We start from the raw sequence: 52,707 nt of genomic DNA, 5'->3' as shown, positions 1-52,707 counted from the left end.
ACAATAATTACAGGCCGCACTTATCTTTGAAAATGAAAACACCGCAAAGTGTTTATAAACAAAAATCCCAGCTACTCTTGTAACTGGGACTATCGTAAAATCTGTCAACTTATATCAGGACGATTCACAGGTTAGGTAAAACTGATCTTATTTGATCATATATGATCTGCCCAATTGCCTGTTGTTCTGCGCCGGGTTAAATATTGCAGCCACCATGGTTTTATTTGTGCCAATTATGGGCTGTTTTGGCGATACCGAACCGGTCATGTTGCTGGCCTCTACGGTGTAGGTGTAAACCTGGCGACCAAGCTCACCATCAGCATTAATGCCCTCAACGATCACGCGGTATTTGCCCGGTCCGTCGGCGTTAAAAAAGCTGAATATCGCTTTACCATCGGCGGTGGTTTTTACATACGGGTTCCAGTAAACTGTAGTACGCAGATCCGGGAATTTCAGGTTGGCGCCCGGGCCGTATTTAGGCGAGTAAAAATCGCGTACTTTGTTAAATCCTTTCGGCTTGATATTCACCACACTTGGGTCGTAAACAGTGCGTGAGTAAGGCGTTTTAGTGTATATCAATATCGCAGCACCATCCCTACCTAAACTAAGCATGTTGAGCATGGCCTGGTTGGTGCGCACAATGTCTAAACGGGCCACATCGGTAGGTTCCACAGCGCCGTCCAATATCTCGGCAGCTTCTTCAGGATTATCTATTTTACGGCCGTTCATGAATAGGGTGATCAGGTTACCCCTCAGGTCCACAATGCTCGACATGCCATTCACTTTATCCATACGTGTACCCGGTGGCATGCGGCGCATCAAGCACATGGCCAAGGTAGGGCAGCTTTCAGGGTTCTCCAACGTCATGGTCTGATCGGCCGAACCTGCCGGAATGCGGTACATGCCTTGTGTAGCTATTTTAGGGTCTTTGGCGGCATTTGTACGCTTGGTCTGTATCCTCACCTCGCGCAGGCGTTGCACCTTATCAAACTGACCTGCTTTTTCGTATATCTCGTCCTGGCGTTTACCGTTGGCAATGTACACTTTCATGGTGCCGGCAATGTTGGTATTCAGGTCGGCAAAGTTCTTATTCTTAGCTAGTTTCATTTTAGGTACAGTGTCCAGCACCAAAATGGTTTTGTCGGTATTTTTATCTGTACGGGCCTGTACCGCAAATTTTAAACTGTCGGTCATAAATATGCCGTCAAACTTAAAGCGGCCTTTCTCATCGGCGGTGGTAGTGTTAGCCACGTTGGCGCCAATGGATAATAAGCTCATTTTAGCATGCGGTAATATCCGTTTCCTAAGATCATAAACGGTACCACTAATTTTGGTGCCAATGGCCTCCGGCTCGAACAATAATTCAGGCGGGGTAGCGGCTGTTACTTCTTTCCAAAGGAAACGACGGTAACCTTGGGTCAGCATCAGGTTATCCAGCGCGGTGTTAACCTCGTCGTTCACATTAACAAAGTAATAATTAGGGCGTTCTATATAACCTTTAAGGTCTGATGTTAGCAATACATTACTGTAAATAGTACTTTCGGCGGTCTCATCTATTGGTACTTTGCTTTCATCTATCACCGCTATCGAGAAGTTGCCTATCACCGGCTTGGCCTTGCTATCTTTAGCATCCATGGCGATATCTACCCGCTCTTTACCCTTGTAGCTGGTACGGGCTGTTTTAAGGGCTAATTGCATTTGATCGGCAGCGCGGATGAACGCGATACGCTCGGCCAGAGGTTCGCCTGCATCGCTGAACAATGTAAATTGAGCAATGCCCGATGGAAAAGCCTTACGGTCGAGCCAAATAGCGGTATGGCCCGGCTCTAACTTAACAGGACCTGCAAAAACGGTCTCGCCGCCGCTTTGCGCTATAAAGCCAATGCTTGGGGTACGCTGCAACTGCCCGGCCGACGCGCTTACCCGCAGCAGCAGGCTATCCTTACCAGATTGGAAAACACTCAAAACCAGACCGTCGTTATTAGCTTTTGGTAAAGCAACGCTCTGTTCGCTACCGTCGGGAAGGGTCATTTTAGCAGTGTAGGTCTTACCGTCCTCGGGTTTAAGCGAAAAGCTGCCCATACCGGCATGCTGCGTGGTTGTCGCCGCAACTTCGGCATTATTTTGGTCGTAAACTTTGCCGGTCACTTTAAGACCAAGCCCGTCTATACCAACAGCCTTGATGCCCACGCGCGACTGTATGCCGTTGACAAGAGAACCACTTTCCGGAAAGAATTGGATATCTGTTTGTGCCTGGTTAGCTTTGATCGGAAAATTACGTACAACGACCTTCTTTTCGGCACCCTCCAGATATGTACGTATGTAGGATCCTGTCTGGTTGGCTTTACCATCGTTATCAATCGCTATCTGAATGTTGCCGTCGGCATCGGTCTTGGCCGTTTTGGTGTTCACTACACCTTTATTAATAACGATCTGATATTTAACGTCTTTATTGGCCAGTGGTTTACCCTGGTCGTCGGTATAATTAAGCGTAGCCAGCAACGACTGCTTGTTACCACTTCCCTGATATTTAAAATTAGATGTACCTATAATATTGCCAGTATAAGTAGCGCCGACAGTAAATGTACGGTCGAAAAAATAATCGTCGCCCACGTTGCGCATCCATTGTGTGTAAGCGCGTATACGGTAATTGCCTTCGGTCAGGTCATCCTCTAAAATGAAGTTGCCCATTACCATGCCCGTGGTCACCGGTAGTTTAAGTGAGTTGATGATCGAGTCGCGATCGTTGATCAGGTCTACATGCACGGCGCCGCTATAGGCCGACAACTGGTGGTGCGCGCCTATCATGACATAGCCTTTGAACCAAATGGTATCACCGAGTGCATAATATGGTTTATCCATATGCAGGTAAACTTTCTCTTGCGGGCGGGCATCCATCCATTTTTGGAGGGCATTAACTATCTTATCTATAGGGTCTTCTTTGATCGGGGCAAATGCCAATAGGGCAACAACAGCAACCAAAGAGGCGATCTTGGTCGTAAGGGATCTTCTTTTTTTCATAGGTTATAACAGGATAGGTTTAAATAAGTGATAGGTTTTAGATCACAGCTATAAAGGAAATTAAAATTATCGATAGTTGAAATAGGGGACGGCAAAAACTTACTCGTACTAACAAATGCCCGGGCAAATATTAACCATCCACCACGTTATGCACACTATAGACCGATCGTGGAAAAAAAAGGTTTAATTAACTTTTTTATTTTTTTTTTGACGCTAATTTGGAAATAGGGAATGCGAAAAGTTGGATTTATTAACTAATGAGTAAATGCAACCAACGGTTTCGTTTTGCTAAAACGATCAACCTTTTAAAAAATGCGTTTTAAACGCTTTAAAAGCCTATTAACCAAGACGCATTGTAACAAATTTAAAATAAATATTGTTTTGTATTTCGAAAGTAATTTTGTAACATTGTAAACATGAACAGAGGATTTACAAGGTCTGCCTGTTTAAAATGAACCAATATAATACCGAACCGATCTTTGCAACAAACCAATTTAAAAGAATATATAAACTAATTTTCTATTAAACTTTATAAACTATATTATGAATCGAACCTTTACGAAAGATCCATGTGAGATACCCTCACCACACTATTTGCTACTATTTTCAGGCGATTGATCTGCTAACAGAGGTTAGTGGTCATTTTTTTGCAGATGATCTACGCGGTTAACTACCGGAAGTATTTTATCTGTGTTTTTTGAGTTATTGTGCGATGTCGTGCTCAATTTTTTTTGAGTAGCGCTGTTAACTATCTACTCAAATATTCCAGTACAGCAACATTTAATAACCAGTTTTTTAATCAGTTAATATTTAATTATCTGTTATGCGCATTATTGCAACTATAACTTTCCTGGGTGTGCTATGTTCAGCAACGTACTCCTTCGGTAACACTACTGTGTTTGCCGGTGCATTCCAACAACAAGGGGCTTTAGCAAATACCTCTTCTGCAAAGGACACCGCCAAGGTCACAATAGATACATCGATCGTGCGTATGTCGCCCGTTAAAAAAGCTATTGCTAAAAGGCTCGAGTCTAAAAACAGTAGCGTAGATCCGGTAAAACTATCAACTTTCCCGGCGATCTCTTTGCAGCAGTATTTAAAAGGACAGGCTGCAGGTTTGTTTTCGCAAGAGTCAACAGGCGAACCGGGCACAGTTCAAAACATGTTCATCCATGGTACTTCACAACCATTGCTTTCAAGCCGCGAGGTATTCGCCACGCAGCCTTTAGTGGTTTTGGACGGTGTGCCATTGGTGTCAGAGCATCCTTTTGCTGAGGACATCCAGCAATACAAATTTAACCGTATCGGTCCTGCAACCAACGTTTATGCAGCCTTTGATATGGCTAACATCCAATCGGTACAAGTATTGAGCGGATTGAACGCTACCGCTATCTACGGCCCTAAAGCGGCCAACGGCGCTATCGTGTTGATCACTAACGATCCGGGTAACAAACGCCGTGTTACTTTTGATGGTTACACCAGCCTTGCAGCACCGCAATCAGTAACCACTATCAACGGTAGGTTCGAAAACGATTTCAGGAAACAATTTTATAACAAATACACTTCCAACGGTTCGTTCTCTAACGACGACGTTTATCCGGTGTTTTTGAGCGACTCGTTGAATAACGCGTTCTACGGCCCGGCCAACTGGAGCGACAGATACTACGGCAGCAAATTGCAGTACAGTGTAAATGCAAGTATCGATGGTGGTAACGAGCGTGCCAACTTCCGTTTCTCGTTAGGTAACACCCGTAGCGCCGGCGTAGGCGACGATACTAAATTAGATCGTTACAGCGCACGTTTCGTGATCAACATGAAACCGCTTACCTGGTTCACTTTCAGCGCAATGGTTAATGCTAACCAGTTACTGCGCGATCGTAACAGGAATGTTCGCGATAGGTTAGCACAAGTTAACTACATCCCAGATCTGAGCAACCCGTTAACGCCAAACATCACCAAGTATTCAGAGTATCTTGACCAATTCGACAGAGGTTTTGATAACAACAAGAGCAACCTATACAATGGTTACGCTAAGTTTGCTGCCGAATTTGGTAAATTCAAATTCGTGAGCACTTTTGCCGTTGATTACAATGAAGGTTACCGCGATATTTTCTATCCGCGTACTTTATTGCAAACTAACAACTACGCGTCGAACTATTTTGGTTTCAATCAAAGAGCTACTATCGATAACGTTGCTACTTACGATTATGACCTGAATAGCGACAACAGTTTCAACTTTGCATTGGGCCAAACAATGCAATACGATTTCTACCAGTACACTTATGCTTACGCATATAAAGGTAGTAACGACTTTATTAAACTGAACTTGCTGAACAACGACCTTACGCCGACCGTTTTCAGACAGCAATTGGTTTATAAATTTTTGGATAAGACCCGTAACAATCAGTTCTCTGTTTATGGTAAGGCCGATTACTCTTACAAAACTAAGATCAACTTATCATTATTGTTAAGGGCTGATGCATCATCTACCCAACAACCTACAAGCCGTTGGTTCTACTCTCCGGTAGTATCGGCAAGCTGGGACCTTAAAAAAGAGTTTTTACAAGACGAGAAAGGTATCACCGAGTTTAACTTGCGTGGTAGCGCCGGCCGTATGGGCAGGTTCGAGAATTTTGATAACTACTCTCAAGGTCCTCAATATACTGCTTACATCGGCTTCACCGGTAACCTTATCACTCCTGGTTATAACGGTTTAGCTGTATTGACCCGTCCGTACACCGCTGGTTCTACAGGTTACGATCTTAAATGGGCTTACACAGATCAGGCTAACCTTGGTTTCGACTTAGGTTTCCTTAACGGTCGTTTAAATGCCAGCGTCGATGCATATTACAGACATGATAAGAACATGTTGCTGAGTGTTCCTTCGGCTGCTGAGTATGGTTATACCGGTGTGATCAAAAATGGTATGGCTATCCGCAACACAGGTATAGACCTGGGTGTTAGCGCGAACATTTTAGCTGCTGACAAAAACCTGTTCGGTTGGACATCTTCATTGAATGCTAACTTTAACAAAAATCAACTTACCGCTTTACCTGGTGGATTGAACCAGATCGTTATTGGCGATAAGCTGTTAAAAGTTGGTCAATCTGTAGACAGTTACTGGTTATTAACTAACGATGGTATCTACACTACAGATGCTCAAGTACCAGCTGATGGTACAGGCAGAAAAATGACCTATAATGGTATCACCTTAAAATCAGGTGATCCGCGCTGGAGAGACCTTAACGGCGACAATCAGATCACTGATGCTGACAAGACGCTTAAAGGCAATGCTTTACCAAAAGTATCAGGCGGTTGGAACAACAACTTTACTTACAAGAACTGGAATCTTGGTGTAGACTTCTATTACAACCTTGGCCGCCAGGTGATGAACCAGCAAATGGCTAACAGGTTCGATTTCATTAACCGCGAAGGTTTAAATGATATCACTTCTGTAAGAGAGGTATTCTATTGGGAAAAACGTGGCGATTATTCTAAATACCCACTGTACAACCCAGCAAGTTCTGTAGTTCCTTATCAGGTTAATCAAGACCTTTTTATGGAGAACGCTTCATTTGTTAAGCTGCGTACTTTACAATTGGGTTATGATCTTACCGCTATCATGAAAAAGAAATCTCCGAACCTGCAAAAATTCTACGTATACGGAAGTGTGAACAACGTTTTCACATTGACCAAGTATAGCGGCCCGGATCCGGAGTTGGTAAACTACACCGGTTATGACAATGGCTATGGCATGCAGATACCAAGGGTATTTATGTTAGGTATTAAAGCTGATTTCTAATTCACGATAGTAGACAACACATCGGATACCGTTTAAAATAGAAGAAATGAAAAAAATAATTTTACTGAGTCTTTGCTTTGTTGTTGTGCTGGCCGGTAGCTGTAAAAAAGCGCTGGAGATCAGCTCGACAAGGGTAGTGAACGAGACTAACTATTGGAATACGTTAGAGGACGCGAGGGCCGGCATCATGGGCGTATATGGCTTAACAAGGGCCGCGCTTGCCGATAACAACGGTCACTGGATCTATGGTGACGTTAGGATGGGAAGTTTTGAAAGCCCTATCCGCCAGGATCTTAAGGCGATCGTTAGGAATGATCTTAATGCCGCGTACCCTGTTATCAACCAACTTTCTAACTGGAGAAGATTTTATGCTGTAGTTAACGCGGCTAACATCTTTTTAGAGCGTGTTAAAGAAGTTAAAGCCAAGGACGCGCGTTATACAGAGAATAACATGAACGTGGATATTGCGCAGGTTCGCTTTTTAAGGGCCTTTGCTTATTTCTACATGGTTAGGATCTGGGGCGACGTTCCTTTTATCACATCATCTCGCGATGGTTCTTTCGAGAACAGGCCGCGTTCTAACCAAAATGCGATCCTTGAATTTGCTCAGGTAGAGATGGAAACCGCGGCTTTGGTATTACCTTATTTATATAGTGCAGGTGATATCCAGCAGCCTGGTGATTACTACGCTCAAAGCCGCCAAAGATGGAGTGGTGCGTTAGTACGTAAATTATCTGCTTACGCTATGCTTGCTGAGGTTGCTGCGTGGCAGGGCAAATACGCTGATGTTATCAGATATTCAAGGATCGTTATCACTGACATGAACAGAGGTGGCTTAAGCTATGTATCTACCCCGGTTTTAACTAACCGTGATGGGTTGTTCTTTACCAACTCTAACGGTGCTAACGATAACCAATTATTCGGCTTCGGTTTTGTTTACAACAATCAGGATGCATCTTTTGCAGGTAACCTGGAGTCGTTAACACTTGCGTCACCAACAGTGAACAAAAATATACCGGATATCTATGTTCCTAAAGATTCGATCTTATCGATCTTTAAAGAAACTAATGATGGCCGTTTTAACATCGATACTACCGGTGCAGTACACGCCGATAACGTTTATTTTGCCGGTTTCCTTAACAGGTACCCTATCTTCAGTAAAGTAAAGGCTATCCTGAATGCGGAGAATGACCCAAGCTTCCGTTTGTTTTCGAGCGCTATATTACTTACCCGTTTAGAGGAGGTTACATTATTGCGTGCCGAAGCTTATGCGGTATTAGGCGAGACCAACTCGGCTATCAGCGATCTGAACACCATCAGACAAAGAAGATACAATGTTGACCAGATGGGCTTGACCAACCAAAGCTCTACTGACTTCGTAGCTTACAACGTTGCAAGGCACGGACCGGTTATCGAAGCCATTTTTAAAGAACGCCAAAAGGAGTTCATGGGCGAAGGCCACCGTTTTTATGATCGCGTTAGGTACGAAAAGATCAAGCAAAACAATCCTCAGTTTATGCAGCTGATCAATACCGGTGGTATATATTGGCCAATTTCTCGTGATCTTATCACACAGAACCCATTATTAACTCAGAATTCATATTGGAAGTAATTAAAGCATAAAGAAAATGAAAAGAACAATTTTATTCAGCAAATACATAGTAGCTATACTGTTTGCTGCAATATTAGCGGTGGGATGTAAAAAGGAGAGCGGGTTTCATAACATTCCTTTAGTTGTTACAAACACCAATGCAGATACTTACAACTATCTGAAAAGTAAACCTGGTGTTTATGACTCTTTGTTATTTCTGATCGATAGATTCGGTTTGCAAAAAACATTGACCGATAGTACCGTTACGTTATTTGCACCGTCAAACGCAAGTTTTCAGTTAGCTATCGCAAACTTAAACTCTGCGCGACGTGCTCAAGGTAAAGGAGCGGTGTATTTAAAAGATATCGCTAACGGCCGTGCCGGCTACCCCGCAGGTGTTGCCCGTAACAAAGCTATCCGCGATAGTGCGCATCTGGATACTATGATATCTCGCTATATCATCAAAAACAAATATGTTTCTACTGACTTTGCGATAGGCGATGGTCAAACTATCCGCAGTGTGCGTGGTAATTACCCAATGCATGGCCTACGTATCTTTGCTGATGCTGAAGGTTTTCAAGGTGGTGGTGTAGAGATCATCCAGTTCTCTAATACTAAACGCAGTTTATTCGTACAACGTTGGGAGAAAGCTACTACCACTTCGGTTAACATCGGTACAAAAAATGGTATCGTGCATCTACTTCGTCCGGATCACGTGTTCGGTTTCCAGGAGTTCATTTCAAGGTTAACTTTGATCCCCCCTCCGCCGAGTATCTTCAATGTTGTTACCGATAACTTCTTCCCGTTGTGGAATGATACTAACGAGTTTGACGGTCGTGTATCATCAGGTGAGACCTTTGCTAAGGCCCGCGACAATTCTGTGTTGACCAAGTTCATCTGTAACTTTAATGTTAACAGTAACCAAACACAGATGTACTGGTATCCACGTAAAGTTGACGAGGTAACAAAATTACTTGTATCAGATCCCCGTATAGTTAACTCATACACCATGACCACCGCTAACGACTCTAAACTGTATCGTGAGCGTGACCCTAAAGCATTCCGTTTAGAAGGCACCTTAGATGCTAACCCGGCTAATGCAAAAACTGCTGCTTGGGTAGTTTTAGATACTCGTCAGGATCAGGAATGGACCACTAACTATCAGCAAAAGATCTTTGATTTTACCAATACCAGAGCTTATGCCGGTTATAGGATCATTATCTTACAATTAGGTGGCGCTGGTAACGGTACGCTGTTCCAGATATCTGAGTGGACCATGAACTACAGGACAGAATAATAACTGATCAGGAATTTTAAACATTATAAATGTTATGCAAAACAAGATAAAATATGGTGCTCTGGTACTGATGGCGACGGTCTTTGTTGCCTCAGGTTGCAGGAAATTATACAACCTGACCGACGAGAAAGAGTACCTGAGTACACAAGCTGATTACACTCGTAAGACGTTTGATCCAATATTGGGTCGTACCAACTTATATACCAATATCTTTCAACCTAACGGCTCTTCTATGCCGATGAAGTTTGAGATACGTAACCCTCGTTTTGGCGATGGTAGAAATGCAAGTGATATGCTGGCGGTTAAACCAACTTTGGTTTGGCAGTCAGAATATACCGGCTTAGAGACAAGTTTGGCTGAGATAGAAGCTAAACGTAAGTTAGAGAACCACCCGATGTTGGAATTAAGACCATCCGGCGATCTTATTTTCTGGTACACAGCTACCAGGGATATCATAAGGCCTAAAGACTCTATCTCTTATCCTCAGAACGTTAGGTATATCGATGTTAAGATATCTAACAGCGGTGGTACCAGGGTTATCCAGAACTTGACCATTGAGCCAAGGATCGATGTTCCGTATGAGCCGGCTGATGATTACAACCAGATCACCGGTAAACCTAATACCACAACTCCGGGCGGCCGTACCAGGATATTTAACTATCCAAGTGGTTTGACTGGCTTTAAAGGCGAGAGCACCAACCAGCCAATGGATGATCCGCGTAATGCTGCTAAAGGCTTAGTTTATGTATATATCAGAAAGTTTGATCCAGATCCGAACGGTCATACGCTAAGGTTCAAGTTCCTGAACAGGGACTCGTTGCCGATCAACCCAGGCAAATTCAATCAAACTAAATGGATCCAGCAAGTGCATGGATTTAACGCTGCCGGTACTGCGTTAGGTTACACTCAAACTGCAGAATACGTAGAGTATAACGTAGCTTATCCGATCCCATTGGCAAGGATACCTACTAAATACACTACAGGTGGCCCAACAAACTACTCTGGTGGCGATAGGGCACACGTTGAGTTCTCTTATTCACGTATCGGTTTCGGTAACGTAAGAGAGACTGCCACCCTGTCTCAGGATTTTAAAATCTTTGAGAAGGGCAACTGGGAGATAGTATTCCATTTCAAAACAGTCAACCCTAAGTTTGATAACGATTAATAAACCTTAAGCTAAAAGTTAAAATAATGAGAAAACAAATTATTTGGCCATTAATATTTTTTAGCTGCATACTCGTATGCACGAATTTGATGGCGCAAGTTAAAAGGGTGACTGTAAAAGGTACTGTTACAGACGCCGTTGCGAAATTTCCGTTGCCGGGTGCTACCGTTTCGGTAGCCGGTAAGCCAATTACAGCTACCGGTCCAGATGGCAGGTATACCGTTACTATGGGCGAAGGGGAAAAAATATCGTTCAAATCGCTTGGTTATGCCGAGCAGGAGTTCACGCTTAAACCTGGTCAGCTAACGATAGACGTTCAGTTAAAAGAGGGGGCCGGTACGCAGATGAAAGAAACGGTGGTGCGTGGTTATGTTAGGCGTACACGTGAGCAAACAGCCGGTGCATCTACCATCATCACCGCTAAAGAGGTTCAGGATAACCCGGTATCTAACGTTGAGCAATTGCTTCAAGGTAAGGTTGCAGGTTTGAACATCCAGAACAACACGGGTGCTCCCGGTCAGCGTGGTTCGGTAAACATTCGTGGTCTTTCTACGATCGCTACCACCGGTACCGGTGATGCGACATTCTTACAGCCAACCTCTCCTTTATATGTAATTGACGGTGTACCATTGGACGCTGATAAAGCAGCTGACCAGGGTTTTGACCAACAAGGCCCGGGTGTGAGCCCGCTGTCGTTGATCCCGCAAGAGGATATCGCCAGTATGGAGATCTTGAAGGACGCTTCGGCTACTTCACTTTACGGTTCGCGTGGTGCTTATGGTGTTATTTTGATTACAACAGTAAGGGGTAGGTCAAAGATCCCTCGTATCTTGTATACGTCCAACTACGTATTGCGCGACGTTCCGAAATTGCGCGAGACCTTAGGTGGTGTTAGTGAGCGTTCTTTCAAGATCGGTCAGATCCAACAATATGGTTTGGGCGACGATAGGTATAGGATCACCAATACGCCCTTCCTTACAGACAGTTTGAACGCGTTCTATAACAACTCAACTAACTGGCAGGACATTTTCTACAGCACCAGGTTTAACATGACCCACAACTTAAATCTTGACGGTGGTGATGATCGTTTTAACTATAAAGTTAACTTGAAGTACCTGGGTGAGAATGGTATCGTTGAAAATACCGGTTTCGATAACTACAGTATGAACATGAACATGCAGTACAAACCTACTACAAGATTAGGTTTCTTTGGTCAGGTACGTACAGCGTTAGGTAGGAACAGGTCAGGTTCGGGTACTGGTGTGTTACAACGTATAGTAGGTGACAGCGGTAACAGGTCTACTTTATTGCCTGGTCCGTCATTCTTACTTGCAACCAGCGACGTGTTATCATCACTGAATATTCGCGAAACATCGGGTCCGAAAATGATCGCTACCAACGTAAACGCTAACTACGAGTTGATCCCTAACTTAAACTTGTCGACGCAAAGTAGTTACGATTATACAACAGAAACACAAGATAGATTTTTACCATCGGCAGCTAACGCGCAGTTTGCCCAGATATACAATTTTTATGGATATACATCTGTACTTTACAATAGGAATAACATCTCGTACATCAAATCTTTAAGTAAACACAACTTCTTCCTTAACGTTTTTGACGAGATCTACGTACGTAAACAACAACAAAGCTCTACCCGTATCGAGCGTACCCCTAACGACCAGTTCGAAGGTCCGCTTGGATATGACGGTAACCTTTCGCGTGGTGGTGGTGTATTGCAAAGCTTCTTCGACTTAAAGTCGGCTTCAGTAGCGGCAGCTTTCACTTACGACTATGACAAGAAGTACATCGCCGAGTTCACTTACCGTATAGACGGTAACTCGTCAAGCGGTCAGGAGAATCCTTTCACACGTAACCCTTCATTAGGTTTAAAGTGGAACATTAACAAGGAGGCTTTTGCCGAGAACTGGAAATGGTTAGATTACGCCGACTTACGTTTAACTGGTGGTCAAACCATTCAGCCTGTAGGTTTATTGGTCGATATTTATGGTCGTTATGTCCCAACCGGTTTCTACAACAACCAGCCTCGTGTTGGTATAGATTTCGGCAGGATCCCGAACCCTTTATTGAAACCAAAGAACCAGGTACAGTATAACTTTGATGTCGACTTTGGTATCAAGAATGGTTTGATCGAGGTGGTGTATGACACTTATTACAAGAACATCACCAGCGAGTTGTTCCTGACCGGTTTGGATAACACACTGGCATTTGGAAGCTATCAAAGTAACGATGCAGCGTTTGTTAACTACGGTCACGAGTTATCGATCACCAGCCGTGTGATCAAGAGTGGCAAGTTGACATGGACGGTACAAGTGAACGGTGCATTGAACTATGACGTATTGACCAAGTTGCCGGCCCAATTCAATGGCCAGTTCATTGAGCTGGATGACCCGGGTAACCCTAACCTGGCAGGTCAGTTCATCGCTAAACGTGTTGGACGTAACGCTTTATCTAACTACTTATACCAAAACAATGGTGTTTACTCTACCACCGCCGATGTGCCTGTAGATCCGGTTACCGGTTTAAGGTTACGTAACGCAAGTGCTAACAACATTTTATCATCTTACCAGGGTGGTGACGCTAAGTTACTTGATGCCAACGGCGACTACGTGATCGATGCAAGGGACAGACAAGTAGGTGGTAACACCCAACCATTGGTTACCGGTGGTTTCTCTAACACCTGGATATATGGTCCGTTCAACCTTAATATTTATTCGTCTTACACAGCGGTGCGTTCTATCTTGAACAACGCTTTAGCAGATAGAATGTTATTGTTAAGCAACCCTTATGGCACAAATGCCGTACCTCCTGCAGGAAACCTGAGAGTTTGGAACGGCCCGGGCGACGCGACGGCACAATATGCCAACGTTTACAACTATGCGCACGAGTCTTACATGGCTAACTTCAGGAAGGATCAGACCTTATGGCAAGAGAGTGGTAGCTATTTTAAGATAAATCAAATAACGCTTTCTTATAATTTTGATAAGAACCTTGTAAAACGTTTAGGATTGAGCAACATTAGAACATACATATCTGGTAACAACGTAGCGATATTTTCACCGTATTCAGGCCCGAACCCTGAGAACGTGACCCAAGTGGGTAAAGATATCTCGAGCGGTTATCCGATCCCTCGTAGTTATACTTTGGGTTTCAACGTTACATTCTAATTCAGATCATATATATATAAGACATGAAAAAGATAATTATTTGCCTGGTGATAGTGATAAGTGTGTCGCAGACCAGCTGTAAGAAATTTCTGAATATCATCCCGATCAACCAGTTGACCGGGAACAACTTCTACGCTTCGAGAGAAGACGTTGAGAACAATATCACCGATATGTACGGTTCTTTGTTTGACAAGTATGTTACTACTAATACCGCAGGCGCTATGGGCGAGTTCCGTAGCGGCGAGGCTATCCCTGCCCAAAATGGTAGTGGTGCCCGTGTGGTACGTGTGGACGTTGCAGCCTTAGGTGGTCACACCAGGCGGATCGCTAACTCTGGTGTTACTCAAGGCCTTCAATCTATCCCGTTAACCACTGTTAACGATCGTAGGTTATTGGACGCGATGGGCGGTACCGACCCAGTAACCAACTCTCCTAACCCAAATAACTTCGGGTCATTGCAGAGCTGGAATGCATACTACAGAGTAATTCAGCAAGCTAATCTTTTGATCAGCAAACTGCAGGAGGGTGTGCCCGGATTAAATGCAACTCAAACTGCATCTTATATAGCCGAGGCTAAATTTATCCGTTGCTTTTGCTACTTCTTTATGGTTAGGCTTTATGGCGATGTAGTATACTACACTGCGGCTTTCCAAAAAGACCCACTGCCACGTACCGATATGGTTGTTGTGATCAACAATTGCCTTGCCGAGTTAAGGGCGTGCAAAAACGATATGGAAATGAGCGTAAGCAACCCATCTTTAAGAGGTGTTAGGGCTTGTCGCGGTGCTATCATCGGTTTGATGATGAACATGAACATGTGGAACGCAGGTTTTGATCCGGCCAATAAAAACAAGTACTATCAGGAAACTGATGCTTTGGGTCTCGAGCTCATGACAAGTAACGCGTTCCGTTTATTGCCATTGACCGAGTGGGCTACTGTAACAAAAGGTCGTTCAGAAGAAAGTTTGTTCGAGTTATTTACCACTGTAAACTATAACTCACAACAAGGTAATGCATTCGCTCAGGTATTTAACCTGGCACCATTTGGTGAGGCTTTTATTCACTTCCCTTACAAGTTACCTGAGTATGATAACCGCACAAGCCCTTGCGTATTGACTGCTGACTACATGAACAGGATCTATGCTGACAGAAGAGATGACAGGTTAACTATCTGGTTCGATGCGCCATTTGATCAAAATGCGGAGACCTTCCAGTTAAAGAAATTTGCAGGTAACTCATTTCTTGATGCAAGTAACCCAAGCCTGACCGGTAACCCGGACAACACTTTCCTTATCTTCAGATATGCTGACGCGATCTTATTGAGAGCCGAAGCATTAGCTGAGTTGGGAAATGAGACGATTGCCGCCGACGTATTGAATGTTGTACGTTCACGTGCTAATGCAACTCAGTATCCAAGCAGTGCCGACAACAACATCAAAGAAGCGATATTCTATGAGCGCCAAAAAGAATTGATGGGTGAAGGTGCCCGTTACCCGGACTTGGTTAGGACTAAAAGGATCTTAAGCAAAACCTATGCTGACAACCCGCTTACTGCGGATAAATTTGGCCGCGGTGCATGGACTTGGCCTATAAGTGAAAGCTCTTTGCAGAATAATCCTTTTATGACTCTGAACGCTTATTGGAGAGGTACTGGTCTTTAATTAATAGAAAATCGAACAATGAAAAATACTATTAAACAATATATTTCGCCAGTACTCGTTTTCGCAGTAGTGCTGATCATGGCGACATCGTGCGCCAAGGACAAATATTATTTAGATGGTGGTGTGGCCAACCCTGTTTACAATGGTACAGTGTTGCAGTATCTACAGTCTAATCCTAAATTTGATACCATCGCTCAGATCGTTAAACTGGCTGGTTTAGAAGATGTTTTCTCTAAAGAAGAGATCACTTTTTTTGCACCGACCGACGAGGTGATCAGGCGTGATATCGGGCAGGTGAATTCAACCATCCCTGCGCTGAGAAATAAACTAAATCAACTATTATTTAACGCTAATAAAGACACTATCAAAACTCTGGCTGATGTTTCGCCGGAGTTATGGAGAAGGTATTTACTAAAGTATGTTGTTAAAGGCAAGTCGTTACTGAAGGATTATCCTCAGTTGGATTTTGATCTGAGACAATTGTATCCGGGCGGTTATTACTACATGTATAACAGTGACCTGGCAAATATCGGTGTTGTTTACAATGATGCTAACGGTGTAAGATATGCAGGTTACCGTCAATTATCTATATCAAGGATATTTGACCCTTCAAACCCTAACAGGTATTTTAGTGCAGCTGTGGCCACTTCAGATATTCAGCCATCTAATGGTGTGGTGCACGTGTTAGCCGTATATATTGGAAATGGTATTGGCGGTGTCAGACTTGATGAACTCGGATCTAATAAATTTGGGATGAGTGATGAGTTTGATAGGGATGTTATTTTATCCAAATAATTAGCAGACGGAAAGATAAGATATTGGAAAAGTTGATCAATATATAAACAAAAAGTTATGAAATTTAAATATACTGCTTTAATGATCGTCCTTGCAGGGCTGGCAACAAGTAGCTGTAAAAAGCAGCAGACGGAGTTCCCAAATCCATATGCGGGCGGTAAACCGCCTTTGGGCATTGTGAGCGACCAGCAGCAGATTGCTGTTCCTGAGGCTGGTTTGCCTGGAACGGATGTAACTATTACCGCTACCGGACTTATGCCTTATTACGAGAAAAAGGAACTGAAATTTTTGTTTAACGGTGTCGAAGCTGTTATCAAGAATGCTACTGCTACCAACATCACGGTAACTGTTCCGGCCTTGGCCAGTACAGGTATCACCTCATTTGTTGTAGGTGGCCAGTTGGTATTCGGTCCTTTGTTTACTGTACAAGGTAAAGTAAACCTGGATCCTACTTTTGCAACCACAATTGGTACAGATGGGCCGGTGCTGAAAGCGTACGCGGTACCTTCAAGCACGAACCTGATCTTGTTGGGTGACTTTAACAATTATGATAATAAGAATATTATCAAGCCTATCCGTCGTCTTACACGTGTATCTGCAGACGGTGCATGGGATCGTTCATTCCTGAGCGGCGGCGGTGCTAATGCTGCATTGTATGATATGACCCGTATAGGTCCATACTATTACATTGCAGGTGCTATCAGTGGTTATGCTCAGCAATCTAATATCAGCCGTATCACCAGGATCAATACTTCGGGGGTTATAGATACCACTCAGGTGATCACTTACAAATTGGCTACTAAATATGTGCCTTCATTTAACGGTGGTGTTACCGGCGGTTTGGTTACCCGCATTTACCCTGTAGGTGCCGATAAGATGATCGTTACAGGTAACTTTAACTACTACGTTAACCGCGATTATAAAGCCAATACGTACGACTATAAAGATAGTACGATCATTGACTCTACCCAGGTAACGATGCTTGCCCGTATCAACATCGACGGAACGCTGGATAAAACCTGGAGGTTTGACCCTAATGCTGCCGGTTATCGCGGCAGACCAGGTCGTAGCTTGATCGGTCCTAACGGTAACTTTGTTTCTTTAATGCATACTGATGGTAAATTGGTTTGCTGGGGAAATTTTGTGAAGTTTGATAACGTTGATGCAAATCGTATAGCGAGGTTAACTGCAGAGGGTGGTTTAGATAACACGTTTAATATCGGTACCGGTGCAAACAATACCATATCTTTTGTTAGCTACAACGCCGCTCGTAATAAGTATTTGGTTTGTGGTATCTTTAATACTTTTAATGGTAAACCTGCACCGGGCTTAGTTTTGTTGAACTATGATGGTTCGGTTGATGAAAGCTTTACAGCTAAAGGATTTGAAGGCGGTTTTGCAAACCATGTAAAGTTATTGGATGACGGCTTAGCTGTTGTAAGCGGCTTTTTCCGTACCTATGGTGGTGTTGCACGGAACGGGTTTATGTTCTTGAACGCTACCGGCGCTCTTGCCGAAGGTTATAACAACACAGGTAACTTTACAGGATCGCTCTCTGATATTTACGAAACAAGATCTGCAGATAACAAACGTGCTTTATTGTTAATGGGTGGTTTCTCTTTATTTGATAGTAAACCAAGAAATAACATCGTGAGAATTACGATCGAGTAAACGGTATTTTAAAATACTTCGTATTATCAATAAACGAACCAATTAAAACTATAAGAGAACATGAAAAATTTCAAAGCCAAATTACTTGGTGTATGTGTTTTTGCAATAGCTTTATCAACAGCCTGTAACCGTGGCTTTGATAAGGTTGTCCCTAACTCGCCACCTAATCCGACCATCTCATACAAAGTCCCTAAAGTGCTTTATATTATCGCAGATGGTGCCCGTGGAACTTCGGTGAGGGACGGAGCTACCCCGGTAATTAAATCTTTATTGCCTAACGCTATCTATTCATGGAATGGCCTGTCAGACGGCAACGGTACCAATGCCACCACCTGGGCAGATATGATCACCGGTGTGTCTAAGGATAAACATAACGTACTTAGCGAAGATTTTGCCGGAAACAGGCTTAACGATTTCCCTTCGATATTCGAACGTATCAAATCGATCAGAAACCAAATGCGTATCGCGGCATTTTCATCTTCGGCATCGTTCAAGGATAAATTGACCGGTGGTACCGATGTATCAGAAAGCTTTGCTACTGACGCAGAAGTTAAGACCCGTATGGTCGATTTCTTGAAGGCCGATACTGCAAGCATCATTGTAGGTGAGTTCAAAGGTATTCAAACGGCTGGTCTTGCATCAGGTTTCGACAATTCTTTCCCTGCTTATGCCGCTGCTATCACAACATTTGATACGCAGGTTGGCGAGATACTCGATGCTCTGAAAAAAAGACCGACGTATGATAATGAGAACTGGATGGTGATAATTGCATCTAATAAAGGTGGTGCTTATACATTGCCTGCAAATCAGGACGATAAGACCGTATTTAGCGTTGCGGCTAACAACACGTTCACTATTATCTATAATCCGGCGTTCAAAACTACTTTCGTAGCTAAACCATTTGTGGGTAACATTTACGCTGGTAGAGCCCCACGCTTTTTAGGCGATCCGCAAAAGGCTGTAGCCACAACAAGCACCGCGCCCATCCCGGGTGCAACTAACGGTGCCAATGAGTCGGATATATTCAACTTTGGCACAACACGTAGTTTCACTATATCTGTAAAGGTTAAAAAACACCGTAACCCAAGTAACGTATCTCGTGGCGAATATTTCTACGAGTGGTCTGGTTTCTTAGGAAAACGCGGCGCACAAGGTACACCTGGTACTCCTTTTACAGGATGGGGTGACAGGGCTGAGGCTGGTGCAGGCTGGGATTTTTGCTTGTTTCAGAATAGATGGAGATTCTTGTATGGCGGTAACACTACTCAGATCGAGTTCAATGGTAAAGAGCCGGCCGGTTTAGAGTTTTCTGGCGATACCTGGCACGATCTTACCGCTGTTGTAGAGGTAAAAGCTGATAATAGAAAATACCTGCGCTTGTATACAGACGGTGTTATGGCATTTACTAATTATAATGGTAGCATCGCTAACCCTTCAAGGGTAGAGTATGCAATGCCTGGCTTACCTAATTTTGATAATAAATCTGCTTTACGTATGGGTTACACCCCGGGCGAGATCAATGGCTCGTTAGGTAAGATCGACGTGGAGATCAAAGAATTGAAGATATTTAACGTTGCATTACCTGATGCTGTTGTTACACAATTCGCTTGCGATCAAACTATTGATGCCAGCCACCCTTATTACAGCCAATTATTAGGTTACTGGCCATGTAATGAAGGTTCAGGTAACAGGCTTAGGGACGTAACCGGCGGCTTTGGCGGCGGTATGGATATGACCCTTGCCGGTGGTTACACATGGGAGTCATTCTCTAATGACCTGATGTGTTCTCCTCCTTCTGTTAACTTTGCCTTGCAAGTGCCTAAAAATACCGATATTCCGGTACAGATATTAAGCTGGTTGAACTTAGCTCGTCAAGCTTCTTGGGGCCTGACCGGTAAAGTTTGGATCGCTAACTAAAATGTTAAATATGGGGCGGCGTAGTAAACCGTCCCATATTTACTCCCGTATAGTATATATAAACCTCAAGAATTAAAATGAAAAAAATATTTACTCGCTTGCAAGTTGGTTTGGTAGCTGCTGTGCTTCTTGCTTCATCATGTAAGCAGGAGAAACTTGCGGATGTAATGTCTAAAGAGGGTTATCCTCCTGTAAGCATCTCGATGGATCCCAAATTAGAAATAAAAAAAGGTAGTAGCTACACGCTTAACGGTTCAGAGGCTATTATCCCTGTAACGCTTAAGTTCTCTGGTTCAACATCAAGGGCATTCACTTTAAAAGCGGCTTTTGTCGATACTGTCAATAAGATGATCGCTGATGGTGTATTGCCTCCTACCACAGTTCCATTATCAGTTAATAACGTAACTGTTCCTAATACAATTAACGTTCCGATAGGAGTAACAAGCCATACGTTTAACGTACTTGTAAGCCGTTCATTCCTGGAGCAGAATTTTGGTAAAACATTGGCGTTAGGTGTAAAAACAAGCGCTCCTGATAAAGGCAATTCTATTGCTGCAGCAAAAGGTTCGATCGTGGTTACTATAAATACCGGAGAGATCATTGATCCTGCTGCTATTCACGAAGTTGCCTTCGTTGGTGCCTCAAAGGTGTTTGATGTTACTGCAAGCACTGCTAACTACGTTAGAGGTTCGGAGTTCATCACCGTGAACGTCCCTGTAGCATTGCAAGGCGAAGCTGCTGATATGACCGTTGACGCGGTTTCATCTCCGGATAGTGTTACCAAGTACATTAACTCAGGTTTATTGGCTAATTCGCAATTGTATCCTGACTCAAGAGTTAGCGGTTTGACCGGTAATTTGGTTAAAGTGAACTTTAACTCAACTTCCAATATCGCTTACTTAACCTTTAACTTAAGGATCAGTACATTGTTGGGTACGCAGCCGGCTTCGGGTGCACCTACGCTTAAAATGCCAACATTGGCTTTCAGATTAACTAACCCAAGCAAATTCTTGGTAACTACTACAAGGGTAAGTACCATTTATGTTACTATCGATAATAACTTCTTTAGGCCATACTATGGCGTTCCGTTCCTGATCAAAGGCGCTATAGGTGCAGTATCTGATCCGATCTACGCTGCTTATTATGACTTTGGCGGACAAGGTGTAGCTTATAGCGACAACAATACTAAAGATGGTGACGGTGGCTGGAGAGCTCCTGATTACGTTGACGTTCCGGGTGAGTATTCTCCTCGTACAGTAGTTGGTTGGACAGGCGGTGGTAGTGAGTACCTTACCTACAGCGTGAATATTGAGCAAGCTGGTCGATACGAGATGAATGCCCTATTGGGTGCAAGTAACGCTAATGGACGTTATGTCGTATCTATTGACAATATTCCGCTTGTGCAGACATTTATTACAGTAAATCCTGGTACTACAGGAACTACCGGCGCAAATTTTAATACTGGTGCGCATGGCAACCAACAGCCACATTTAAGTACGGTTAATCTTCCTGCCGGAAGACATATTATTAAGATGGCCTTTACAGGTGGTGATCCTGACTTTAGAGGATTCATCTTTACACGTAAAAGCTAATAACATTATAGAGTAACCCCAATTGATAAACTTAGTTATGAGAAGACTACTAAAACCAATGGCTCTACTGTTCTTATTAGGTACTGCGGTATCTTGTAAGAAACAGGTCGACACCCCATATGTGGATCCGGTTGTTAATAATCCGATAACAGATTACGATATCACACGTGATCCTGCAGATTATTTTTCGTTCACGTTCAAAAACAAATCTACTAACTTCACTAAGTTAGAGTGGCGTTTTGGTGATGATACATTAAAAACTGTTACAGACCCAACGCATACTTATTTAAGGACGGGTAAATACACCGTCGATCTTAAGGCATTCAGCAATACTAATGCTACTACCAGGAAGCTTGTGGATCTTAACATTGTTCCGGATTCGATCATAAAAGTAACCAGCACCCGCACTTCGTTTGTTAATAGCGAGGCGACGCTTAAATTTGACATTAAGGTTAACGCACCTGTAAAAACAATGGTTTGGAAGTTTGACGACGTAGCTTACACACCACCGGGTGGCACACAGGTTGGTGCTAAAAGTGAAACTTTTACTTATACTGATGGTACAAGTGCGCCGACAAGAAAGTATTTTGCCGGTACCTTTAATACTATAACTATCACCCTTACCACTACAAAGGGCTCGGTTACAACTATTACACGTGGTGTAACAACCGAGGGTATCGCAGAAGATATCACACCTAAGCGTAAAGAGTATAAAACTTTTTACGAGCACGCCAGCGGCGCTACAAGCGGCGAGGGTTCAAGCAAGTTACTTGATAACAACGTGGGTTCCAAGTTTGGTGTTTATAGTAGAGGTACTTCGATCAACAAATGGGAGTTTACCATTATTTACGACGCTCCGGTAAAAGTCAACCTTTACATGATAGCAAATGCTAACGATTCCGGAGACTCTCGCGACCCGAGGGAATGGTATTTGGACGGGTCTAACGATGGTATAACTTGGGTACAATTAGATTACCAAAATAACGGCGCTGGATTCTATTCTAAAGCCAGAGATGCTGGTATCACCGCCGAAGGCACATCATCAAGTCCTGGTCGTTATTTCCGTAAATGGTATTATCCTATACCTGTTCAGAATCAGCAAGCAGTTACCATGTATCGTTTAAGATTCCCTGGTGGGGCATTTGGTAACGATGCAATTCAGTTATCAGAGTTTGCCTTGTACAGATAGTATTAACTGCTGTAAGCATATCAAACCCCGGCCGATGTACCGACCGGGGTTTTTTGTTTACTATATTTCCCGGGATGGCACTTGTACACAGATGGTTTTTTTATAGATTTGGTGGGTGATCAGGTTGTGTGATAGCGCAGTTTTGGGAATGCAGTCATATCTTTGAAGGGATATCGTTCACAGTTTTTCAATGAGAACAACAGGAAGATGGTAGATGAATTTGGCGTTCGGAACGCGCTATTGCAGTTCGCTGTATGAGATCATTCTTTGTGTATTGCCTGGCAAAGTAATAGTGCAGGTCTAACTAATATGAAATGTAATAAATTAACCATTAGTTTTTATTTGTAACAAGACAAATATTCTCACTTAGCCAAAGCCTCATCAACCAGCTGCTTCAACTCTCGGTAGCGCTCACCGCGGCCTTTACTATTGATATAGAATGCCATCAGAAAGCCCGAATAATTCTTGTCATTATTCACCCACGGAAAACTGCCGAACAGGCCCGGGCTACTTACTGTTCCGCCACCCATCATCCATTCGCCAAAGCCATAACCTAGTCCGCCTGCTTCGGCAGGGGAGTAGGCCACCTTTACATCCGGCGTAACGCGGTTCACCTGCATTTGGGCAACGCTGGCCTCGTTTAAAATACGCTTGCCGTTGAACGTGCCTTTGTTCAAGATCATGGTGAGGAAATTACTGTAATCCTGCGGTGTACTTAATGCCCCGCCGGCTGGTAGCGCCACCTTTGCGCTGCCCCAATCCGTGCCTTTCATCTGCAATGGTTTGGTTATGCGCTCGGCAAATAATTCCTGAAAAGTTTTTCCCGTTATTTTTTCGATCACAGCGCCTGCTATCTGTAAACCAACATTGCTGTAATGGAACACTTTACCCGGTTCGCCTTCCATAGGCATTTTGGCTATGTCGTCCATAGCATCATCCATCGATGTGTTGTTACGTTTTTCTTCCAGTGACTCCTTCAACGATGGTGCATCAACACCTGTCATGTGCGACAGGCATTGACTGATCGTGATCTTGCCCTTGCCGCTTTTTGATAAGGCGGGGATGAATTTGCCGACAGTATCGGTAAGCTTAAGTTTGCCTTCGTCAACAAAGGTCATCGTCAGCGCGGCACTTAACCATTTGCTGCAACTGGCTATGGGTTGACGCGTTGATAGTGTGTATTCTTCGGTACCGGCCCCGCGGTTAGCACGGCGGGCAATAAGTTTGGCGGCCATCTTTTGCCGCGCGTCCATTTCGTGTACGCTGTATTGATGAACGATCTTACCGTCTTGGGCAATCACCAGCATCAGCCTGCCGCCCATTTCAGCTGCGTTTTTGTCTAGCCAGGCATCAACTTTAGAGAAGTTTTGTGCCGATGCCGAAAGGCATCCTGCAATTGAAATAGCAATGGTAAAGATCAGGTTTTTCATATTTGAATGGTCAAATAGGCAGTTCATTAATTCTGTGAGCGGAATTCTTTTATCTTGTCGCGCATATCGTCCTTCATTTTCTCGTAGGCTTGATATTGATCTTTACTTAATGCCGTTTTTAGCTCGGCGTCTTTTTCTTTCTGGATCGACATTGCCTCGCGTATCATTTTTAATTTACGACCGTCGCCCTTCATTACCGGATCTAACTTTTGAGCGTACTTAAGGTTGATAGCCTGCACCTTGGTAACCGTGGCGCTATCCAATCGCAGTTTGGTCTTCATCATGCCCGTCTGTAGTTTTGCGCGTTGCTCGGGTGTACTTTCTTTCATCATGGCCTTGGCGTCTTTATCTTGCGCTGAGGCTGTGTTAATGGCGACGCTTGAAATAAGGATCCCTATGATAGTAAGGTATTTAAGTGCTTTCATATGTATGATATTGGTTTCGATTTTTCAGACTTTATGCGGCGTAGATGGTTTAACTATGATCTTTTTTTATCTGTTCGTCTTGATAGCTGGCTAAAAATATCACCATGAACGCAGCCCCGATAGTCGCCATCAGCATATCCGACTGTGTGTCCCAAACGTAACCTTGGGTGCCTAAAAAAGAATCGCCGGATGAACCTGACGCTACCGATACTCCCCACTCCAGAAACTCGTAAAACACACTGATGGTACAGCACACGCAAACCGTGAGGAAAGCAAGCCAGTTCCTTTTGCTGACGACCTGCAAACGGACCAATAACTCGCGTATGATGAGTGCCGGTACAAAGCCCTGAAAAAAATGGCCCACCTTATCATAATTATTGCGCGACTGATGAAAAGTATCCCTGATCCAGTCGAAGGCCGGCACCTCGGCGTACGTGTAGTGCCCACCAATGAACAACACGTAACAATGTAGTAATATCATCACGTAAGTAAAATAGGTGAACTGAAAACGTTTGTAGGTAAATATCAAGGCAACAAAGCCCAATACAGCCGGGAATACCTCCAGGAACTAGGTAAAATAGTCGTGAGGGTTGATGGCTGATATACCAAGGCCGACAAAGAAAAGGATGACCAACAGCAGGTGCTTTTTCATAACGGTAAGATAGCTTTTATGCGGGATGTTAGTGCAGGGCGATACCGAACATGGCCTGTATCAAAACCGAACAGATAGTTTGATTGAATTTTGTATAACTTGTTGTATATCAAATTTATATATCGATGGCATCCTTTTTATATCATACCTGTTAGTGATCACATCAACTTTAACTGCTTATCATGCTTAAAAATTACTTCACCATTGCCTGGCGTAATGTACAACGCAACAGCGGCTATACCATCCTTAATATTGCCGGATTGGCTTTTGGCCTTGCTGCATTTATTGTAGCGCTGGTTTACGTTAATTACGAGACCGGCTTTGATAAATGGCATAAGCAACTGGAAAGGGTTTACCGTATTGATGTAGCCCAATCCTGGGGGGCGGATAAAGCCGAGCGCACTATGTGGTCACCACCACCATTGGCGCCTAAGTTGATGGCCAATTGCCCCGAGATAGAGGCGATCGTACGCATACGTGATCAGCACGAAGGCTTGATCAGCGCTAATGATAAACAGATATATACCAATAAAGTGATATCGGCAGATAGCGCGTTGCTGACCGTATTCCCCTACAAAATGGTGTATGGCAGTGCCACATCAGCATTGGTCGGGCCGGATAAGGTGATCATTAATTTAGAGACCAGCCACAAACTGTTTGGTGATGTTGATCCTGTAGGCAAAACTTTAACCTACAACGCCGGAAACGTTTACTCCATAACCGGTGTTTTTGAACCGACCGGGCCATCGCACCTGGAGTTTAACGTTTGTATGTCCAATTCAAGGTCATCGGCCAACTGGAACGCAGGTGTATTCTTTACTTATGCTTTGCTTAAGCCGGGCACATCGACAGCAGCTTTAAGTCAGCGGGCCAAGAATATTTTGGTAAGCGAGACCGCCGCCTATAATTACGGTATGGCTGCTCCTAATGATCCCAAATTGGCAGCGCCGGGCAGCAACCCCAGCGAGTGGTTAAAAAAGAACGGCGGACGATCTATCGAAGAAGTTTATTTTGAAGCTGTACAAGGTATCCACCTGGACCCGCGAGCAGGTTCTTACAGCGACTCGCCCGAAAATCATCCATTATTGAATACTAAGACAGGCAACGGCACACCGGTAACATTTTTTGCTATCGCTGCGGTGATGGTTCTGTTGCTGGCTTGTATCAACTACACCAATCTAAGCATCGCCCGTGCCGGCAAACGCGCCAAAGAGGCCGGCATGCGTAAGGTAATGGGAGCAGGCCGCCGCCAACTGACCATGCAGTTTTTGGCCGAAGCTTTTATACAATGTTTGGTGGCCATGCTCATTGCCTTGTTGCTTTCGCGATTGGTCATCTTCCTGATCAATTCAAGTTTTTCGATGCAGTTATCGTTTATCGATAGGTTGCTGCCTATGCGCAACTTGTTGTTCGCGGCGCAACTGTTCGGCATATTGTTGGTGGTCACCATGATATCGGGTGCTTATCCGGCATTTGTGCTGTCCTCTTTCCGCCCTGTGAAGGTGCTGAAAGGCGAGATCACCAAGAATGTTAAAGGAAGACTGTTGCGCAATAGTTTGGTGGTGTTGCAGTTCGGGATATCGGCTTGTTTCGTCATCGGCATGGTGGTTGTTTACAAGCAGCTGAACTACATGAATACTAAAGATCCCGGGTTTAATACACAACAAATAATGGTATTGCACCCGCATGATTACGCTTTAACGGATGCTTACAAGCCTGGGCAAAAGATAGATCTTATTAAAAGCCAATTGATGCAGATCCCGGGCGTTAAGGCAACATCGGTAACGGACATTTATCCGGGCACACCATCTAATGTTCAGGGTGCCGAGGCTACCTCCAATAACCGCACCATCGGCATGGGGTTCAGTTACATCCACTTCGACTATTTTAAAGTGCTGGGTATGAAAATGCTATCGGGCCGCGACTTTGACGCAAGCAGGGTGACCGACACAGTGAGTGCTATTGTTATCAACCAGACCGCCGCCAAACTGATGGGCTACAAAGACCCTATCGGACAAAAATTCACGGTGATGAATAGGGACTACAATGTGATAGGTGTTGTTAACGATAACCATATTGCAGGTTATAACGCTAAGATCGGTCCGGAGAGTTACGCGGTTGCTGTTGAAAAAGGCATGTTCGGGAATTACCAGGCTATTTTGGTAAAGATAGACGGACGAAACGCCGCTAATACCGCAGCTGCTATCGAAAGCTATTGGAAGACCATCGAACCTAATTATCCGCTGCGCTACTCGTGGCTTGATCAGGAGTTTGCTAAACTGTTAGATAAATACGAACGTTTTGGTAAGATCACCATCATGCTGTCGTCGGTATCTATAGTGATCGCTTTGATGGGCATATTTGCTTTGAGTGCTTTTGCTGCCGCTCAGCGTACTAAAGAGATCGGTATCCGTAAAGTGTTTGGTGCGTCGGTTGCAGGCATTACGGCCATGCTGTCGGTAGATTTTTTAAAGCTGATCTTAGTGGCATTGCTGGTCGCCTTTCCAATAGCTTACTGGGGCGCATCAAAATGGTTGCAGGATTTTGCTTACCGGATAGATGCCGGTTGGCTGATCTTTGCGATATCAGGTCTGGGTATCATGCTGATCGCCTTATTGACGGTGAGTTACCAGGCCATGAAGGCTGCTATAGTGAACCCGATAAAAAGTTTAAGGACAGAATAGCCGGGTGGCTTCTGTCCTTAAAACTTAGATCCTATTGCAAGGTTTGCCTGATATCGAAGTGGTCGCGGATGTCGACCTTGCCTTTGTTCGGCCCTGAAAGTTGTTTGTTGTAAATGGTATAGAAAATATATTTCTTATCCTTATCAACACCCTCGAATACTTCGCCAATGATCTTGCCGAATTCCGCGTTCTCTTTTTTTAGTGCCGTGGTATCAAGCAGGTTGGTCTTGCTAACGTAATTGATGTTAGGGAAAGTACCCTCTTTATCGTATTGGATAGTGATACGCCAGATCAGTGGTTCGGATGGTAGTTGTTTAACAGTGATCGGGAGCGGCAGGTTAGCAGATATCTCGGCACGGGTAAGGTCGGCCATTTTGCTGATGTCGTCATGCTTTTCGTACATCCAGCGGTTAGACGGGTAAAGATCATTCATGGCACCTACCATAGCGTTATTGGCATCCAGGTAGTATTTTTTGTCCAGCATTTTTTGCGCGAACGCGATCTGCTCGGGCGCCGTACGGTGGTTCTCTGAATAAGGCGTTATCTCCATGTCGTCTATCTTCCAGCCGTAATCAAGTTTATGGTAAGTAGCCGTGATCATCCATGTAAGCGGCGACTTTTTAGCGATAAATTGAGCGACGTACATTTCCCTGGCCAGTGTGGGCACTTTAAGATCGTAGTTGTTAATGCCGCTGGTACGGTCTTTAATGGTGGTAGTATCACCCACGGTATCGCGTACGATATAGTACTCCCTGAATAGACTGTAATCTGCCTTTTTCATCCGGATGGTAGCTTCCGAACATACTTTTACACGCATCCGCACATCATCAATAAATTCCTGACTCATCAGCAGCTCCTGCGCGTGCCGGTCGTCGGTTTTGAGGGCCGACAATAACTCATCCTGCAAGCTATGCAAAGTTTTACGCACGCCCGACTGTATCTGGTCATCTTTATAGATACCCGGAGCCGATGGCCTGCTGCAAGCTTGTATGGTGAGTGCTAAAGCGCCCATTGCGCTCAGTTTGATAAAGGTGTTTTTAAAGGTCATGTTCTGTAGGTTGTAATTGATCGTGTTCACGATATTAAGACTTTAGTTGGAGACGGGCAAATATATTTTGGAGGCACTTGCGATGGTTTCAAAAATTTGTGCATTAAGCAAAATTTTACGCAATTTGCACCTTGCAAAAAACGGCTTTATACCCCATGAAAAAAATAACCGAAAGCAATGCGGCCCGGTACACGCTGATCCTGATCTTGATCACTTTGTTTATCCGTATTTGGATAGCGGCTTACACTGGTTTAGGCATTGGCGAATCGTACTACTTTCGTGGGGCGCTGAAACTGGATCTGAGTTACTTTGACCAGCCGCCTTTGTTTTTTTGGCTAAGCTGGGTATCGTTAAAAATATTCGGGCTGAATAACTTGGGCCTCCGTTTCCCGGCGGTGCTATTGTTTGCCGGTACCAGTTGGATGTTGTTTTTGCTGGCGCGTAAATTCTTTAATGCCGCCGCCGGCTTTTGGGCCGTTGCGGTGATGAATCTGAGCGCGGTATTTACAGTAGCTATTGCCTGCTGGTTCCAACCCGATGCTCCGCTGATGTTCTTTTGGTTAGCCAGCGCCTATATAATGGCTAACGTAATGTTTGATGCACAGAATAAACCCAAAACGGCTACGCATTCGGGTATGGTTTATTTACAGTGGGCTTTAGTAGGGATACTTATGGGCTTGGCTACATTAAGCAAGTACCATGTGGTCTTTCTGTTTGCAGGTGTTTTTATATTTGTGGCCACTAATAGGGATCTGCGCAAATGGCTGCTTCATCCCGGCCCATATATGGCTATTATTATTGCATTTCTGTTTGCGCTGCCTATATTACTGTGGAATGCCGATAACGATTGGGTATCGTTCGTTTTCCAGGGTTCTCGTGCGGGTAGCGGTCAAGAGACTAGTTTGCATCCGGAATGGTTCTTACGCAGCATAGCTGGGCAGGCCCTATGGTTATTGCCGTGGGTATGGTATCCGTTGGTGAGGGAACTGTTCAAGTCTTGGAAGTTGCGTCAGCAACCTGTTTATGGTTTTAATTTTTGGATAGCGATACTGCCGTTGGTGTTTTTTACAGTGGTTACCTTGTGGTCGAATCTTCAATACCATTTCCATTGGCAGGCACCCGGATATATGATGCTATTTATCCCATTGGGGTATGCCATCGATAAAAAACTAAGCGGTACGGCTGCCGAGGGTAGGGGCACGCGCCGCTGGATAAGATTTTCGGTTGGTTTTACAGTGATCACCATCGGGGTGTTGAGTTTGCATATGGTGACCGGCTTTTGGCAGTTTTATGGCCCTAAATGGATAGTAAAACAGTTCCATGGCGACAATGTAGACCCGACGATCCAAGGCATCGATTACAGCGACATCCAGACCCGATTTGAAAAAGAAGGCTGGCTAAATAACCCTAAAGTATTTACAGGCGCTACCCGCTGGTGGCTAACAGGTAAGGTTGATTGGGCCTTAAAAGGACAAGTGCCGATCGTTTGTTTTAGCGACGATCCGCGCAACCTGGCCTTTTTGGTAGACCCTTACTTTTTGCAGCACGAGGATTGCGTGATCATTGGACAAGAACACGAAGAAAGCGTGGTTGCCGATGTAAAACCTTTTTTTGATGAAGTGACGCAACTTAAGGATATTGTAGTTACCCGCAGTGGCCGCCCCGAATTACACTTACAGGTTTACTACTGCAAAAATTTCCACGTACCTGATAAGAAACGGATAGATCTGCCGGTCTATCGACAGATACGCAACAGGCCGCCATTTGGTGTGTGGCATGATCCGGATGATGAATAGGAATTACACGTCCGCTTAAATACAAGAAGGCCCTGCTTTCGTTATAAAAGCAGGGCGTTCTATTTTAATATCCGGAATGGAAATTTATTTGCTTCGGTTTAACCCATCTGTACAGGATGCATCATCGGGTTTTATCAAAAGACCTCTCTCAAAGCAGGCACGTGCCTCAGCCTTTTTGCCCGACATTAGGTGAGCCCAGCCCAACATTTGGTTGCCGTCGTAATCGAAAGGGTATAGCGATACCACCTTGCTAAAGCATTTAATGGCAGCATCATACTGTTTGCGATTGTAATAGATGTATCCCGTCCAATAGTTAGCCTGGGTATTTTGCGGGTCCAGTTTTAGGATATCATTATACTGACCCAAAACCTTATCCCAACTCTCTAACAGAGATAAGGGTTTGATGTAACCGAATTTTGCCTCGATAGAATTTGGGCGCAAGCCAACAGCCTTTTGGTAGTAGCTTTGCGCCGACGTGTAATTTTTGTTGAGAAAATTCAACCAACCAAGGCGGAGGTTGACCTCATAGTTGTTATCCGCGTAAAAAGGCATAATATCGCTCATAGCCGATGAGTAGCTCTTCTTCGACTCATTAGCGTAGCTGTTCTTAAATGCCTTTTGCATAGCTGCTGAGCCGGTTTGCGCATACAGTTGGCCTGATAGCAAGATGACCGTTGCCGATAGAACCAGTTTCTTTAAAATCTCCATGTGATACCTCCGGTTATTGAGTTTTGAGTGTAATTATTGTTAAGATAGTAGTCTTGTTTTTGTTCGTAGGTGTAATTGATCAGCAAGTTTAAATGCTTATTTAGAGTATAAAACACCGTTGCGCCTGCTTTAGTCGAGGTTACGTCGATAGCGTTATAAACGTAAAGCGCGTCAGCATCCAAGTATCCATCCAGACGACCGAATGTACCATTAACCTCCAGCCATAATTTGTTTGCCGCTTTAAATCCCACCGATTGGCTGAACATCTTCTGCTGCATGCCGTTGGCTTGCATAGATGCGCGGCTTATTGTGTATAAATTGAGGTTACCCAAAGGATGTAAAGTCAATTGACCATTGTACTGCTGAAAGGCTGTATTGATAAGCTGAGCCGAATTAGCATCCGCCTGTAAGCTGAAGTAAGGATGCGCATATCTCACACCAAACAAACCAACGTGACTGCTATAGGTACTCGGTCCGAATGATGTATTCAAAAAATGGTAAGCACCGATCAACGATAATCGTCCGCTAAGCATGTAACGCAGTTTGGCGTAATATTCAAGCTGACTATTATTATATGTGAAGTTGACCGATAGGGTCGACCCCGGAATGATCACCGGAACTCCTGAACTGATCGACTGGTTAAAATAAGCTACCGATTGATCGAGTTGAAAGCGCCAGCCCAATCGGTTGCTGAATGATACCCTATTGTAAAGACCATAACCCCGACGGGTATTATCATTAGTTTTAAAACTGAACTCAAATCCGGCTTGCAATGCGCCTAATGGTTTAATGTTATCCCTGTTCAAAGTAACGGTGTCCAAAAACGAGGCATGGTAACTCGCTTCGCCTTCGCGATCTAGATATTTGTTGCTGAGATAGCTGTAATAACGTGCCATTTGGTTGTGCGAGTCGTCACCTAACACTTTTTGATAATTGCTTAGCGCGCCGCCGTAATTACCCAGCACAAATTGTGCATAGGCGATCCGCAAGCGGAGTAACGGATAATCAACTTTGGCTGATATTGCGCTATTGCCATAAGCCACCAAGTCCTTCCAATCTGCTGCTTGGTATTTAGCATAGCTAAGGCTATCCACTTCCTGAAAACTCGCCGACTGTGCCCTCACTTTGCTTAAACAACAAATGAGCACGGCCGCGATCAAAATAAATGCTCTGTTTGCCATGTCACTGCTGTTTTAGTTCCGTTAAGGTTAATGTTGAAAGATCGCAAAGCACCTTCGGCGATGTTGATATCGGCGCTCATCGTTTCTTTTTTTCTGTTCAAGATCTGGGTATATCCTTTGGCATGGATGGTAAGTTGCTGGTGCTGATAAGAACTACTGCTGCTGTAAGTCCGCCTGATGAACTGATAGAACGCCGCTATCACATCATGAAGCCATATGCCCGGCTGGAATTTTTTGGTTTGCAGCGGATAGATATCCGTAGCTGTTATTCCGCTATCGGCCGAGAATACCACTTTGTATGCAGCCAAATAAAATTGATATAGTAGCGAACTTTCGTCGCCGTAAAAGGCGGTAAAATAAAAACAAGTGCCGTTGTTAACGAAGTACAGCGTGGCCCCGCTTTCCTTACTGTAAAGGTATAATTGGTTATAAGCGTCGGTGAACACTTCAACGGTTTCAGTCCGACCATTATCTGCCGTGAGTTTTGCGGCATACCCCGGCTGCCAGCTAAATGCCTGCTTCAATTGGGCATTCATATCCACGGGTGATATTTCCATACCCTCGACCGGCGTTTCAAAACTATGTAGTTGCTGTTTCCACTCCGTTCCGCTCACAAAGTAAGCAAACGGATAAGCCAGTGTTTTAGAGCCGATATACGGTGTTAATTGTGCCTGAAAGTGCAAATGTGGCTCGTGCGAGCGGCCTGAATTACCACACAGACCTAACAGATCGCCCTGCTTTATCTGCTCCCCAACACGCACCTTTACCGAGTGCTGTTTTAGATGTGATACTTTACTGAATAAGCCACCGGCATGACGGATCACCACTGTATTACCCCAGTTCTTTTCGGTGTTGACCTGACCGATCTCGTTGTCTTCTATGTGGTCTACCACATCCTCTATCACGCCATCGGCGCAAGCGAGGACCGGTTTGTTAAAGCAGTAGAAATGTTCGGGGCGGGTACCGGTGCTTTTGTAGGTGTTCCCGTCCTCATCTTTAATCACAAAATCCAGCGCTTGTCCCCATTCATTTTTGTGGGTAATGCCGCCTTCGTAACCTTGTGATACCGTCCACGCGCCAATAAATGGCAAATTCAACCGTAAGTATTGCAGGTCTTTTAAACGCTCACGCCCATTTAAAAATTGATATAGATTGACCTCGGGCGAGTAGTGCTGTATCGGCGTTAATTGCAGCTTGCCGGGGTTTATCCTCAGTATAAAGAAGTAGAGTAAGGCGATGGTAAGCAGACAGAACGGTAAGGAGAATATCGGTAAATTATGCACACCCAAAAACCTGCTCAACGCGTTGACAAGCATGAAAGTCACTGGCACGCTTACGATCGCCCAAAGGTAAGACCGACCCGACGGTATCAGGAAGAACCCACCCATGGCAAAGGATACCATCATAAAGTTAGCACCCAAATGGTAATGACTTATTCCCTCTGGATAGGTGCCGGTGATAGCGTTAAATACACAAGCCACTACAAAACCAAGCACCAGCAAGCTAAAACCGATGCGCGAGTGGATGAACAGACCTATACTCATCAATATGCCAGCGATGACGCTATTCTGAAAAAAGATAGAACTCACCGCGCGGAAGAACAGATCAGGGTATCGGCCAAAACATACCTGATCTATCTCTTTAATAAAGTTGATGATAGCCGTAGTTTGCGGACCGGTATTCAACTCTACCAACAGGTAGCTTTCTTTTTGCATCAAACCCATGCCCGGGTATCCGTTAGATGCTACTAACACCAGCCAAAAGGCCGAGATGAATGGCAAGGATAGCACGGGAAGGCCATACTTACCCAGCCAGGCCGTTAGCACCACCGTAAGGGTAATGGTAAGTAAACATGCCGCAAATAACCATAGCCAAAACGCACTATTGAAACTATAGAACGTGCCGAAGCCTATTCCTAACAGCAGGGAATTAAAACTGTACAAGCCGGTCTGTATGCTATCGCGATGATAACCCATCAGTCTAACCAGCGCAATGGCCGCACAGGTGCATAACAGCCCCGTTAAGCCTGCCGAAGGATTCATGAATGACACCAACAAAAGCAGCACCGCCAGTACCCTGTTCTGCGAAAAGAACAGGATGGCATAGCTGTTAAGCACGGGCCGTATGTAATTTGATATTTGCTTCACTGTTAGATTGTTGAGGTAATTATCTCGCCATGCTTAAGCCAGTTTGTATTGTTGCAAATGCGCGGGCATTTGCTCTAATTGTTCCATATATTCCAGTTTTTCGGCCTGGCGTATCTCATGGATATTTTGCTGTTCATCGATCAAAACCACCGACGGGCGCATGCTGATGAACTGCATCCATTGGGTCATATTGTAAGCCCCAACTTTATGTACCACCACATGGTCGCCGGGGTTAAGCAGGGGCAGGTTAATGCTTTCGCGCACCACATCTATATTCATACAAAGCGGTCCGTAAAGCACCATATCCTCGGTGTACTGGTCAAAATCCTGCGCTGGGCTGATCTTGTGCTCGTACCAAAAGGATGTAAAAAGGATGTTAACCCCAAAGTTCATCACTGTTGCGCGTCGGCCATCGCTTAAACGTTTATTAGCGATCACGCTGCCCAATAGGTAGCCTGCATCATCTATCAGCACACGGCCACTCTCTAAGATGAGCAGCGGCAATTCATCCTGTTTAAAGCCAAAATTAAGAATGGTGGTGGTGATCGCCTCGGCAAAATCATCTACTGATGGCACGGTATCTACCCCCGGCAGATAAGCGCCTTTTAACGTATTGGTAGATGGGAAACCGCCGCCCAGATCCAAATATTGGATAGGGGTACTCAGTAGTGTCTTGCAGCGATAGGCCAGTTCGCACAGTTTACCGGCAGCCACCGCGTAAGCATTGGTGGATAACATGAAGGTGCCGATATGGCAATGCAATCCGGTCAATCGCATCCGGCCCGAGCCAACGATCTTTGATAACGCGTTCCAGGCTTGCCCATTCTCGTAGTTAAAACCAAAGCGATCCCAAAGCGGATAAACGCCGGTATCCATATTGATGCGGATGGCTACGCGGGGTTTCTTATTCAGTTCGTCGCAGAGTTCTATCAAGTTATATAGCTCGTCAAAATGATCAATGTGGATAAGCGAATCGTTCTCAATGGCCAGGATGAGTTCGTCGCGATGTTTATCCGGACCGTTAAAGATGATATGCTCGCCAGCCACACCGTTGCCTAAGGCTTTACGATACTCAAAACCCGACACTACCTCGGCCCAGCTGCCTTCCTGATGAAAGATCTGGCATACGGCATTCAGGTAGTTGGTTTTATAGCTCCAGGCGAATTGCACTTTAGGGTAACGTGTTTTGAACGAACGTGCTGCCGAACGGTAATTCTTACGCATCTGCCGCTCAGATAATACGAACAAAGGCGAACCATACTCGCTGATAAGTTGCGTCACCGGCACACCATCTATCGCCTTTACCGGCTGAAACTCCGTCCGTGTACCGAACTTGTTCATCAACCCGGCATTCATCTTTTTAATGAGAGGGCGTTCGTACTTTAACTTCTTCATATTGTTCAAATATTAGGGGTATTTAAAACTATAATTCGCCAAAAGCAGATAATTGCTGAAACTCGCTCACGTCGGTAATATGATCCCAGGCATAACGGATAAACATTTTGCCCACCTGATATTCACTGAAAGCCTCAACCTTTTCGCCCATGGCCAATTTTACCAGGGCTTCGGGCTGATTTTGTCCGGCACCGGCAGTCAGGTAGATCCAAGCCGGGAAGCGCGGGTTGACTTCCATAATAAATAGTTTACCGTCGGCATCGCGCATGATCTCTAATTCAAAACCGCCCCGCCAATTTGTTGCTTTGGTGAACTGACGGGCCAGATCCAGCAGGTCGGCATCCTCTATCGTGATGCCAGCCCAGGCTTTGCCTTTATCGGTAATATACAGCTTACGCATAGGAATAATGCTGATACAGTCTCCCTCGCCATCGCCAAGGGCAGCAATATTGATCTCAGTACCTTTCATGAATTTTTGTACGATGATGGGCGTGCCCCATTTAGCACTGAGTTGATAGAAAGCTTTGTGCGCCTGCTCCAAAGTTTGGCAAACAAAGGCTTCGTAATACTTGCCTTTTACTACCAACGGATAGTCTAACTCGTCGGCCGCTTTTCTCAACTCATCGGCTTTATAAATAGTGATTGCTTCGGGGACGTGCAATTTATATTTCTCGCCAAATTTCGACAGGTTCATTTTGTCCCGGGCATCCAGTTGCTCGTGCGTCGGCAAAAAGGTGTGGATACCCATGATGCGTAGCTGGGCGCTCACTTTAATAAAATTATATAACTCCGCGTCAAAATTAGGGATGATCACATCCAGATGCTCAATTCCGTGAATGTATTGCAGCCTATCGACCAATGCATGTGCCCCGGCCGAAGGGTAGGGGATCTGATAGGTTTTATCCACCAGATCGTGCAGGTAAACCCCTGGTTCTAAAGATTCGTAAGAAAGACCGATCACCCTGATGTTATCGCCAAAACCGTCGCGCAAAGCGCGGATGACCGCCACACCCGGTCCGGGACTGTCAATGGCGTTCAGTGCGGTCACACCTATCACCAGCGGTTTATCGGCAAAATTCTTTAACATGGCGGTTTACAGTTCGGTCAGGTTAGCGTCCTTAAGTTGCATGCTCCAGTCTTCCCAATCGCGATCTAATTGGCTTGGCTCAACATCGTAAGTATTCAAAATATGTTGTTTGATATCGTCTGCCGATCGCCCCAATTTCATCAACCCTAATATTTCGGCCGCGATGCCATTGCTCGAGAAGGAATCACCTGTCGACGGGTTGAAAATGAACCCATTTTCGCTGGTGGCAATATTTTTTTTCAGTTTCATGAATTGGTTTATCAAAGTTTATCCGGCCGGCCACAAAGGGGAATAGCTGCCTTCGGTTTGCTGATATGAAGGTCGTGCTAATATCCTAAGATCGTTACCAATGTGTCGACCAATGGAGTTTATGTATCGGTAAATACGCTGGTGAAGATACAATAATGTCGTTAATGATCAGTTGGCGAAGGCGTACCCCAGCCGGAAGCCCCGATTGATCCGCGACTTTAAAAGCGTGCAAACAAGGTGCTTTTTTATCATATTTGCACTATGGGTAAAAAGATAGTGATAGCAGTAACTGGCGCAAGCGGGGCAATTTACGCCAAGCTGCTGCTGGATAATTTACATCAAATGGGCAGCCAGATAAGCGAGGTTGGGGTAGTGATGAGTGACAACGCCCGCCAGGTTTGGGAGCTTGAACTGGGCAATACGGACTACAAAAACTATCCCTTTAAATTTTACGACAAGAACGACTTTATGGCGCCTTTCGCCTCGGGTTCGGCCCGTTTCGATACCATGGTGATCGTGCCGTGCAGCATGGGCACTTTAGGACGTATAGCTACCGGAATATCTAACGACTTGACCACCCGCGCCGCCGACGTTATCCTGAAAGAGCGCCGCAAACTGATCTTAGTTGCACGTGATACGCCTTTAAATCTTATCCACATCCGTAACATGGAATCGATCACGCTGGCTGGTGGTGTTATTTGCCCGGCGGTACCGTCGTTCTATAGTCAACCGAAAACGATCGAGGACGTAGCTATGACGGTGGTGAGCCGGGTGATAGATCTAATGGGGTTGGAGCATGACAGTTACAGATGGAGCGAGGAATGATCGTAGCTGTAAGAATATAACGGCGGGCAATTTCTTTATTTGCTAAGGTGTTACTATATTCAGGCACTCCAATTGATAACCTGATGCCTGTTAGTACTATACATATCCGCGCGTGTTTTACGATCTTGCTATTGGTCATGGCTGTATTAGCACATGCCCAAAACGTTAGCGGTAAAGTAACCGATGCCGCTACAGGTAAACCGATAGAAGGGGCCAGCGTTTATTTACCCGGAACTTACACAGGGACTACTACCGATAGCCTTGGGTTATTTTCTTTCACAACTACTAAAACTAATGTCCCGCTCACGATCAGTTCGGTCGGCTATCAGTCCAAGGTGATCAACCGCTTTGTTGATACGGTCTTGAATATCGGCCTTACTCGTAAAACAGAATTATTGGATGAAATAAAAGTGGTTGTCGATGAAATGAGTCGCGCCAAAAAGCTGCGCATGTTTATCGAGGAATTTATCGGTGAGTCCGGTAGCAATTGTGTCATCACTAATCCGGATGTGATCTGGTTGCGCTATGACAAAAACAAACAAGAACTTACCGCCGGGGCTGAACGACCGATCATTATCAAGAATAAAAAGCTGGGCTATGTGGTGAATTATTACTTGTCCGATTTCAAGTTCATCCCCTATAAAACCCGCTACAGCGGTAACTACACCTTTGCTGACGACACCGCCGGATTAAAACCCAAAGCCATCCAGAAGATATTGAAAGCCCGAGATGAAGCTTACTACGGCTCGCGTATGCACTTTGTACGCTCGCTTTGGGCCGGGCATTTAGATGATGATGGCTTTAAGGTCTACTTCCCGCAAAAGAAGATCGGGAACGTGGCTGATTATCACATCGACCGTAAGTATCGCGCCGGGCAACAGCAATTGGTCACCATTAAAACGGATAAGATCTACAAAGACCAAAAGTTCATCGCCTTCCCCGACGAGGTCGCTATCGAATATCTCCGTAAAAAGAATGATCAGGAACGGTCCTTCCTCAAACGGTCCGATGATTGGGAGGGCGCCATCATCGACCCCGACGGCTATTACGGCAGCGGCATTGAGTGGAAAGGGTTTATGAGTTTTTCGAGAGTGAACGCGCTGTTGCCGATAGAGTTTGTGCCATCATCAGTTGTCAAGCAGTGAAAACGTCACCAACCAAACCCGCATCATGCACCTTAGAAAGCGACTCGTTTTATTGTTGTTAAGCTTACCATCGTTAGCTGTAGGGCAGGAGTTTCAACGGTTAAAAACCCATGCCGATTCTTTAATGGCGGCAGGTTACTATGATAAGGCGATACTGTTTTATGATCAGGCATTATTTAATTACCGAAGCAACACAGAGAGCAAAGCCAACGCCAAACCGCCTGCGACCGATGCAGAGTGGCTGGACGTGCTGATAGCCAAAGCTGATGCTACCTATAAAAATGGCACGCAAGTAGAAGTCCCTGATCTATATTGGTCTTTAAGATATTTCAGCGCCAAGGATAAAGAACCTCCTATGCCGCAAGCATTGTTGCGCTACAAAGGCTTAAAACCTGTGCTTAAAGCAAAAGAATTTAGGAGGTTAAAAGCCGAAGGTGATTCTTTAAAACGCTTAGGTAAAAGTAAGATGGCTATTAATGCTTATGACAAGGCATTACAACAGGTACTTAGCTACAATGCCGTCGTTAATGAATTTGATTGGCAAGCCGCCCTGTACGAGGCATCGGACACCCAAAATGCTTTGGACGGTCTACACAACCAAAGTTCGTACGATCTAAACGCTAAGTACAAAAAACTGATCCAAACCATGCCACAAAAAGTGGCGGAGTTAAAACAGAAGGGTATCAACAAGATCATATCTTTCAACAGCCAGTTTGTCGGTGGCACGGGTACTATGATGATAACTGAGATGTCCTTTGGTAAAATGGGTTTTCAGAATGCTAATTATACACATTTGATCTGGCTTAATGGCAATGATATCTACATGCAAGCTTTTAGCGATAAGAATATCAGGCCACCATTTAAAATGGACGCGCCTGCATTAAGAAAATTACTGCGAAGCTATTTTGATGAGATGTTGAATGAGAACATTCAAAAAGCCAGGCGCAAGATACATCACGAACAGTATTATGTAATAGAACTTTACCCGACAGGTCCGGAAATTAAAGTGGTGAAATATCAGGAGTCGGACATGCGAGACCCGTCGCCAAACATTGGTCAACGTTATTTTCAACCTTCCGATCTCGATACATACAACGCTAATATCAAAACCAAACTGCATCAGTTCGAGTTGCTGGCCAGCGAGTTTATATGGACTTACAATAAACTTTTACGAACGGAATTTGATTGATGCAGCGTTACTGAATTGTAAACTGAATGCAACTAAACTTCACCCTTCACCCAACTAATTAACTAATTCCCTACCTTTGCACGGAATTTTGGAGATGAACAAGAAGGTAGCGTTTTATACACTGGGTTGTAAACTGAATTATTCAGAAACGTCGGGCATTAGCCGGATGTTCAATAACGCGGGTTACGATACGGTAGATTTTACCGATACGCCCGATGTATATGTGATCAACACTTGTTCGGTTACCGAAAATGCTGATAAAAAGTGTAAGCGCGTTGTAAAAGAGGCGCTTAAGATATCGCCGAACGCCTATGTGACCATCGTTGGTTGCTACGCGCAACTGAAACCAAAAGAAATATCCGAGATACCCGGTGTGGACATGGTTTTGGGCGCTGCCGAAAAATTCCAGATCATTGATCACATTACCGACCTCACCAAAAAGCCCAAAGCTGTTGTGTTTAACCAACCGGTGAGCGAGGCCAATACCTTTGTACCCACATTCTCTATCGGCGACCGCACCCGTACCTTTTTGAAGGTGCAGGATGGTTGTGACTACTCTTGTACTTTCTGTACTATCCCGTTGGCACGTGGTTCAAGCCGTAGCGATACCATCGAGAATGTGTTAAAGCAAGCCACCGAGGTTGCTGCCTCTGGCGTTAAAGAGATCGTATTAACAGGTGTTAACCTGGGTGATTTCGGTATCCGCAACGGCGAACGTGAGGACAGGTTCTTTGACCTGGTGAAAGCGCTGGACGAGGTAGAAGGCATCGACCGTATCCGTATCTCTTCTATCGAACCGAATTTATTGAGCGATGACATTATCGCATTCGTGGCGCAGTCCAAACGATTTGTACCGCATTTCCATATCCCGCTGCAATCGGGTAATAACAAGATCTTGGGTTTGATGCGCCGCCGTTATCGCCGCGAGTTATATGCCGATAGGGTAGCCACCATTAAAAGGCTGATGCCGGATTGCTGCATCGGTGTGGATGTGATCGTCGGTTTCCCCGGCGAAACTCGCGAGGACTTTATCGATACCTATAATTTCCTGAACGATCTGGATATCTCTTATCTACATGTATTCACTTACAGCGAGCGTGAGAACACACCAGCTGCCGAAATGAGCGGCGCGGTACCGGGTTCTACCCGTGCCGAGCGGAGCAAGATGCTGCACATCCTGTCGGAAAAAAAGCGTCGTGCTTTTTACGAAACGCAGATAGGCAACCATGCCGAGGTATTGTTCGAGACAGATATAAAAGAAGGCTACATGCACGGTTTTACCCGAAACTACGTTAAGGTTAAAACCAAATACGACCCGGTGCTGGTACGCGAGATAAAACACGTTACCCTTACCGCCATCGCCGCCGATGGCGACGTGGAGATAACCGAGGCCGAAGAGGTTTTAGTGCATTAATTAAGATATATTCGCCCTAAATTATTACCTATGTTCCCAACGCTTAGCTCGCTTTTAGAGTATCTTTTTGGTTTTAGTATTCCGCTCCCGTTCCAAACCTTTGGCTTTTTTGTAGCATTGGCATTTATGGCGGCCTATTGGGCTTTCACTCAGGAATTTAAACGTAAAGAGTTATTAGGCGAGATACAACCGCAAAAGAAAACCATCACTGTTGGCGAATCCCCTAAAACAGCCGATCTGGTCATGAACGGGATATTCGGTTTCATTATTGGCTTTAAATTGCTGGACGCCGCGCTGAATTATCAGGCTTTTATAGATGATACGCAGTCATTCCTGCTATCAGGTCGCGGGAGCTTTTTAGGTGGTATTTTGGGAGCAGCGGGTTTTGCCTATTGGTCGTACTACGAAACTAAGAAACAGCAATTGCCGGCACCTAAACAGGTACAAGTTACCGTACACCCGCACGAGTTAATGGGTACTATATTGGTATGGGCTGCCATTGCTGGTTTTGGCGGAGCAAAGCTGTTTAATGGCTTAGAGAACTGGGACCAATTTGTTGCTGACCCGGTAGGCATGCTGATCGGTTTTGAAGGATTGACCTTTTACGGTGGTCTTATTTGTGGTGGTGCTGCTGTATTATACATCGCTAATAAGAACGGCGTTGCGCCACTAAAAATGCTGGACATCGGTGGACCGGGCATGATGTTATCATACGGCGTTGGTCGCATCGGCTGCCAAATGGCAGGTGACGGTGATTGGGGTATATCCAATCTTGCGCCTAAGCCAAGCTGGTTAAGCTGGGCACCGGATTGGATGTGGGCTTTCAATTACCCGCATAACGTGGCTACTATGGATAGGGATAATCCTATTGCGGGTTGTGTCGGTAAATATTGTTTCGCCTTAAAAGAAACGGCTTACCCAACGCCGTTTTACGAGTGTGTCATCTGTATCCTGCTATTTTTTGTGTTATGGCAATTGCGTCATAAATTTAAAAGCCCGGGCGCGCTGTTCGGGGTTTATCTGATCTTGGCAGGGGTAGAGCGCTTTGTTGTAGAACTGATCCGTGTGAATACAAAATATCACCTGTTCGGTATCTCATTTACCCAGGCCGAGATGATATCTACTTTTATGGTATTGGGCGGCATCGCGCTGATATGGAACGGACACAGGAACGAGCAGAAACTTAAAGCAGCTTAATGGCATCATACATCAAAAAAATAACCCGTAATCAGGTGGTCAGGTTTCTACTGTCGGCTGGTTTGGGTTTTTTAGCAGATGCCGCGTCGTTCACTATATTGGTCCGCCATGTTTTTTTGAGCAGGACTTACCTGATAGCCGGTTTCAACGTGCGTAACTATTCGCTCGCCGTTGCCATTTCGTTCTTTATAGGCGTGGTGGTTAACTTCCTAATGTCGCGTTATATCGTATTTACCGAATCGCGCATCAAGTTATCTAAGCAGTTCTTCAGGTTTGCATCGGTAGCGGTGGTGGGCTTTTTCGCCACACAATTTTTGCTTAATTTCTTTATATCGATACTTTATTTCGAGCCATCCTGGGCGCGGATCGTTACGGCGTTCAGTTTACTGTCCGCCAGTTATTTTATACACAAAGCATTTTCATTCAGTTTATCATTACGACATCATGCTGCAGCAAATTCTGGATCAGGTAGTTGAGGTATCAAAACAAGCGGGTGCTTTCATCCGCCAGGAACGCCAAAAGTTCGACCCGTCAAAGATCGAATATAAGGGCCTGAACGACATGGTGTCCTACGTAGACAAGACCGCCGAGCAGATCATCGTAAAAGGCCTGGAGCAGATCCTGCCCGAGGCCGGTTTTATCACCGAAGAAAAGACCCGTACCGATCTTGGCGAACGCTACAACTGGATCATCGACCCTTTGGATGGTACGACTAATTTCATCCACGGCATACCAAGCTTTTCGGTCAGTATTGCCCTTAAAGAATACGACGAATTGGTTTTAGGTGTAGTGTACGAGGTTAACCTCGACGAATGTTTCTACGCCTGCAAAGGCGAACCAGCTTATCTTAACGGCGAGATCATTCGCGTAAGCGACCGCGATAATGTCGGCACAAGTTTGATAGCTACAGGTTTTCCATACTACGATTTTAGTAAACAAGGCGATTACATGGCGCTCTTTACCGAGTTGATGCAAAAATGCCATGGCTTGCGCCGTTTAGGCTCTGCCGCTGTCGATCTCGCCTACACCGCTTGTGGCCGTTTCGAGGCTTTTTACGAGTATAATTTGAACGCCTGGGATATCGCTGCCGGGGTGGTCATAGTACGCCAAGCAGGTGGAGACGTAGTGAACTATACAGGTGGCGACGAGGTGATGGAGTCGCGCCAGTTGTTGGCGACCAATGGTAAGATAACAGGGGAATTGTTGGGGATAGTGCAAAAGTATTTTTAAAAACTTTGTCATTGCGAGGAGCGAAGGGAGGGTACGTGTGGTGGAGCGACGCGGCAATCTCATAGGCAGGTCCTCGTTGCATGTCCTCTTTGATCGCAACGCTACGCTCGTAATGATAAAAAAATAAGAGGTCGACATTGATAAAATGCCGACCTCTTCCTTTTTATCATTCGTGAAAGTCCTTCCCATTCGATAGAATTAGTTATCGTTATTTAATTTCCTGGTACCCATTGTTTTACTTGATATCTGTCGCTAACTTTAGACATGGGAACAATTAAACCTTTATTACGCTGGTTGTTAGTCACAGTTTTAGTATGGATAAGCGGTGCTGCCTTGATCAGGATCGGCTATGCTAATATCAACGATACTCTTCGCGAGTTCTGTCAGGTGACCGGCTATATCACCGTACTTGGTGCGACCGTGGCTATTGTTGCAGAATTACTGATCATCGCAACATTATCATTATTCCGAAAACAACAAGCATAAAAAAGCCGATCAGTAAAACTGATCGGCTCCAATATTTGATCAAGAGAATCCTTAGATCGGTGGAATCCTTTCTTGATCTGTGAAATCAAGAATAAATCGGCGTAATCATGCCTTACATAGCCTCTGATACAACTTCCTGCACCTCAGGCACCATGCGCTTCAACAAGTTCTCGATACCTGATTTCAGTGTGATGGTAGAAGACGGGCAACCACTGCAAGATCCGCGTAACTCCACAGTAACCACACCTTCGGTAAATGATTTATAAGCGATAGCGCCACCATCCTGCTCAACCGCCGGGCGAACGTAATCGTGCAGGATCTGCTGTATCTTTACTTCAGCGTCCGTGCCTTCAAATGCAACATCTTCTGCTTGCTCTTCGGCTTGTACTTTCAGTTCGCTTTCTACCGCGCCTTTAACAAACTCTTTAATGATCGCTTCGATATCGTTCCACTCGGTACCTTCGGTCTTGGTAACGGTAACAAAATTGCTGGCGAAAAATACACCGTTAACGAACGAGAATTTGAACAACTCCTTTGCAAAAGGCGCTTTCTCGGCGCTCTCTTTGGTAGGGTAGTCCACACTGCCGTTGATCAGCAACTTGTTCACAATGAACTTCATGGTTGCCGGGTTAGGGGTGCTTTCGGTATATACGTTATAATTCATGGATGCGCTATTTTTAATTAGAACAAATGTAAGCAGGTTTTTGCTTGTAATGCAACAGCTAATTTGATATGACGGGGGTATGACGGAGAGAAGGAGCTGTTTGTGAGGACACAAACGGCGGGGAAATGTCATGGCGAGCGTAGCCGAACCACCTTATACGACAAGTATATCTGATATGCATATCACATCTGCTCCCGATGTCTTTGTTCTCACAGATACCTCATCGCCAAACCGCCTTGCGCCCCGCCATCCCACATTTTACAAATAATCTACCAAAATGATAGATAAAATTTAGACCTTCGTTTTCGGGAGCACATATACAGGTGCAACCAAAACCGAACAGAAATGTGGCATAATAATATACTTGATACCATTGGTAACACACCTTTGGTGAAACTGAATAAAATAACAGCCAGTATCCCGGCAACTGTGCTGGCTAAAATAGAGACCACCAACCCCGGCAACTCTATTAAAGACCGTATGGCCCTTAAAATGATAGAGGACGCCGAGCGCGACGGTCGCCTTAAACCCTGCGGAACGATCATTGAAGGTACATCGGGTAACACAGGTATGGGCTTAGCCATTGCGGCAGTCATCAAGGGTTACAAATGTATTTTTACAAGCACCGATAAACAATCGAAGGAGAAATTTGACGCGCTGCGGGCCTTCGGAGCTGAGGTAATTGTGTGCCCGACAAACGTTGAGCCCGAAGACCCGCGTTCATACTATTCTGTATCATCACGTTTAGAGCGCGAGGTGCCTAACTCGTGGAAGCCAAACCAGTATGATAACTTATCTAACTCACAAGCTCACTACGAAAGTACCGGTCCGGAGATATGGGAGCAGACCGAAGGCAAAGTAACCCACGTAGTAGCAGGTGTAGGCACAGGTGGAACGATATCAGGCATTGCACGATATCTTAAAGAACAAAACCCCGCTATCCAGATCATCGGTATTGACACTTATGGGTCGGTATTTAAGAAATACAAAGAAACCGGCGAGTTTGATAAGAACGAGATCTACCCATACATCACCGAAGGTATCGGTGAAGATTTCCTTCCGCAGAACGTCGACTTTAGCCTGATCGACCACTTTGAGAAAGTGACCGACATGGATGCTGCCCTAATGACCCGCGAAATAGCCCGTAAGGAAGGCATTTTTGCAGGTAACTCAACAGGCTCGGCCATTGCTGGTGTGCTGCAACTGAAGGATAGATTTAAAGAAAGCGACGTAGTAGTAGTGATCTTCCCCGATCATGGTACCCGCTACTTAGGCAAAATGTATAACGACGATTGGTTGCGCGACCGCGGCTTTATCAAGGAAGAAAAACTGACCGCCCGTCAGATCATCGCCAAAAAAGATAATCAGGAGATTGTTACCATCGATATCGAAAAGACCGTTCTGGAAGCGATCAACATCATCAAATCGCTCAATATCTCGCAGATCCCGGTCACCCAAAAAGGAATGATCGTTGGCAAGATCACCGAGAGCGCTATACTGGATGCCCTTTTGGAGAACCCATCGCTGAAGTCGCAACCGGTTAGTACAATTTCATCTAACTCGTTCCCATTTGTGGATCTGAACACCTCGATAGATAAAATATCGGCCATGATCAATAAGGATAACATCGCCGTATTAGTAGAGGACGAGATCGGCCGGATAGAGATCATTACCCAGTACGATATTATTAATGCTATATCGGCTTGATCAGTTTGCAGTTTTGAGTTTGCAGTAAGCGGTTTTCGTAATGACATAGGGTCGAAGATCCCAAAAATGCACTATTTGTCAAACCTCATTTTTAACGAATAAAATTTGGTTTGGGTTAAATAATCGTTAAAAATTAAAATTTTCTATTGACAAATAGTTTTTTAACCGTATGTTTACAACATCAACAAACAACATGAATACTAACAAAGCATTTTTTTATGGTTTCTACTTTTACTTTAGCGGTAAGAGCCGGGACTGATATATGCTTTAACAAAAGATAACAAGATCAGAAAGTCCCGGCCACAACAGCCGGGACTTTCTGCTTTTATACGATAAAATGAAACCGAAAAAACCAAGAGTCGCTATCCAGGGTATCCGGGCCTCCTTTCACGAGGAAGCCGCCTTCCGCTATTTCGGCGAGGATATCATTACCGTGGAGTGCAACTCGTTCAAACAAACATTCGAGTCGTTGAAGAATGGCGAGGCCGACTATGTGGTGATGGCTATCGAGAATAGCATTGCCGGCAGTATCCTGCCCAACTATTCGCTGCTGATGAGTTATAGCTTCCCCGTGGTAGGCGAAGTTTATTTGCCGATACAATTGCACCTGATGGCACTGCCGGGTGTGCGTTTTGATGATGTGAAGTATGTGACCTCGCACCCTATAGCCATCCGTCAGTGTGTGGACTTTTTTGACGAGTACCCGCACCTGAAGATCGTAGAGAGTAATGACACCGCCGCTTGCGCCAAGCGTATCCGCGATGAAAAACTGACCGATACCGTGGCTATAGCTAACACTTTAGCTGCAAAGCTTTACGAACTGGATGTATTGGAACGCCGCATCGAATCGAACAAAAAGAACTTTACCCGCTTTTTGATTCTGACCACACATGAGAATGCTAAGGTCGCGAGTCCTGATAAAGCTTCGCTCTGTTTCCAGGTGAGTAACGAAGTTGGCGCTTTAGCCAAGGTGCTTAATATTTTTGCCGAACAAGGCATTAACATGAGCAAGATCCAAAGCATGCCGGTTTTAGGCAAGCCTAACGAGTATAACTTTTACGTTGACGTGGAATGGGAAGAGACCCGCAAGTACGAGCTCACCATTAAACAGATCCTAAAATACACCCACAACTTTAACATTTTGGGCGAGTATAAACGATACTTTGAGGAAAGCCTGCACGAGCGGCCAGTACCTAAAAGATCAGCCGAGAAAAGATACATAGACATCAAAAAAATAAATAATAAGTAACAAACGACATTTTAATAGATAAGAACATGAAACTGAATTTGAACATACAACCGTTAAGCACCTGGATATCATCGGATAAGCAGCCCTTGGTAATTGGTGGCCCTTGCAGCGCTGAGACTGAAGACCAGTTAGTAGCGACCGCACATTTATTAGCTAAAACAGGCAAGATCACCGCGCTGCGTGCAGGTATCTGGAAACCACGTACCCGTCCGGGTGAGTTTGAAGGTATTGGCAGCATTGGCCTTAAATGGTTAGATCGCGCTAAGCAAGAGACCGGCTTACCTACTGCTGTAGAGGTTGCTACTGCTAAACACGTTGAAGAGGCTCTGGCTGCAGGTGTGGACATCCTTTGGGTGGGTGCACGCTCAACCGCTAATCCGTTCACCGTGCAGGAGATCGCTGATGCTTTGAAAGGTGTTGACGTACCGGTAATGGTTAAGAACCCGGTTAACCCGGATCTGTCTTTATGGATCGGTGCTTTGGAGCGTATCAACAACGCGGGCATCACTAAATTGGCAGGCATCCACCGCGGTTTCTCGTCTTACGAAAAATCTGCTTTCCGTAACGAACCAATGTGGGATATGGCGATCGCATTGAAAACTCACGTGCCTGAATTGCCGATCATTAACGATCCGAGCCACATTTGCGGTAACCGCGATCTGATTCCTTACATCGCTCAAAAAGCGCTGGATATGGATATGCAAGGTTTGATGATCGAGTCGCACATTGACCCTTCTGTAGCCTGGACCGATGCTAAACAACAGTTAACGCCAGCTGCATTGGCCGACCTGATCGACCGCCTGACCCTGCGCAAACCGGAGACCAGCAACAAAGAGGTTAGCAACGCCTTGGATCAACTGCGTGAGAATATCGACAAGATCGATGATATCATCTTCCAAAAAGTATCTGAGCGTATGAAGATTGTTGAGAAGATTGGTAACTACAAAAAAGATAACGGCATCACCATTTTACAGGTTAACCGTTGGGACGAGATCTTGCAAAAACGTACCGCTTTTGCTAAAGCCTTAAGCCTGAACACTGATTTTGCTGAAAGATTATTAGAGCTGATGCACAGTGAATCTATCCGCAAGCAGACCGAGATCATGGGTGTAGCCCAGGCCGAAGGTCAGGCTCAAGAAAATTTGACCCACGTTTAAGACAGCTCACCCCAAACCCCTCTCCTTAGGAGAGGGGCTTTATAATCATTTGTCAAGCGTGGACGCTTGACCGTGCATACTACATAGATGAAACCTACTATAGTAATTTCTAAAGCGTCGCGCGTTAGCAAGGGCACCATCCAACTTACCGGGTCTAAAAGCGAATGCAACCGTGCGCTGGTTATCGAAGCCCTGAGCAAAGGCAAAGTGAAGGTTGACAACGTATCTGACGCAGCCGACGCGGTGCTTTTAGCGGGAATTCTGCGGAAATCTGAAGTCGAAAGTCTGAAGACCGAAGTCGTTTCTGACTCGGGACTTGAGACTCAAGACTTAAGACTTATCAACATCGGTCCCGCCGGTACGGCGATGCGTTTCCTGACGGCTTATCTTACTTTACAGAACGAGGAAGTTATTTTGACCGGTTCTGCAAGGATGAAAGAACGCCCGATCGGTATTTTGGTTGACGCTTTGCGTGACTTGGGTGCCGAGATAGCTTATGAAGAAAAAGATGGCTACCCACCGTTAAGGATCGCCGGGAATATTCAGCAAAAAGCTGAGCGCATCCGTATCAAGGGTGATATTAGCAGTCAGTATATTACCGCTTTGTTATTGATCGCTCCTAACTTGCCTTTGGGTTTGGAGTTGGAAATAGAAGGTGAATTGACCTCTCTCCCCTACGTAGAAATGACGCTGAGCATGCTACAGCAAGCCGGTATCCAGCACAACTGGACCGACAATGTGATCAGCATTGCTAAACAGGACTACAAAGAGACCAGCATTTGGGTAGAACCGGATTGGAGCGCGGCTTCCTACTGGTATTCTATTGCTGCGTTAAGCGACGAAGCAGAGTTATTCTTACCCGGATTGACTAGCTACAGCCTGCAAGGCGACAGTGTGATCACCGAGATCATGGCTAACTTTGGTATCACATCGCAATTTAGGGATGGCGGTGTGCATCTGTTAAAAGAGCCAAAGCCTATCCAACGCAAAATATTCGACCTGAAAAGCTGCCCGGATCTGGCGCAGACCGTTATTGTAGTTTGCGCGGCCTTAGGTCATGACGCTACCTTTACCGGACTGGAAACGTTAAAGATAAAAGAGACCGACCGCATTGCTGCCTTGCAGAACGAGCTGGCCAAGATAGGCGTTAAGCTGACCGAAAAAGGTCAGGTTTATAAACTGGACACCAGTGGCAAACATATCCCCGACTACGTTTACTTTAACACCTATCACGATCATCGCATGGCTATGGCCTTTGCACCGCTGGCTATCCTGATCCCTCAAGTGGAATTTGAGGATGCCAACGTGGTAGAAAAATCATACCCGGCCTTTTGGACGGACCTGGAAAAGGTGGGGTTCAGCGGAACGCTGAAAGGTTAACCACCATTTGTCATTGCGAGGAACGAAGCAACCGCACACCCAAAGAGCGGCTCTGCTTATTCGCGGTTGCTTCGTTCCTCGCAATGACACACTTTTATCTCAATACTCATATCTAACATCTCATATCTAAAACAACATGGCTGGCAATTCATTCGGGCAATTATTCAGGATAACAACTTTTGGCGAATCGCATGGCGAGGCTATCGGGGTGATCATTGACGGCTGCCCGGCGCAGTTAGATGTAGACTTGGATTACATCCAGAGCGAACTGGATAAACGCAAACCCGGTCAAAGCAAGATCACTACCCAGCGTAAAGAAAGCGATACGGTAAAGATCCTGTCGGGCGTATTCGAGGGCAAGACCACCGGTACCCCTATCGCCATGCTGATCCCTAACGAAGACCAGCGCTCTAAGGATTACAACCATAACACCAACGTCTTCCGCCCGTCGCATGCTGATTTTACTTATCAGAACAAGTATGGCATCCGTGATCACCGTGGTGGCGGCCGCTCGTCGGCCCGCGAAACTGCTGCGAGGGTTGCCGCAGGTGCCTTAGCTAAGTTGTTGTTAAAGTCGCAAGGGATAGAGATCGTTGCGCACGTAAGCAGCGTGGGTAAGATCGACGCGCCGAATGTGTTTATTAATGATGTGGACGAGTTTATCGCCGAAAGGGAAAAGAACATCGTCCGCTGTGCTGACCCGGCTACGGCCGAGGAGATGATCGAGTTTATCGATAACGTGCGCAAGAACGGTGATACCGTCGGTGGAAAGGTAAGCTGTTACATCAAAAACTGCCCGGTAGGCTTGGGTGAACCCGTGTTTGACAAACTACATGCCGAATTAGGCAAAGCCATGCTGAGCATTAACGCTGTACACGGCTTCGAGTTCGGCTCAGGCTTTAGTGGTAGCGAAATGTTAGGATCAGAGCATAACGACATCTTTGTAAAGAACCATTTAGGTGACGTAAGCACGCTGACCAACTTCTCGGGCGGCATCCAGGGCGGTATCAGCAATGGTATGCCTATCGAGTTCCGTGTGGCCTTTAAACCGGTAGCTACCATTATGCACGCCCAACAAACTGTCGACGCAGAAGGCAACGCTGCCGAGATATCAGGCAAAGGCCGCCATGACCCTTGTGTGGTGCCGCGTGCTGTGCCTATTGTGGAAGCAATGGCAGCGTTAGTTATTGCGGATCATTGGTTGAGAGATAGGAATAGTCAGTTGCCGGTGAGCAACTAAAACCTTGTCATTGCTGTAAAGGTTAACTAATTCGGTAACAGAATTAGCTTAAAAAGAGTTAAGCTAAAACGTTATGCGGAACATTAATAATGACCTTACCCTAAAGCGGAACTATCTAAGTAAGTATCGCTTC

General features: G+C 45.1%; 38 protein-coding genes. 26 read left to right on the top strand and 12 right to left on the bottom strand.

Annotation, left to right across the window (positions count from 1 at the left end; genetic code table 11):
- Positions 1-147: 147 nt before the first annotated feature.
- Positions 148-3,021, bottom strand: a complete 2,874-nt coding sequence (locus tag IRJ16_RS22370; RefSeq protein WP_194114140.1) for a carboxypeptidase-like regulatory domain-containing protein — start codon at positions 3,019-3,021, stop codon at positions 148-150.
- A gap of 823 nt (positions 3,022-3,844) precedes the next feature.
- On the opposite strand from IRJ16_RS22370, the gene IRJ16_RS22365 reads away from it, so the two are divergent.
- The 11 genes from IRJ16_RS22365 to IRJ16_RS22315 all read left to right on the top strand — a co-directional run bounded on the left by IRJ16_RS22365 (position 3,845) and on the right by IRJ16_RS22315 (position 22,889).
- Positions 3,845-6,823: a SusC/RagA family TonB-linked outer membrane protein gene (locus tag IRJ16_RS22365; protein WP_194114139.1), complete on the top strand. Its 2,979-nt coding sequence runs from the start codon at positions 3,845-3,847 to the stop codon at positions 6,821-6,823.
- A gap of 46 nt (positions 6,824-6,869) precedes the next feature.
- On the top strand, positions 6,870-8,435 hold the full coding sequence (locus IRJ16_RS22360; protein ID WP_194114138.1) for a RagB/SusD family nutrient uptake outer membrane protein: 1,566 nt from the start codon (positions 6,870-6,872) through the stop codon (positions 8,433-8,435).
- Positions 8,436-8,451: 16 nt separating this feature from the next.
- Complete coding sequence (locus IRJ16_RS22355; protein ID WP_194114137.1) at positions 8,452-9,711, top strand: fasciclin domain-containing protein; 1,260 nt, start codon at positions 8,452-8,454, stop codon at positions 9,709-9,711.
- 34 nt (positions 9,712-9,745) lie between these two features.
- Positions 9,746-10,876 (top strand): DUF5007 domain-containing protein, encoded by a 1,131-nt coding sequence (locus IRJ16_RS22350; protein ID WP_194114135.1) that lies wholly within the window; start codon positions 9,746-9,748, stop codon positions 10,874-10,876.
- Between the two features lie 89 nt (positions 10,877-10,965).
- Entirely contained in the window at positions 10,966-14,064 is a 3,099-nt protein-coding gene (locus IRJ16_RS22345; protein ID WP_228080427.1) for a SusC/RagA family TonB-linked outer membrane protein, read from the top strand.
- A gap of 23 nt (positions 14,065-14,087) precedes the next feature.
- On the top strand, positions 14,088-15,725 hold the full coding sequence (locus IRJ16_RS22340) for a RagB/SusD family nutrient uptake outer membrane protein (protein ID WP_194114132.1): 1,638 nt from the start codon (positions 14,088-14,090) through the stop codon (positions 15,723-15,725).
- A gap of 18 nt (positions 15,726-15,743) precedes the next feature.
- A complete protein-coding gene (locus IRJ16_RS22335) occupies positions 15,744-16,520 on the top strand; it encodes a fasciclin domain-containing protein (protein WP_194114131.1) in 777 nt (258 codons plus the stop codon).
- Positions 16,521-16,577: 57 nt separating this feature from the next.
- Positions 16,578-18,191 (top strand): DUF5008 domain-containing protein, encoded by a 1,614-nt coding sequence (locus IRJ16_RS22330; RefSeq protein ID WP_194114130.1) that lies wholly within the window; start codon positions 16,578-16,580, stop codon positions 18,189-18,191.
- A 60-nt stretch (positions 18,192-18,251) separates the two neighbouring features.
- The gene (locus IRJ16_RS22325; RefSeq protein WP_194114128.1) at positions 18,252-20,108 is read left to right on the top strand and encodes a DUF4983 domain-containing protein; all 1,857 of its coding nucleotides are present in this window, start codon (positions 18,252-18,254) and stop codon (positions 20,106-20,108) included.
- 77 nt (positions 20,109-20,185) lie between these two features.
- Complete coding sequence (locus tag IRJ16_RS22320; RefSeq protein WP_194114126.1) at positions 20,186-21,700, top strand: carbohydrate-binding protein; 1,515 nt, start codon at positions 20,186-20,188, stop codon at positions 21,698-21,700.
- A gap of 37 nt (positions 21,701-21,737) precedes the next feature.
- On the top strand, positions 21,738-22,889 hold the full coding sequence (locus IRJ16_RS22315) for a PKD domain-containing protein (protein WP_194114124.1): 1,152 nt from the start codon (positions 21,738-21,740) through the stop codon (positions 22,887-22,889).
- A gap of 362 nt (positions 22,890-23,251) precedes the next feature.
- Here the strand turns inward: IRJ16_RS22315 and IRJ16_RS22310 are convergent, their stop codons facing one another.
- Genes IRJ16_RS22310 through IRJ16_RS22300 form a run of 3 tightly spaced genes read right to left on the bottom strand, consistent with a single transcriptional unit; the run spans position 23,252 to position 25,288 of the window.
- On the bottom strand, positions 23,252-24,319 hold the full coding sequence (locus IRJ16_RS22310) for a serine hydrolase domain-containing protein (RefSeq protein ID WP_194114123.1): 1,068 nt from the start codon (positions 24,317-24,319) through the stop codon (positions 23,252-23,254).
- 26 nt (positions 24,320-24,345) lie between these two features.
- Positions 24,346-24,744 (bottom strand): hypothetical protein, encoded by a 399-nt coding sequence (locus IRJ16_RS22305; protein WP_194114121.1) that lies wholly within the window; start codon positions 24,742-24,744, stop codon positions 24,346-24,348.
- Between the two features lie 49 nt (positions 24,745-24,793).
- Entirely contained in the window at positions 24,794-25,288 is a 495-nt protein-coding gene (locus IRJ16_RS22300) for a DUF2238 domain-containing protein (RefSeq protein WP_228080425.1), read from the bottom strand.
- A gap of 290 nt (positions 25,289-25,578) precedes the next feature.
- Between IRJ16_RS22300 and IRJ16_RS22295 the strand changes: the two genes are divergently transcribed.
- On the top strand, positions 25,579-28,080 hold the full coding sequence (locus IRJ16_RS22295) for an ABC transporter permease (protein WP_194114119.1): 2,502 nt from the start codon (positions 25,579-25,581) through the stop codon (positions 28,078-28,080).
- Between the two features lie 31 nt (positions 28,081-28,111).
- Here the strand turns inward: IRJ16_RS22295 and IRJ16_RS22290 are convergent, their stop codons facing one another.
- Positions 28,112-29,158: a hypothetical protein gene (locus IRJ16_RS22290; protein WP_194114117.1), complete on the bottom strand. Its 1,047-nt coding sequence runs from the start codon at positions 29,156-29,158 to the stop codon at positions 28,112-28,114.
- Between the two features lie 125 nt (positions 29,159-29,283).
- On the opposite strand from IRJ16_RS22290, the gene IRJ16_RS22285 reads away from it, so the two are divergent.
- Entirely contained in the window at positions 29,284-30,924 is a 1,641-nt protein-coding gene (locus IRJ16_RS22285) for an ArnT family glycosyltransferase (protein ID WP_194114116.1), read from the top strand.
- 84 nt (positions 30,925-31,008) lie between these two features.
- On the opposite strand, the gene IRJ16_RS22280 is transcribed toward IRJ16_RS22285, so the two are convergent.
- From IRJ16_RS22280 to IRJ16_RS22255, 6 genes are read right to left on the bottom strand one after another with little or no spacing between them, the layout of a single operon-like run.
- Entirely contained in the window at positions 31,009-31,632 is a 624-nt protein-coding gene (locus IRJ16_RS22280; RefSeq protein ID WP_194114114.1) for a tetratricopeptide repeat protein, read from the bottom strand.
- On the bottom strand, positions 31,620-32,813 hold the full coding sequence (locus IRJ16_RS22275) for a hypothetical protein (protein ID WP_194114112.1): 1,194 nt from the start codon (positions 32,811-32,813) through the stop codon (positions 31,620-31,622). The genes IRJ16_RS22280 and IRJ16_RS22275 overlap by 13 nt, the downstream gene beginning before the upstream one ends.
- The gene (locus IRJ16_RS23160) at positions 32,789-34,960 is read right to left on the bottom strand and encodes an urea transporter (protein ID WP_194114110.1); all 2,172 of its coding nucleotides are present in this window, start codon (positions 34,958-34,960) and stop codon (positions 32,789-32,791) included. The genes IRJ16_RS22275 and IRJ16_RS23160 overlap by 25 nt, the downstream gene beginning before the upstream one ends.
- Positions 34,961-34,993: 33 nt before the next feature.
- Positions 34,994-36,355 carry a type III PLP-dependent enzyme domain-containing protein gene (locus tag IRJ16_RS22265; protein ID WP_194114108.1) on the bottom strand — a complete coding sequence of 454 codons (1,362 nt, stop codon included), beginning with the start codon at positions 36,353-36,355 and terminating at the stop codon, positions 34,994-34,996.
- Positions 36,356-36,383: 28 nt separating this feature from the next.
- A complete protein-coding gene (locus IRJ16_RS22260) occupies positions 36,384-37,442 on the bottom strand; it encodes an ATP-grasp domain-containing protein (protein WP_194114106.1) in 1,059 nt (352 codons plus the stop codon).
- Positions 37,443-37,448: 6 nt separating this feature from the next.
- A complete protein-coding gene (locus IRJ16_RS22255; RefSeq protein WP_194114104.1) occupies positions 37,449-37,691 on the bottom strand; it encodes a PqqD family protein in 243 nt (80 codons plus the stop codon).
- Positions 37,692-37,952: 261 nt separating this feature from the next.
- On the opposite strand from IRJ16_RS22255, the gene IRJ16_RS22250 reads away from it, so the two are divergent.
- The 8 genes from IRJ16_RS22250 (at position 37,953) to IRJ16_RS22215 (ending at position 45,177) form a co-directional block, all read left to right on the top strand.
- The gene (locus IRJ16_RS22250; RefSeq protein ID WP_194114103.1) at positions 37,953-38,516 is read left to right on the top strand and encodes a UbiX family flavin prenyltransferase; all 564 of its coding nucleotides are present in this window, start codon (positions 37,953-37,955) and stop codon (positions 38,514-38,516) included.
- Positions 38,517-38,653: 137 nt separating this feature from the next.
- Positions 38,654-39,661 (top strand): carboxypeptidase-like regulatory domain-containing protein, encoded by a 1,008-nt coding sequence (locus IRJ16_RS22245; RefSeq protein WP_194114101.1) that lies wholly within the window; start codon positions 38,654-38,656, stop codon positions 39,659-39,661.
- Between the two features lie 25 nt (positions 39,662-39,686).
- Complete coding sequence (locus IRJ16_RS22240; protein WP_194114099.1) at positions 39,687-40,850, top strand: hypothetical protein; 1,164 nt, start codon at positions 39,687-39,689, stop codon at positions 40,848-40,850.
- 94 nt (positions 40,851-40,944) lie between these two features.
- Positions 40,945-42,264, top strand: a complete 1,320-nt coding sequence (gene mtaB / locus IRJ16_RS22235; RefSeq protein WP_194114097.1) for a tRNA (N(6)-L-threonylcarbamoyladenosine(37)-C(2))-methylthiotransferase MtaB — start codon at positions 40,945-40,947, stop codon at positions 42,262-42,264.
- Between the two features lie 30 nt (positions 42,265-42,294).
- The gene (locus tag IRJ16_RS22230) at positions 42,295-43,461 is read left to right on the top strand and encodes a prolipoprotein diacylglyceryl transferase (RefSeq protein WP_194114095.1); all 1,167 of its coding nucleotides are present in this window, start codon (positions 42,295-42,297) and stop codon (positions 43,459-43,461) included.
- Positions 43,461-43,937 carry a GtrA family protein gene (locus IRJ16_RS22225; protein WP_194114092.1) on the top strand — a complete coding sequence of 159 codons (477 nt, stop codon included), beginning with the start codon at positions 43,461-43,463 and terminating at the stop codon, positions 43,935-43,937. The genes IRJ16_RS22230 and IRJ16_RS22225 overlap by 1 nt, the downstream gene beginning before the upstream one ends.
- Entirely contained in the window at positions 43,906-44,691 is a 786-nt protein-coding gene (locus IRJ16_RS22220; RefSeq protein WP_228080423.1) for an inositol monophosphatase family protein, read from the top strand. Before IRJ16_RS22225 ends, IRJ16_RS22220 begins: the two co-directional genes overlap by 32 nt.
- A 264-nt stretch (positions 44,692-44,955) precedes the next feature.
- Complete coding sequence (locus IRJ16_RS22215; protein WP_194114090.1) at positions 44,956-45,177, top strand: hypothetical protein; 222 nt, start codon at positions 44,956-44,958, stop codon at positions 45,175-45,177.
- Positions 45,178-45,289: 112 nt separating this feature from the next.
- Here IRJ16_RS22215 and IRJ16_RS22210 read toward each other — a convergent pair whose 3' ends face one another.
- Entirely contained in the window at positions 45,290-45,841 is a 552-nt protein-coding gene (locus IRJ16_RS22210) for a NifU family protein (RefSeq protein ID WP_194114088.1), read from the bottom strand.
- 345 nt (positions 45,842-46,186) lie between these two features.
- Between IRJ16_RS22210 and IRJ16_RS22205 the strand changes: the two genes are divergently transcribed.
- The 5 genes from IRJ16_RS22205 to aroC all read left to right on the top strand — a co-directional run bounded on the left by IRJ16_RS22205 (position 46,187) and on the right by aroC (position 52,574).
- Positions 46,187-47,548, top strand: coding sequence for a pyridoxal-phosphate dependent enzyme (locus IRJ16_RS22205; RefSeq protein WP_194114086.1), 1,362 nt, complete (start codon positions 46,187-46,189; stop codon positions 47,546-47,548).
- Between the two features lie 337 nt (positions 47,549-47,885).
- A complete protein-coding gene (locus tag IRJ16_RS22200) occupies positions 47,886-48,797 on the top strand; it encodes a prephenate dehydratase (protein WP_194114084.1) in 912 nt (303 codons plus the stop codon).
- A 26-nt stretch (positions 48,798-48,823) separates the two neighbouring features.
- The gene (locus IRJ16_RS22195) at positions 48,824-49,954 is read left to right on the top strand and encodes a chorismate mutase (protein ID WP_194114082.1); all 1,131 of its coding nucleotides are present in this window, start codon (positions 48,824-48,826) and stop codon (positions 49,952-49,954) included.
- 87 nt (positions 49,955-50,041) lie between these two features.
- Entirely contained in the window at positions 50,042-51,334 is a 1,293-nt protein-coding gene (aroA, locus tag IRJ16_RS22190) for a 3-phosphoshikimate 1-carboxyvinyltransferase (protein ID WP_194114080.1), read from the top strand.
- 136 nt (positions 51,335-51,470) lie between these two features.
- Positions 51,471-52,574 carry a chorismate synthase gene (gene aroC, locus IRJ16_RS22185; RefSeq protein WP_194114077.1) on the top strand — a complete coding sequence of 368 codons (1,104 nt, stop codon included), beginning with the start codon at positions 51,471-51,473 and terminating at the stop codon, positions 52,572-52,574.
- Positions 52,575-52,707: the final 133 nt, after the last annotated feature.

It is taken from the genome of Mucilaginibacter myungsuensis, assembly GCF_015222005.1.
Classification (GTDB): Bacteria; Bacteroidota; Bacteroidia; order Sphingobacteriales; family Sphingobacteriaceae; genus Mucilaginibacter; species Mucilaginibacter myungsuensis.
This window is presented reverse-complemented; position numbering and strand designations above follow the sequence as displayed.

What these genes read in the sequence shown, in the direction of transcription:
- IRJ16_RS22370 (WP_194114140.1), bottom strand. Translation starts at nt 3,021, where the DNA reads ATGAAAAAAAGAAGATCCCTTACGACCAAGATCGCCTCTTTGGTTGCT.
- IRJ16_RS22365 (WP_194114139.1), top strand. Translation starts at nt 3,845, where the DNA reads ATGCGCATTATTGCAACTATAACTTTCCTGGGTGTGCTATGTTCAGCA.
- IRJ16_RS22360 (WP_194114138.1), top strand. Translation starts at nt 6,870, where the DNA reads ATGAAAAAAATAATTTTACTGAGTCTTTGCTTTGTTGTTGTGCTGGCC.
- IRJ16_RS22355 (WP_194114137.1), top strand. Translation starts at nt 8,452, where the DNA reads ATGAAAAGAACAATTTTATTCAGCAAATACATAGTAGCTATACTGTTT.
- IRJ16_RS22350 (WP_194114135.1), top strand. Translation starts at nt 9,746, where the DNA reads ATGCAAAACAAGATAAAATATGGTGCTCTGGTACTGATGGCGACGGTC.
- IRJ16_RS22345 (WP_228080427.1), top strand. Translation starts at nt 10,966, where the DNA reads ATGGCGCAAGTTAAAAGGGTGACTGTAAAAGGTACTGTTACAGACGCC.
- IRJ16_RS22340 (WP_194114132.1), top strand. Translation starts at nt 14,088, where the DNA reads ATGAAAAAGATAATTATTTGCCTGGTGATAGTGATAAGTGTGTCGCAG.
- IRJ16_RS22335 (WP_194114131.1), top strand. Translation starts at nt 15,744, where the DNA reads ATGAAAAATACTATTAAACAATATATTTCGCCAGTACTCGTTTTCGCA.
- IRJ16_RS22330 (WP_194114130.1), top strand. Translation starts at nt 16,578, where the DNA reads ATGAAATTTAAATATACTGCTTTAATGATCGTCCTTGCAGGGCTGGCA.
- IRJ16_RS22325 (WP_194114128.1), top strand. Translation starts at nt 18,252, where the DNA reads ATGAAAAATTTCAAAGCCAAATTACTTGGTGTATGTGTTTTTGCAATA.
- IRJ16_RS22320 (WP_194114126.1), top strand. Translation starts at nt 20,186, where the DNA reads ATGAAAAAAATATTTACTCGCTTGCAAGTTGGTTTGGTAGCTGCTGTG.
- IRJ16_RS22315 (WP_194114124.1), top strand. Translation starts at nt 21,738, where the DNA reads ATGAGAAGACTACTAAAACCAATGGCTCTACTGTTCTTATTAGGTACT.
- IRJ16_RS22310 (WP_194114123.1), bottom strand. Translation starts at nt 24,319, where the DNA reads ATGAAAAACCTGATCTTTACCATTGCTATTTCAATTGCAGGATGCCTT.
- IRJ16_RS22305 (WP_194114121.1), bottom strand. Translation starts at nt 24,744, where the DNA reads ATGAAAGCACTTAAATACCTTACTATCATAGGGATCCTTATTTCAAGC.
- IRJ16_RS22295 (WP_194114119.1), top strand. Translation starts at nt 25,579, where the DNA reads ATGCTTAAAAATTACTTCACCATTGCCTGGCGTAATGTACAACGCAAC.
- IRJ16_RS22285 (WP_194114116.1), top strand. Translation starts at nt 29,284, where the DNA reads ATGAAAAAAATAACCGAAAGCAATGCGGCCCGGTACACGCTGATCCTG.
- IRJ16_RS22280 (WP_194114114.1), bottom strand. Translation starts at nt 31,632, where the DNA reads ATGGAGATTTTAAAGAAACTGGTTCTATCGGCAACGGTCATCTTGCTA.
- IRJ16_RS22275 (WP_194114112.1), bottom strand. Translation starts at nt 32,813, where the DNA reads ATGGCAAACAGAGCATTTATTTTGATCGCGGCCGTGCTCATTTGTTGT.
- IRJ16_RS22265 (WP_194114108.1), bottom strand. Translation starts at nt 36,355, where the DNA reads ATGAAGAAGTTAAAGTACGAACGCCCTCTCATTAAAAAGATGAATGCC.
- IRJ16_RS22260 (WP_194114106.1), bottom strand. Translation starts at nt 37,442, where the DNA reads ATGTTAAAGAATTTTGCCGATAAACCGCTGGTGATAGGTGTGACCGCA.
- IRJ16_RS22255 (WP_194114104.1), bottom strand. Translation starts at nt 37,691, where the DNA reads ATGAAACTGAAAAAAAATATTGCCACCAGCGAAAATGGGTTCATTTTC.
- IRJ16_RS22250 (WP_194114103.1), top strand. Translation starts at nt 37,953, where the DNA reads ATGGGTAAAAAGATAGTGATAGCAGTAACTGGCGCAAGCGGGGCAATT.
- IRJ16_RS22245 (WP_194114101.1), top strand. Translation starts at nt 38,654, where the DNA reads ATGGCTGTATTAGCACATGCCCAAAACGTTAGCGGTAAAGTAACCGAT.
- IRJ16_RS22240 (WP_194114099.1), top strand. Translation starts at nt 39,687, where the DNA reads ATGCACCTTAGAAAGCGACTCGTTTTATTGTTGTTAAGCTTACCATCG.
- mtaB (WP_194114097.1), top strand. Translation starts at nt 40,945, where the DNA reads ATGAACAAGAAGGTAGCGTTTTATACACTGGGTTGTAAACTGAATTAT.
- IRJ16_RS22230 (WP_194114095.1), top strand. Translation starts at nt 42,295, where the DNA reads ATGTTCCCAACGCTTAGCTCGCTTTTAGAGTATCTTTTTGGTTTTAGT.
- IRJ16_RS22225 (WP_194114092.1), top strand. Translation starts at nt 43,461, where the DNA reads ATGGCATCATACATCAAAAAAATAACCCGTAATCAGGTGGTCAGGTTT.
- IRJ16_RS22220 (WP_228080423.1), top strand. Translation starts at nt 43,906, where the DNA reads ATGCTGCAGCAAATTCTGGATCAGGTAGTTGAGGTATCAAAACAAGCG.
- IRJ16_RS22215 (WP_194114090.1), top strand. Translation starts at nt 44,956, where the DNA reads ATGGGAACAATTAAACCTTTATTACGCTGGTTGTTAGTCACAGTTTTA.
- IRJ16_RS22210 (WP_194114088.1), bottom strand. Translation starts at nt 45,841, where the DNA reads ATGAATTATAACGTATATACCGAAAGCACCCCTAACCCGGCAACCATG.
- IRJ16_RS22205 (WP_194114086.1), top strand. Translation starts at nt 46,187, where the DNA reads ATGTGGCATAATAATATACTTGATACCATTGGTAACACACCTTTGGTG.
- IRJ16_RS22200 (WP_194114084.1), top strand. Translation starts at nt 47,886, where the DNA reads ATGAAACCGAAAAAACCAAGAGTCGCTATCCAGGGTATCCGGGCCTCC.
- IRJ16_RS22195 (WP_194114082.1), top strand. Translation starts at nt 48,824, where the DNA reads ATGAAACTGAATTTGAACATACAACCGTTAAGCACCTGGATATCATCG.
- aroA (WP_194114080.1), top strand. Translation starts at nt 50,042, where the DNA reads ATGAAACCTACTATAGTAATTTCTAAAGCGTCGCGCGTTAGCAAGGGC.
- aroC (WP_194114077.1), top strand. Translation starts at nt 51,471, where the DNA reads ATGGCTGGCAATTCATTCGGGCAATTATTCAGGATAACAACTTTTGGC.